Origin of the sequence: Endozoicomonas sp. 8E (assembly GCF_032883915.1) — a bacterium.
Lineage (GTDB): Bacteria > Pseudomonadota > Gammaproteobacteria > Pseudomonadales > Endozoicomonadaceae > Endozoicomonas_A.
Window position 1 is genome coordinate 812,501 of the sequence record NZ_CP120717.1, and the last position, 56,964, is coordinate 869,464.

The window sequence follows — 56,964 nt, forward strand, 5'->3', positions numbered from 1 at the left end:
CGGGTAAGTTCCGACCTGCACGAATGGCGTAACGATGGCCACGCTGTCTCCACCCAAGACTCAGTGAAATTGAAATCGCTGTTAAGATGCAGTGTATCCGCGGCTAGACGGAAAGACCCCGTGAACCTTTACTACAGCTTCACAGTGGATCTTGATGTTGCTTGTGTAGGATAGGTGGGAGGCTTGGAAGTGTGAACGCCAGTTTGCATGGAGCCAACCTTGAAATACCACCCTGGCAATATTGAGGTTCTAACCCAGGTCCTTTATCAGGATCGGGGACATTGTGTGGTGGGTAGTTTGACTGGGGCGGTCTCCTCCCAAAGAGTAACGGAGGAGCACGAAGGTTGGCTAAGCACGGTCGGACATCGTGCGGTTAGTGTAATGGTACAAGCCAGCTTGACTGCGAGAGGTACATCTCGAGCAGGTACGAAAGTAGGTCATAGTGATCCGGTGGTTCTGAATGGAAGGGCCATCGCTCAACGGATAAAAGGTACTCCGGGGATAACAGGCTGATACCGCCCAAGAGTTCACATCGACGGCGGTGTTTGGCACCTCGATGTCGGCTCATCACATCCTGGGGCTGAAGCCGGTCCCAAGGGTATGGCTGTTCGCCATTTAAAGTGGTACGCGAGCTGGGTTTAGAACGTCGTGAGACAGTTCGGTCCCTATCTGCCGTGGACGTTGGAAGTTTGAGGAGAGCTGCTCCTAGTACGAGAGGACCGGAGTGGACGAACCACTGGTGTTCGGGTTGTGTCGCCAGACGCATTGCCCGGTAGCTAAGTTCGGACGGGATAACCGCTGAAAGCATCTAAGCGGGAAGCCCCCTTCAAGATGAGACTTCCCTGGCCGCAAGGCCCATAAGAGACGTTGAAGACGACGACGTTGATAGGCGGGATGTGTAAGCGTTGTGAGGCGTTGAGCTAACCCGTACTAATGACTCGAGAGGCTTGACCATATAACGCCAAAGCGATTTGTGCAGCGCAGCGGCCAGCTGAAAGAAGCTGGAAGCCTGAAGCTGTAAGCTTGAAGCCGTACACAGTGAACGAGAGTGTTGAGCAAGAATAAACAACACAGCTTAAAAAGATATTTGGATTCCAGAGCCTTCTGCTTGCGACAAACAGCTTCAAGCTTCCAGCTTCAGGCTTCCAGCTCAAAAGCAAGGTTCGACCAGTTTTGCCTGGTGACCATAGAGTGTTGGAACCACCCGATCCCATCCCGAACTCGGAAGTGAAACGACACATCGCCGATGGTAGTGTGGGGCTTCCCCATGTGAGAGTAGGTCATCGCCAGGCATTGAATAAAGCAAAACCCCAGTTGAGAGATCAACTGGGGTTTTTGTTTTGTGGGCAAAGAAGTGCGGCTGAACAGAAGTGAAACGACACATACCTGGGCGGCCCCACCTGGGCGGTCCCACCTGGGCGGTCCCCACCGATGGTAGAGGGTGTCGCAAAACTCTCTCCAGCGTGGGAACGAGTTAACTCCCGTCATTCCCGACTTCATTCTCGTCATTCCCGCGAAGGCGGGAATCCACACTGACTCACCACCAGAACCATACTGCCCGGTGCCCCCCTGGCCTTGTCATCCTCAAGAAGGCAGAGAACCACCGTTGGCGCTGGATTCCCGCCTTCGCGGGAATGACGACCTCAGAGCATGGGAACGAGCTGTTGGAGTTTTGCGACACCCTCGGTAGTGTGGGGCTTCCCCGTGTGAGAGTAAGTCATCGCCAGGTATTGAATAAAGCAGAACCCCAGTTGAGAGATTGACTGGGTTTTTTGTTTATCCAATGCTTTGTTCCCAAGAGAAATTGAGTCCCGGACAAGAAGCCCGGGATCTCAGTGGGTGATTATCCCAGAAACGCCTGATAAGCCTTCTTATCAGCATGTGAACCTTGCCAGCCATGATTCATTCTATTCCGATTCAAAGCAAGTCAATGAGCCCGGAAGAGAAGTTTGGGTTGCCATTCAGTATCTGTTTTAGTACAGCTAAGCCTAACTATCCAAACAACAAACCGGATTGTCTGGCTATCCTTTTCGCTCAAACAGACCATCCATGTCTGAGTTGCTGAGATCCCGGTCTCTGAAAGGATAACCAGAGCGCCCAATCAAGATCGTGTCTGTATATCAGTGCTTAGATGCACGATTCACTTTCGAGGAGTTAGCCATGAACCTGAACGACTCTGGTCTTTTTAAACAGCAGGCCTACATTAATGGAAATTGGATCAGCGCCAGGGATACGCTTCCTGTTAATAACCCGGCTACAGGCAAGGTGATTGCCCGCATTCCCATGCTGAGCGCTTCAGATGTTCAAAGTGCAATCAAGGCTGCAGAAAATGCTTTTATTGAATGGCGAGCAAAAACTGCAGCAGAGCGTTCGGGTTTGCTCCGCAAGTGGTACCAATTGATTCTGGATAATCAGGAAGATCTGGCCATACTGATGACCGCAGAACAGGGTAAACCGCTGTCAGAATCCAGAGGTGAAGTGGCGTATGGGGCTTCTTACGTAGAATGGTACGCCGAAGAAGCTAAACGAGCTTATGGTGATCTGATTCCTGCGACCAAAAGCAGTCAGAGAATTATGGTCACCCGGGAACCAGTCGGTGTGGTCGCAGCCATAACGCCCTGGAACTTCCCTAATGCCATGATCACCCGAAAAGTGGCTCCGGCTCTGGCGGCAGGCTGTACCATTATTATCAAGCCTTCGGAACTGACGCCGCTCTCGGCTTTTGCCCTGGCAGAACTGGCAGAGCGTGCAGGTATTCCAGCAGGTGTCATTAATGTTGTCACGAGAGATGCCAAAGCAATCGGTAGCGAATTGACAAGCAGTTCTACAATAAGAAAATTGTCGTTTACTGGCTCGACCGCTGTTGGCAAGTTGTTGATGAAACAATGCGCTGACTCGGTTAAAAAAATCTCGCTGGAGCTAGGTGGTAATGCACCTTTCATCGTTTTTGATGATGCCAATATTGATCAGGCGGTTCAGGGCGCCATAGCTTCCAAGTATCGAAATTCAGGCCAGACCTGTGTTTGTATGAATCGTCTGTTTGTTCAGGACGGTATCTATGACGAGTTCGTTGAAAAGTTTTCCGGGGCAGTCTCCAGACTTACAGTAGGTTCCGCAACGGACGGAGACTTCGATCTGGGGCCATTAATCAACGAGGCTGCACTGCTGAAGATCAGGAGTATTGTCGATGATGCCTTGGCCAAAAAGGCTCGATTGCTCACAGGTGGCCGCCCTCATAACCTTGGTGGTCTGTTCTATGAGCCGACTGTTCTCACGGATGCTTCCATAGAGATGAAGTGCTATAAGGAAGAGGTATTTGGCCCCATAGCCCCAGTCTTCCGGTTTCAGTACGAAGAGGATGTGGTCAAAATGGCTAACGATACTCAATATGGTTTGGCTGCGTACTTTTATGCTAATGACATTAGTCGTGTATTAAGAGTAGCCGAGGCACTGGAGTACGGTATGGTGGCTGTCAATGAGGGAGTGTTATCCACAGAGGTAGCTCCGTTCGGAGGCATCAAGGAGTCAGGTATTGGTCGGGAAGGATCAAAGTACGGTCTGGACGAGTATCTGGAAATGAAATATTTACTGTTAGGAGGCATCAGCGCTTCCTGAGAGCAGCCTTATACATCAGAGGTGATGGGCATATAATTAAAGAAGGTCAAGATGCCAGATCAGGAAGCCTCAGGTTGGCGGTCAGACTTAAGCCTGACCTGGCGAAAAATGATTGGATGGATTAATCCTTAGTCAATCAGGCGGCCACAGCAGTATCGCCTTCAAAACTGTTTCTGATCAGGTAATCAAAAGCACCCAGTGAGGCGTTGGCGCCGCTGCCCATAGCAATAATAATTTGCTTGTAAGGTGCGGTTGTCACATCCCCGGCCGCAAAAATACCTGGAATCGAGGTTTCGCCGCGGCTATCAACAACAATTTCGCCGCGTGGGGTTAATTCCATTGCGCCTTTGAGGAATTCGGTATTCGGTACCAGACCAATCTGAACAAAAATACCTTCCAGTTCTAAACTGATTTCGTCGTCAGTATTACGGTCTTTATAAGTCAGGCCATTTACTTTATTACCGTCGCCCAGTACTTCTGTCGTCAGTGCGCTGGTAATGATAGTGACATTTTTTAGAGAGCGCAGTTTGCGCTGGAGTACTTCGTCAGCTCTTAACTGGCTGTCAAACTCAATCAAAGTGACCTGGGCAACAATGCCTGCCAGATCAATAGCCGCTTCAACACCTGAGTTACCACCGCCAATCACCGCAACACGTTTGCCCTTAAAGAGAGGCCCGTCACAGTGAGGGCAGTAGGCCACTCCTTTCCCTCGGTATTCCCGCTCGCCCGGCACATTCATCTCTCTCCAGCGGGCACCGGTTGCTATCAGTACCGTTTTACTTTTCAGGCTGGCGCCACTTTCCAGTTGGATTTCAACCAGTTCTCCGGCACTGCGGTTGTTTTCAATCAGGGCGCTGGCGCGCTGGTTACTCATAACATCTACATCGTAGTCAAGAACGTGCTGCTCCAGATTGGCCACCAGTTTTGGACCTTCTGTTTCCTTAACGGAGATGAAGTTTTCAATGGCCATGGTATCCATAACCTGCCCGCCAAAGCGATCGGCCACCAGACCGGTACGAATGCCTTTGCGAGCGGCATAGATAGCGGCGGCCGCACCAGCAGGACCGGCACCGACAATCAGCAGGTCATAAGGGTCTTTATTGTTGATGGCCTCTGCTGCACGTTTTTCAGCGTTCACGTCCAGTTTGGCGACGATTTCGGCGGTACTCATACGACCATGACCAAATGGCTCGCCGTTAACAAAGACGGCAGGTACGGCCATGATCTGTTTTTCATCCACCTCATCCTGAAACAAGGCTCCGTCGATCATGGTGTGTCGGATACCAGGATTCAGAACAGCCATCAGGTTCAGAGCCTGCACGACCTCAGGGCAGTTCTGGCAGGAGAGGGAGATATAGGTTTCAAAATTGAACTCGCCTTCCAATTGTTTGATCTGCTCGAGCAAGTCAGCTTCCAGCTTGGCTGGATGACCGCCACTCTGGAGAATGGCCAGTATCAATGAGTTAAATTCGTGGCCCATTGGCAGCCCGGCAAAGCGGATTGCAGGGCGATTGTCCTGGCCTTGAATGGCCATGGAAGGTTTTCTTACCAGATCGTTGTCGTTTTTACTTAACGTGATCTGACTGGAGAGTGATTCAAGGTCCTTAGCCAGTGAGGCCATTTCCTGTGATTTCGCAGAGTCATCAAGAGACACAGCGATCTCAACAGGCGTTTTCAGGTTCTGAAAGTAAGCTTCCAATTGCTTTTTGATATTTGCATCTAACATGATTGACTCGCTTGATCGTTTTGATTTGGTTCAGGCTCCCCGCTGTTGACTGATGGCAGGGAGCCCGGGCGCTTTAGATTTTGCCGACCAGGTCCAGAGAAGGTGCCAGTGTTTCTTCACCTGGTTGCCATGCAGCCGGGCATACCTGACCTGGGTTCTCTGCGATGAACTGAGCCGCCTGAATCTTGCGAACCAGATCTCCAGCGTTACGGCCAATACCTGAATCGTTGGTTTCAACGACTTTGATTTCACCTTCAGGGTTCATGACAAAGGTGCCCCGCAGAGCCAGACCTTCTTCTTCGATCATGACTTCAAAGTTACGGGTGATCTGACCTGTCGGGTCGCCGATCATTGGGTATTTGATCTTGTTGATGGTCTCAGAGCTGTCGTGCCACGCTTTGTGAGTGAAGTGGGTGTCTGTGGAGACGGAGTAGACTTCAACACCCATAGCTTGAAGCTGTTCGTAGTGGTCGGCCAGGTCGCCCAGTTCAGTGGGGCAAACGAAGGTAAAGTCTGCCGGGTAGAAGAAGACAACAGACCACTTGCCTTTCAGGCTCTCTTCGGTTACTTCAATGAAGTCGCCATTATGAAAAGCAGTGGCTTTGAACGGCTTGATTTGAGTATTAATGAGGGACATGGTTCATTCCTTCTTGCGGGTAGTCATTGTGTTTTTTAGTCAGCCGTTTTCGGTGGCGACATGGAAAGAATATGCTGATCTGGTTTATTGGTATAATTAATCATTCAAATGCTGCTAATAGTTTTAATCTATTAAATGGCTGGCGGGTTATATTTCTTCGCCCGTTCCAGTATCTTTGAAGGAGTCGATTTAAAACAGCTCAGGGAAGGCTACGGTGCGACAGGGATGCATGTTGACGCTGATATTGGGATCAGTAAGCGTACTCGGTGCTCAAGATCATCAACCTGGCGAGGAACTCAAAGACTGGCTTAAAACTTATCAGCTATCAGACAGACCCACTGCGGATATTGAAGGGCCCGGGATTCATTCAGACCTCAGTCAACTTGGTAAAAAACTTTTCTTCAGCCCCGATCTTAGCCTCGATGGCAAAGTGGCTTGCTCGACCTGTCATCACCCGAGGCTGGGTGGAGCAGACAGTCTGGCTCTGCCCGTTGGAGTGACCGTTGATGATCCTTTTCTGACCGGGCAGCCGAGATTGGATCAATTAATTAAGCTCAGCCCGGACGACTATGTTCGTCATTTGATTCCACGTAATTCTCCTACGGTTTTCAATGTCTCTCTTTATCGAAAGAATCTGTTCTGGGACGGTAGGGTCCAATATGTGGATTCTGACGTTTCCAGTCGAAAGATAAAAGTCGGTGGCGGTTATTCCGAACTTCCCACCAGTCGTTATCAGACCCGTAGCCTGCTCCAGGCTCAGGCCAGGCTGCCGATGGTGTCACCTTTTGAAATGAAGGGGCTGTCCGATGCCAGTCATAATAACCTGGAGATACATCAGCTCATTGTGAGTCGGCTGGCTTCAAGTGATGAGTGGTGCAGACAATTCAAAAGCGTTTTTTCTCCGCAAGACACCAATGTTTCCTGTGAAGCGGTGGTTCAAATTGACACATTGACAAAGGCTCTGGCGGCTTTTCAGGCAGACTTGGTATTGATTGAAAACCGCTTCTTTGGATTCCTCAATAATAAAAATAAGCTGTCAGAATCTGAAATGAAGGGTGCCCGACTGTTTTTCACAGCGGTCAGTGAGGGGGGGGCTGGTTGTTCAGGCTGTCATTCAGGGAGTCATTTCTCGGATGAACAATTCTACAATCTTGGCATAGAACCTTCAGGTCCCGGGGTGAATGGCAGGGGATTGGACTACGGTAGAAGCAATATCGAACCTGACACTGACACTTTTTCATTCAGGACGCCGAGCCTTTTGAATATTTCACGGACAGCTCCTTATTTTCACAACGGCAGTGCAGCGACCCTTTCTGAAGCCATTAAAGCTCATATCAGAAACAAGCCTGAAAAGAGCCTGTCTGACAGCAATAAGGGTGACAGTAATAGGAGTGATGTCGCTTATATGAAGCGTTCATTGACGACGATTCGGGAAAAAGCAGCGCAATCTCCCTTTCAGAAGCTTTTACCCGAAGCGCTCTCCGATCACCAAGTAGATCAACTATCAGCCTTCCTGGAGACGCTGACGGACCCCTGTTTGCTCGATGAGTCCTGCTTTCAGGTTTTTATTGATGATCAGCCGATCGTGACGCCTTTTACCAGGCCAGTTTCTTTAGAAGAGTCTTCAGCAGAAAAGTTATCAGCTGTACCCAGACAGACCGTTGATAAAATGGAAATTCGTACTCCGTCGTTTGAGAAGTGTGTTGCCATTCCGGCGGTTATCCCGGTAGCAAAAACTAATCAGAACAGACTCTGGTTCAGAGAAGCAGGTGCTAAAAAGGGCATTGACCACAGGCGCAAAGTCGGTCTGATAAAGCCTGGATGGATCATGGATGTGATTAACTGGGGAGGAGTGAGCGCCGCAGATTTGAATCGAGACTGTCTGGATGATCTGGTCTTCGCTGATAACGATAATAGAGTTTGGGTTTATTACCAGCAGTCCGATGGCCAGTTCAAGCAGCAAAACATTCTTTTGAAGGGGGCAGAGCTTAAGGGTGTGATTACTCCATTGGTAGGGGATCTTGATGGCGATTACCAGCCGGATCTTTTCCTGGGTAATGATGGACGATTTTATCCACAGGTGGTTTATGATTTTACTCGAGCCCCTGAGTCTCTGGTCTTTTCTGATGTCTCGGGACCGACACTGAATGCCAGTTTTGGTGATCTGGATCAGGATGGTGATCTGGATGCCGTGATGGCATTCTGGCGCACTTACAAGTCGGTCAGGCAGCCGCAAATATGGCGCAATTCTGGTTATCGTCAGATGCAGCCCGCTGATTCTAAAGTTCCTGAATTAAGAGAAAGTTATGGGCCGGTTACTTTAAATGATGGTCTGATTCATCAGAAACATGAAGCGCCAGTATTCGGTGGGGACGACTTTACCTTTACCCCTAATTTTGCTGACGTTAATCAGGATGGTATTTCTGATATTCTGATGACAGCCGACTTTTTTACCACGCAGCTTTGGAAGAATACCGGCACTGAGTTGCAGGATGTTACCGATATCAGGGAGATCCATGGTAGTTTTGGTATGGGAGCAGCGATTGCGGATTTTGATAATGATGGCGATCTGGACTGGTTTGAAAGCAGTATTTTCAGCCTTAGTCAAAGCAGCAGTTATACGGGCAACCGCTTGTATCAGAATGAAGGTGACTATCAATTCCGGAATGTCACGGAAAATTCCGGCCTTCGCGAAGGCGGTTGGGGCTGGGGAAGCTGTGCGGCGGATTTTAATAATGATGGTCTGTTGGATATCTTTCATGCCACTGGTTACGGTAATATTCCGGAAACAGCGACCTATCCCAGCCAAGATTATAAGACACTGGCCACGCAAATTTTGAATAACCACAGTGAGTTTCAGCAATCCAGAGCACGACTGTTTATTAATTTGGGTGAGATGACCTTTAAAGAGCAGGCTCTGGAAGCCGGGCTTGAAAAGGCTATGGATGGCAGGGGAATCAGTTGTTTTGATTACCAGCAGGATGGCGATATTGATATCGTAGTGAGTAACTGGGAAGGTTCTCCCGATTTTTTTGTCAATTCAAATCCGGACAATCATCACTGGCTTTCTGTGCGACTCATCGGCCCTCCCGGTAATACGGAAGCGCTTGGGGCTAAAATAAGGCTGTATAGCCAGGATGGGACACAGTTCCGTGAAGTCCGTTTTGAAAATAACTTCGTTTCTACTAATCCCAGGCAGCAGCACTTTGGATTAAAACAATTAGAAAAGGTAGATCGGTTAGTCATTGACTGGCCAAAACCTTATTCAGCCAGGACGGTTCTGGAAAACCCCCGAATTAATCAGCGACACCTTGTTTTTCATCCAGTATTAAATCAGCAGCCTCCATCGGGCACGAACAGGTGAGACCCGAGAGACTCAAAAACTTTTCCAGTTATCTTATCTCTCGGTATTCTTTTTAGAAGCAAGTTTAAGAGCAAGTTTTGCGAGCAAAGAGATAAGGAAACAACTTTAATTTCTCATCGGCTGTCAGGTTATTCATCTGTCTGATATTTCTATCGGGAATACCATCGGGATCCGGGTGGCTGGCCAGAGCCTTTTCAAGACTGTCTTCCCGGATAATATGCAGAAGAGGGTAGGGCGAACGGTTGGTCAGGTTCTCATCATCTTCCGGGTCGGTGCCGGCAAAGCAATAGTTTGGATGAAAACTGGCTACCTGGAACTGACCTTCCCAGTGGAAGCCGCGAAGCAGGGCGTCCACATGATGTAGAAACTGGTTGTAGTCATCAAAATCCTGAAGCATGTCCGGAATGACAATCAGGGTGGTTTCCAGTTCACTGGCTGGTGTTTCGGCAGCCAGCGTCAGTTCAGACTGCAACGTCTCCAGCAGGGCTTCTTCCGAGGTATCCCTTGAGAGAGTGATACGAATCTGGTTGTGCTGCTCTGGCCAGGCCGCAAAGGGGCAGAGATCCAGGCCGATCACTACCTCTTTAAGCCATTGGCTGACTGCTTCAATCTCTTTACTCATAAGGTGAAGTCCGGGTTAATGTGTAACGAAGTATGGCAGAAAGCATGTTTCTAAGCACAAAAGCGGCAGGGATAGGCAACAGTGCTGCGCTGTTGATTTCAGTAAAAATACCGTAATGTTCACCAGTAATTATCTAACCTGTGCTGATGAGAGAGCGTGCATGTCTGTAAGTGAAATGGCTGTGACCATTCTTTTGGTTCTGATCTGTTCCGGATTATCCTGGCTGTTTGCCAGACAGAGAGCGTCTGCCGGATTGGCAAAGCTGACTGCACAAATGCAGCAGCAGGGTCACAGAATTTCTGAACTTGTCGCAGAGCAGGATCAGCATTTCAGTGTGAGAGACAGGCTGCAACAGGACAATCGTGACCTGCACATTATAAAAGGAAAGCTGGAAACTCTCTTGAGTAATGAAAAGCGAAGAGTTGAAGAAAAGGAAGAGCTGCTCAGGAAAGGCCTCCTTAAACAGCAGGATGATCAGGAGGCTCGGTTCAGTGCGGAAAAGCAGGTTCGGGAGCTGAAGGTCAGGTTGGAGGAGCAGCAGTTGCAAAATGAAAAGTCATTGCGGCAGCTCGAAGACAATAAACAGGCACTCAAGGAAGAATTTGGCAATCTGGCTAACGAGATTCTGGAAGCCAAGAGTCAATCAGTTTCACAGCAGCATCAGGCAGGTCTGGAAAACCTGCTAAAACCTTTTAAAGAACAACTGGGTGAGTTTCGAAACAAGGTCGAAGAAGCCAGAAAAGCGGATAACGAAGGTCGCGCTGCACTCAAACAACAGCTGGAGACCCTGCATAATCTGAACCAGAAGATCACCGATGAAGCAGGCAACCTTGCCAGAGCCCTTAAAGGTGACAAAAAGTTGCAGGGTAACTGGGGGGAATTACAGGTAGAAAAGATTCTGGAAAGCAGTGGCCTGATTAAAGGGCAGGAGTACGAGCGGGAAGCCAATTTCAAGGATGAAGAAGGCCAGAACAAGCGGCCTGACTTTATCGTCTATCTACCGGAACAAAAGCATCTGATCATTGACTCCAAAGTTTCGCTGGTGGACTACCTGAGTTATGTCAATGCCGAAACCGATGCTGAGCGTGAAGCTGCACTGAAGCGACATATACAAAGTATCCGGAATCACATCCGAAGTCTTAACGAAAAAGATTATCCCTCGCTGCCAGAGGTTAAAGCTCCTGACTTCGTCTTTATGTTCATGCCTGTTGAACCCGCATTCATGGTGGCCTTCCAGCATGACCAACAACTATTCAATGAGGCTTTTGAGAAGCGTATTGTGGTTGTGACACCCACCACGCTGCTGGCCACGCTCAGGACAGTGTCTAACCTCTGGACGATAGAAAGACAGAATGCCAATGCCCGAAAACTGGCTGACAAGGCTCGTCAGGTGTACGACAAGCTTCGTGTTTTTGTTGAAAAGATGGAAAAGCTGGATCAACAATTGACCAGTGCCAGAAGCACTTATGATGACGCTATGGGAACCTTGAAGCATGGTCGGGGGAATCTGATATCTCAGGCGGATCAGTTCTTAACCCTGGGGGTGCGTGTTAAAAAAGAGTTGCCCAGACAGACGCTGGAAACAGCTGACCTGGGAAGCGATATAGTCATCGAGTCTGATCAGCAATCTATTCAGGGTGATGAAGTTTGATAAAACTGTTTATCGGTTTTCTGCATCGACACTGGATTCGAAAAAAGCGTTTCCTGGATAAACTGGAATCTGGAAGGGAGTAGCCGGTGCTTTTTAAAAACCCGGTAGATTGTTTCATAAGCAGGTTGAGGCAGCGTGACAACCTTGATTCTTTCAGGAAAAGCGTAAGATCTGACGGCTGATTCAGGCAGCACCGTAAACCCCAGTCCCGCTGCTACCGGTTCAAGTATCAGGTTAATCTGGTTGATGTAGCCTTGGGCAGGGAAGTCAGAGATGCCCCTGAAGGCGTCAGGAAAATTTTCCTGAAGCAGCAGGCTGGCATGATGTTCTGCGTCCGGGTGATGAATCATGCCCAGTGTCTGCAACTGTTCATATTCCTGAAGTTGGAAGTTTGCAGGCACGACCAGACAGACTTGTTCAGTCATGACAGATTCAGCTTCCAGGCTGCTGGATTCCGGCTTCTGGCTCATATACCCACAGTCCAGATGGTTGTTCAGCAATTCAGATTCAATCCGGTGGTTCGGGGCAATCTCAAAAAATATTTTCAGGCCAGGGTATTTTTTCTGGGCGTTGATGAGTTTCGGGTAAAGAGCCAGACCCAGAGCCCCGGGTGAAGATAGACGACATAAGCCGGAATGGGGGTCGTCCTTGTTCAGAGTCTCCCTCAGGTTTTCTTCACCTTCAAGTATTTTAAGGGCAAAGCGATACACCATTTCACCGGATGGAGTCAGCTCAAAGTGTTTGCCCTGGCGGTTGATCAGACTTGTCTGATAGTGACTTTCCAGCTTTTTAATGTGCTGGCTGACTCCGGGTTGGGTCATAGCCAGAAGGTCTGCGGTTCGGGTAAAGTGGCCCTGTTCGGTCAGAGTGATGAAGGTTCTCAGCCAGGCGGGATTTACCATAATAAAATATTATCAAAAATATCATAAATGATAATTTTATGTTTTTTGGTGAGCTTTTTAAACTGCAGCCATTGATGAAAAACGGATGGAGTTTATTCAATGTCTAATACAGTTTACCCTCGTACCTTTTCCCACATAGGTATCTCAGTGCCGGATCTGGAGAAAGCCGTTAAGTTCTACACCGAAGTGCTGGGCTGGTACCTGATTATGGAGCCCACTGAGATTGTAGAAGATGATAGTGCTATTGGAGTCATGTGTACTGATGTTTTTGGTCCTGAGTGGGGATCATTCCGTATCGCTCACCTGTCAACAGGCGACAGAATCGGTGTAGAGCTTTTCGAATTCAAGAACTACGAAGAGCGCGACAATAACTTTGAATACTGGAAACCCGGTGTCTTTCACTTCTGTGTTCAGGACCCGGATGTTGAAGGTCTGGCAGATAAAATCGTTGCCGCAGGTGGTAAGCAGCGCATGCCGGTAAGATACTACTACCCGGACGAAAAGCCCTATCGCATGGTTTATATGGAAGACCCGTTCGGCAATATTCTGGAAATCTACAGCCACAGCTACGAGCTTATATACTCTTCCGGTGCTTACACCAAGAGCTGACGTTGGGTTCACTGCTTCTGATTTTTTTAGCCGGTAAAGAATAATCTGCCCAAGGATCTGATTATTTTTTACCGGGTCAAGATTGGGCCGAAAAGTTAATATGATGACTGTCGAGTTGTTATAGATGACCTGCCTGAGATGATTGGTGTCCTGTGGTCTGCAGCCGTTTAATAGACCAGAAGTCCCGGTTTATGGAGTGAAGCAATGAAAAATGTACTGATTACCGGCTGTTCATCCGGTATTGGTCTGGCGTTGGCCCTGGAGTTGGATCAGAGGGGGTATAAAGTCTGGGCTACAGCAAGAAAGCTGGAATCAATCAAACATCTGTCAGATAGAAGTATCAGGACAGCAGAGCTGGATGTTACCGATGAAAATCAGGTTGGCAGGATACTGAAAGAGATTCAGGAAGAAGAGGGTAAGCTGGATGTTCTGATCAATAATGCAGGCTATGGCGGAATGGGAGCAGTGGCTGAATTACCCAGAGAAGAACTTCTGAAGCAATTTGAGACCAATGTATTTGCACCGGTGTTGTTAGCCAATAAAGTTATCAAGAAAATGTGTACTAATAAGGAAGGAACAATCATTAATATTGGCAGTGTTTCAGGAGAAGTTACCACGCCCTTCTCAGGGCTTTACTGCGCTTCAAAAGCTGCCTTCAACGCCTTTTCCGATGCTATGAGGATGGAGCTTCAGCCGTTTGGCATAAGAGTTCTGACCGTATTGCCCGGAGCGATTAAATCCCGTTTTGCAGAGAATGCCAATGAAGCTCTTGACCGGGTTTTTTCTGAAGACTCCCTGTATTTTCCTATCGAAGAGGGAGTCAGAGCTCGAGCGAATGCCTCTCAGGATAGGCCCACCCCTGCCAAAAAAGTAGCATCAGAGATTGCTTCATGGCTGGAGTCATCAAACCAGCAGGGCATTTTAAGAGTGGGCAATGGCAGTTGGGCGCTGCCCGGGCTCAAAAGATGTCTGCCTGTTTCATGGTTTGAGGCTATTCTCAGACGCAAGTTCGGACTTAGCCGTTTAACAGTTAGGTAATTGCCCTAAAAGTAGGAAAAAAGTGCATTTTGGCTTTGCCTTTCAGACGGTCCTGCTATAAAGTACGGCTCCGTTCGCAGCAACAGATGCGGACGACGACAATGGTGAGGTGTCCGAGTGGCCGAAGGAGCACGCCTGGAAAGTGTGTATACGGAAACGTATCGAGGGTTCGAATCCCTCCCTCACCGCCAGTGAACAATTTAGTATTACGCGCTCGTAGCTCAGCTGGATAGAGTACCTGGCTACGAACCAGGCGGTCGTAGGTTCGAATCCTACCGAGCGCGCCATCTTCAGAAAGCCCTATTTTTATAGGGCTTTTTGTCGTTTTGGGGGGTGGTTTTTTCTTGCCCTCTGTCTGTTTTATAGTCTTCCGATGTCTTATAACTGGGTACTTGGAAAATTCTTAAAAAAGCCGATTTTTGGCCATTTTTGGGCCGTTTTTTCTCTCTCCTCTCTGAATAACGTACTTCGGCCACTTTGAAGTACGTTACTTGATTTCCCCTTTATAATCAGTTGGTTGCCGGTGGTTTTTGGCTATTCAAACGGTTGTTTAGTTTGCACTTTTGTAGCGGTATGCGCAGGGAACCATCAGCGAACTTTGGCGAAGTGATTTCTTTATTTGTTATGCTCTGTTTCCCTTCATTTGTATTGAGAGACTTTAATCATGTGTGCCTGGCATTTTGATCCACATCACGGGGGAACAAAGATTCCAGACTCAATAAAGAGTCAGGTTCAGCAGCGGGTGACTGGCTATGCCAATAAGCACTATAGCGGTAAGTTTTCCCGGCTGGGTTTTCGGTTTAAAAGCCAGTTCTGCTATATCGATGCTTATACAGAACCTTCAGTCCCGGAGAGCTTTGATGAAGAACGGTTTGGCATCAGCCGGGAAGATTATATAGAACGGCTGAGAACTACACCGACCCACTTGTGCAGGATTCGTTATTTCGGTGGGGATAAATGGAGTATGGCTTTCTTTACCTACAGCAATGAAAAATATACTCCAAGCTACTTTGTTACAGGGCAAGAGACGGGTACTCCAGAGGAGGCTTTTGAAGCATCGGCCATTTACCTGAATTAATCTTCCGGTATCCCCAAAGCTTTCTTCTGCTCAGACCAGAGCAGGGGAAAGGGCTTCATAAAGTCGGCCAGAGTCAGTCCTCCCAAACTTCTGCCATCAATGATGGCCTCCTGAATCTCTGGCGACAGGGTGGTGAGTCGAAGGATTCGAGACGCGTAGCTGACACTGGTAATCCCTTCTTTCTGAGCCAGTGTTTTCAGGTGCTGCTCTTTGCCAGATTCCAATGCCTTCAACCAACGATGGGCCCTGACCAGAGCATTCCTCAAAGCCGGATCGACCTCTTCCAGTGCCGGACGACCATCCGGGGTGGTGATCTGGCTCTTGCCCTTGCGGTTGATGAACTTGATGGGGATGTGCACCAGAATGCAGTTCTCGTCTTCGAGATAGGTGCGGGTCGCCTTGCCGGTTACTTTTATGGCCATGTCACTTCTCCTTGTAACTCATTGGTAATGTTGGGTATCCCTTCCTGATGGAAGCGAATCTCAATGCCCTGCTGGTGGACGTCTATACGACTGACCAGTAGTTTCATTAAACGGCGCTGTTCTTCCGGGAACAGCAGGTTCCAGATGTCCGACAGATCATTCAGGGCTTCTCGAACCTGATCTTCATTGAACGTGTCCTGATCCGTCAGCATCTGCCAGGTGGTGAAAATGATCTCCGGTTGCTTGAGTAAATCCCGAAGATGCTCGACTACCAGAAACTCAATCTCTCTGGCTGGCAGGGTAGGCAGGGGTGAGTGTTTATGACCATGCTTCCGGGCCGTGCTGCTGACGTAGTAGCGGTGCAGTTTGCCCTTGCTGCGGCTGGCCGTGGGTATCAGGGCTTCCTGCTCCGGTCCGAACAGAAAACCCCGCAGAAAGGAACGTGTGTTGCGGTGTCGGCTGTCTGTCTGCCGGGTCGAGCTGTTGCCCTGGAGAATGGTTTCGACCTGCTCCCAGACGTCGGGTTTGATAAGGGCTTTATGCTCACCCGGATACCATTCTCCCTTGTGGCCGATCTCACCTTTATAGAGGCGGCTCTTCAACAGCTTGTAGATGGCGGTGCGAGTGAACTTTTTGCTACCGGCGACTTGGCCACCCTTGCGCGGCAGTCGTTTGGTTCGAAAGCCCATCTCATTAATCCGTTCAGCGGTTTCAATCTGAGAGCGGGTTTCAATAAAAGTCTTGAAGATCTCCCGGATAATTACTGCTTCCCCCTCATTAGGGATCAGCTTGCGATCCACCACGTCATAACCCAGCGGTGGCGTCCCACCCATCCACTTGCCTTTCTTCTTGGAGAGCAGGAACTTGTCCCTGATTCGCTCGCCAGTCACCTCACGCTCAAACTGGGCAAAGGATAGGAGAATATTAAGCGTCAGTCGTCCCATGCTGCTGGTGGTATTGAACTGCTGGGTGACGGCGACAAATGACACCTGATGCTTGTCGAACACCTCCACCAGCCGGGCAAAGTCAGCCAGCGACCTGGAGAGACGATCCACTTTATAAACCACCACTACATCAATCTTTCCGGCTTCCACATCTTTCATGAGACGTTGAAGCGCAGGCCGTTCCATGTTCCCTCCAGAAAAGCCGCCATCGTCGTATTCGTCCGGCACCAGAATCCAGCCTTCCTGTTTCTGGGAGGTGATATAAGCTTCACCCGCTTCCCTTTGGGCGTGGAGTGAATTGAACTCCTGCTCCAGACCTTCTTCCGAAGACTTGCGGGTATAGACTGCACAGCGCTTGAGATCCTTAATCTTGCTTTTACTTCTGCCCATGGGTTTTTCCCCGCTCATGGCTGCTCCCCTTCAGTCCAAAGAACACCGGCCCCGACCAGTGACTTCCAGTAATCAGCTTGGCGATACCAGAAAGGCTCCGGTATATCTGTCCGCGATACTCGAAACCTTCCCTGGTGACAATCACCTCGTGGGTTTCACCTTCATACTCCTTAACAATCCGGGTACCTGCGGGTGGCTTATTGACTCTGGCTTTGGGCACCGACTTGTCTTTAGCTGATGGCTTTTGCAGCCGTTGCAATCGATTCCTATGCTTCTCGGAAAGACTGCCCAGTTCCAGCTCTTGAACCCGAAAGGCCAATCTCTGTCGTAGCAGTCGTTTATTGAGCCTGGGGGCTTTGGTGCCATAGAGCTTTGGCCAGAGTTCCAGCAGTGCCTTGGTGGACATCTTCTGAATGGCAGCTACCTTGGCCGCCAGACTTGACTGTTCAGATAATTCATTCTTCATTGTTGGACTCCTGTCGTTGAACCGTATGAGACATACAGGCTCTGGTTCCGGCATTAGTCCAGTTATCTTTCTCTCTTTCGGTGTTTTCCGGCTCCTGCTGCTTCATATGGCGACGTTCAATAGCGACAGCCAGAATCTGGCAGATAGCCAGGGTATTGGGGTGCGGCTGATGGCTTGATAGGGTTTTGTTCATGGTGGGCTCCCATCCCTGGGTGGTGCGGATTTATTGATTATTGTCGGAAGCTCTGAAGCCTTTGTAAAAGGGCAATTTGACCCCGTTTGTACCCTCCGATCTGCTATCTGTTATCCCTGTCTTTGAATGTACTCTATTGACCGAATAGCTGATTATTTATACAGTGTTTAATCCGTACGAAGTTAAGGGTTAACTCACGCCATGGCAAGGAGCCAGTATGAAAGCAGTCCAACAAGTACTGCAAGGCGCTGATCTGGAGTCAGATACCTTTTTTGAACTCTGCAAGATTGACCTCAACGCCGTCTCTCCGGGTACGACCCGCATCATTACTCCCAAAGAAGTCTACAAAAATATTCTGACGCTGGATGAGCAAGACCAGGCTCGTTTGGAGTATGTGGCTATCCGGATTGTTGGTCTGGCCTGTGAGGTCGGACAACAGGTTATGAGTGACTTATCTCATAATTTCACCAGCAATCCATACGACAATGCCCTTCGGCTTCTGGCAGCGAATGAAAGCGACTTCAGGAAAGCCGAAGAGATCCGCTATGTGGAGTATCACCGACATCATGGTCGCATGTGGGATGGCTATTACCTTCCCACTCCGGTGCCTCTGGATAAAGACGTTGATCTGACTGACTTTGTGCAGAAGCTCAGAGATCAGTTCAACAATGACAAGCTGGTGATCAGGCGGCAGAAGCGACAACGTCATAGTGATCATCAGGGGTTGGTCACTGTGTTGCAGTTCATGATTTACCGGGAAGGCTTACCGGTCAGCTTTGAAGTGCTCGATGAAGAAGGCAAGGATGTAGTACTGGAAACCATCCACCCCGCTCGTGAGTACGCAGTGACGTATGAGCCGGAGACCGGTGTTATTGAGCTCTACGCAGAACAGGTAGCCATTCGTAATCTGCTGAAGAAAGCCTTCTGTGAGTCGGTTCTGGAACAGGAAGACAGCCCTGAAAAGCTGAAGCTTAGGCAGATCAATCTGGAGATCTTTCGCCAGCGACCTGATTTTGAAGATAGCTTTGATCTGAAGCACGGAGTCATGGAAGTGACAGTCAAGAATATTGACATTCAGACATTGCCCGGGCGGGGTGGTGCGATCTTAAAAGCCACTTCAAGAAAATTCTTTGACAAGGATGCCTATCAAACCATCGAAGACCTTGGGATCAACCTTCTGAATCCGAACAAGCTCCGTATTCGGGGCGTGACTCTGGCATTCCTTTGTGAAGCTGTGGGCAGCCTGCCGAAAGAAACGATCACGGTTAAGTTGAGAGCCCCCAACGGTTGTTCATTACGGGATCTGTCTCAACGAGAACGCTACTTGAATCATGATCTGCTGGTGCAGATGGGGGTTCTTCTGGAGGACAAGGATGATGAAGCGACAAGCGTTTGATTTTTTACAAAGTTGTTTTGAGGCAGCTACGGATAAAGAGCGAATCAGTGAGCTGAAGTTCTATTACCCTGAGTGCTGGCAAGACATCATTGGCAATAATGCCTTTATCCCGAAAGGCCCTGCCGATGACCGGCTGATCATGGTGGATTATCCTGATGACTTGCAGGACGGCTATCGTCAGGTGCACAGGGTCAAGGATGAGTTTGTCTACTATTACAACGGCTGCCACAAGGTCACGGACGATGAATTAAGAATGTACAAATTCCGAATGGAGTGGTTCCCGGAATGGTTGGCTGAAAAGCTCAATCTGGATCAGGCAGAACCCATACTGGATGACCGGGTCTGGAAGTTGGGAGAGATCAAAGGCGTCACTGTATTACTGGTTCGAGAGCTGAACCCGAATTTTGATGACATTGCTGACTGTTTGTTTGCTCAATCCTTATCCTCCTGTGTAGTGATTTCCAGCCAAAAGCCCAAGTCCCGCTATATGATTTTACCTCCTGGGTTTCAGTTACTGCCTCTGGATGAGTTATTGCCGAAAGGTCCGGTCGCTGTCGACTATAATCGCTTTCTTTCGTATGTTGATCCGGATCAGGCACGACTGGAGCGGGAAGGCATTATCTGGGATGAGCATAACGGGATACTGAGAGTGTTGGGCCTTGATCCCTGGCTACTGAAAGGTGGGCCAGCCCGTTGCCAGCTGGTGGATCAGTTGGTGCAGGCCGGTAAAAGAGGGGCTCCACAAATTCTGACCCAGTTACTCCTGGAAGAGTCCAGTTCCAGTAATCTCAGCCAGTTCTTCCACAAGGAACCTCGCTGGAGAGATTTTATCGGCTACGAGCCAGGAGCTTCAGGACGATGTTGGTTAAAGGCTTTTGAAGAACTGGAGATGTTTCAAACATCTGAAGCTTGATCAATAAATCACAATGACATTAATACCGGCCTCTGAGCCGGTTTTTTTGCATTAATTTCAGGAAAAAACCTCCTCCTACAGTTTCTCCTACAGCTCCTACACTTCTCCTACAGTAACTCCCCCACTATCAGTCTTGCATGAACACGAAAAGCACGGAGGTCATCATGCAAGACACACTACCGGGAGCCGTTGCTCCTACACTTTGTCCTACACCTGAAAATCAGGTGGTTCATCTGGACTCACTCCAGCTGTCCAAACGCCTCAATATCAGCATCAAGTCTCTGGCCAGAATGCGTCAGGACGGCACCGGTCCCCGCTTTATGCGGATCGGAGCCAGAATCCTGTATCGCCTGTCGGATGTTCTGGAGTACGAGCAATCCCGGCTCTATAACGCAGTGGGCTCACCGGTGATGGAACAGGAGGGTGAGTCATGAGCAGTGAGCTGGAAAACATCCAGAATATGGGAATCGCAGAACTGGCAGCTCGTTCCGGAGCGGATTTGGCGACGTTGGTCGGGGATACGGAAAAAGCCCTGGCCCAACTCCAGCTGCAAAAAGACTGGCTGGAGTCAGTGATCGCCTACAAGTATGTCTACAAGGCTTCCCAGGTTCGAGCTCAGTTGCAGCAGGACTTCGGAACCATCAGTTTTGATGACGAAGGAACGCGTGTGCTGGTGGATTTGCCCAGAGAAGTCAGCTGGGACCAGCAAAAACTGAAGGCAATAGCCCAGCGCATTCAGGAACAGGGCGAAGACCCATCTGAGTTCCTGGATGTTCACTACTCAGTGCCTCAGGAGAAGTTTGATCTCTGGCCCCAAGAGATTCGTCGATCCTTCGAGCCAGCCTTGCAAGTGAAGCCAGGTCGTTGCACTTACCGGCTGGTGGGAGGTGTGAAATGAGCCTACCCATTCTCAATGCAGACCAGCGCAGCGAGGAGCATAAGGGCATCAAGTGCGTGCTGCTGGGCAACAGTGGGGTGGGTAAAACCACCCAGCTGTTGAGCCTTAACCCGGACACCACTTTGTTTGTGGATCTGGAAGCGGGTGATCTGGCGGTGCAGGAATGGCCCGGTGATGCCCTTCGACCAGCCACTTGGCCGGAGTTCCGAAACTTTGCCGTCTATCTGGCGGGTCCTAACCCAGCGCTTCGGGACGACCAGGTGTACTCGAAAGCACATTATGAGGCTGTGTGTCGCAAGTATGGTGACCCTGAGTCGTTGGAGAAATACGACACCTACTTTATCGACTCCATCACAGTGCTGGGCAGACTCTGCTTCCAGTGGTGCAAAGGCCAGCCCCAGGCGTTCTCCGAGAAAACCGGTAAGCCGGATACTCGCGGTGCTTATGGCCTGCACGGTCAGGAAATGTTAGCGGCACTGACTCACCTGCAACACGCAAGGGGCAAGAACGTAGTCTTTGTCGCCATCCTCGAGGAGCGGGTGGACGACTTTAACCGCAAGCTCCACCAGCCGCAGATTGAAGGCAGTAAAACCGGTCTGGAGCTTCCCGGCATCGTTGACCAAGTGATCACCCTGGGCAGTCTGCCCGATGAAGAAGGCAACCTGCGTCGTACTTTCGTTTGCCAAACTCTTAACCCTTACGGCTATCCGGCCAAAGATCGCAGCGGTCGTCTGGATGTATACGAACCGCCTCACCTCGGACAGCTGTTTACCAAGATCCGGAGTGGATCAAGGCAACCTGTCCAGTTTGAAACTCAACCTCAAGGAACGGAGAAATAACCATGAGCCAACAAAGAGCCATGACACGCTGGAACGACTTTAACGATGCTACCGATCAGGGCAGCTACGATGTCATTCCTTCAGGCACCCTGGTCAAGGTACGTATGACCCTTAAGCCGGGAGGCTACGACAATCCCGAAATGGGCTGGACCGGTGGTTACGCTACTTGCGGCGATACCGGAGCTATCTACCTCAATGCTGAGTTCACTGTGCTGGAAGGCCAGTACGCCAGGCGCAAGATCTGGTCCCTGATCGGGATGCACAGCCCCAAAGGCCCGGAGTGGGAAAACATGGGCCGGTCCTTTGTACGGGGTGTCCTGCAATCAGCTCGCAATATCAAGGCCGAGGATAACAGCCCACCGGCTTATAAAGCCCGACAATTGCAATCTTTGTCAGAGCTGGACGGCATTGAGTTCGTTGCAAAAGTCAGTACTGAAAAGGATCAGTACGACGAACCGAAAAATGTCATCAAACAGGCCATCACACCGGAGCACAAGCAGTATGCCCAGTTGATGTTTGGTCAGGTTACTCCTCAGGGGAATCCATCCGCTAATCAGCAGGGTAGCCACCCTCAGGCTCAGCTGCAATCCCAGCTCTACAGTCCTCCGGAATCAGCGCCTCACCCAGCTGAAAGCTACAACAACCAGTGGGATTAAGGCTCTAACGCCCACCTGCGGGTGGGCTTTTCCCTACAGAGACTGTGACAATGAAAAACAAATGGCTTGATTTTAACGATGCCCAAGAGCAGGGCACGACACAGAAACGGGATGCAGAAGACGTTAAGCGTCGTATTCAGGAACGAATGCCAGAGTACCTGGCCTGGCTCTTTCCCAATGGCAAAAAACGAGGTCAGAAGTTTGTATTGGGCAACGTCCAGGGCAAGAAGGGCAAGAGCCTGGAAGTGGAGCTGGGCAGTGGACTTTGGCACGACTTTGAAAGCGGTGAAGGCGGTGACATTATCAGTCTGACCGCAGCGCATCAGTCTCTTGATCCTCAAAGAGACTTTCCAGAAATCATAGAGCTCATGGCGGAGTGGCTGGGTATGCCGTCATTCACGCCACCAGCTACGGTTAGTCACCAGGAAGAATATGAAGACTTGGGTCATCACACAGGCAAGTGGGACTACCAAGATGCCGAAGGCAATTTGATTGCTTGTGTTTACCGTTATGACACACCAGATGGAAAGGAGTTCAGACCCTGGGACGTGAAGACCCGTAAAACCAAAGCTCCTAATCCGAGACCGCTTTATAACCAGCCGGGCATCAAGGTAGCGGACGAAGTACTGCTGGTGGAGGGTGAGAAAGCAGCTCAGGCACTGATTGATACTGGTTATTGTGCTACGACTGCCATGAACGGTGCCAAGGCTCCAACGGATAAAACGGACTGGTCTCCGCTTAAAAACAAACGAGTGCTGGTGTGGCCCGACCATGATGAGGCTGGATTGCTTTACGCCCAGCAGGCGGCACAGGCTATTTCTGATGCTGGTGCGGCCTCCGTCATTATCTTAAAACCACCTGAGCAGCAACCTGAGAAGTGGGACGCAGCAGATGCTGTGGCAGAGGCATTCGATATTCGTCAATGGATGATTACCACACGACGAAAGACGATCAAGGAGTCTGTGCCCGTCTATCGTTTTGGTGAGTTGCTGGATGATGAATCCCCCATGCCAGAGGATTTGTTGTCTCCGAGGATATTGACGCCTGGTGGCATGTTGGTGTTGGGTGGTGCTCCGAAGGTAGGCAAGAGTGACTTCCTGCTTAACCTTCTCGCGCATATGTCGGCAGGCTTGACCTTCCTGGATATGCGCCCCAGTCGTCCCCTGAAGGTGTTCTATCTACAGGCCGAGGTGCAATACCACTATCTGCGTGAGCGGGTGAAGCAATTACCTCTCGAGGACTTCCAGCTTAACCGGGTTCGAGAGAACCTGGTGATGACAGCCCGGTTAAAACTGATCCTTAATGCGGTGGGCTTGCCCATCATCGCCAGAGCGATTCAGCAGGCTTTTTCTGAAGGACCTGATGTCATTGTTATTGACCCCATCAGGAATGTGTTCGATCCGGGGCCGGACGGCAGCAGCGAAAATGATAACAACGCTATGCTATTTTTTCTCAAGGAGCGAGTGGAGCAACTGCGGGATATCGTCAACCCGGACGCAGGCATAGTGCTCGTTCACCACACCCGAAAGATGAGTAAACGACAGCTTGAGGAAGATCCTTTTCAGGCGCTTTCCGGGGCTGGCAGCCTAAGAGGTTACTACACCTCCGGGATGTTGCTGTTCAGGCCGGAAGAGCTGGAGCCTGAACGAATGCTCTATTACGAGCTGAGAAACGGCCCTTCACCCAAAGCTCAGAGGATCATCAAAAGAGATGGACAATGGCGGGAAGCACCTCCCAACAGTATGCGTCTGGCGGGTGAAGAGTTAGGCAAGAAGCACGATGCAGAGCGCATCAGGAAGCGGGAAGTGATCGTTAACTTGCTCTACCAAGAAGCACTGAAAGGCAGGGTGTTCACCGTTAACCAGTTCTCTGAGCAGTTTGAAAACCAGCTGGGCCTGGGTGGCAAAACGACCATTTATGATCGAATTCAGGTGCTGGCTACCAAAGGCTATATCAAGTTTTTCCGGGATTATGACGAGTATAATTTGCCTGCTCCAAAGCGCAGCAAACTGGGGTATTTATGTGTTGATGGCATGGCCTATGGCGTGGATGGCGAGGCATTGTGCAGCATCAGGCCAACGGATTTCAAATGCCCCAATACCGGCACATTGCTGCCTGTCGAAAATCCAGATGTGTGGGTTTACCAGGACGCCCTGTAGAAGTCAGAAACCGACTGAAAATGGCCTTTCAGAATTCGGCCAGATTTCAGAATTCGCAGAATTCAAAAAAATTGAAATCTGGTTGAGAACTTATTTTTAAAAGGATTTCAAACGGTTATGTGGGCTTTTTAGAATTCAATTCAGGTTTTCCGAATTTTGGAATCCGAAGTCTGTAAGTTGTTGTTTATTAAGCAATATTTTCTAGTTTTCAGAATTCAACAACACCGTATATATAAATATATACAGGCGAGCCTCCTTCAGGTCGGCCTCGCCTGTATAACAAAACCACAGGAGCTGAAGTCATGGAGTGCAAGGATGAACTGGCCCATCGCTATCGGGAAGCCTGGCTGGTGGCACGACGAGTGTCGTCAGGTATTAATCTCCGGTACTCCGCTTTCTGGCCGGAGATCAATCCCAACCGCTGGGAGGTCTACCAGGGAGAAAACAAAATCCTGAGACTGCCTGAGCCCTCGGAAGACGAAGTGGATCGCATGGTGAAGTGTATGCGCTGGTTGCGATGGGTCAGCGAGGAGGAACGCAAGCTGATCTGGCTTCGTGCTTCGGGATTGCCCTGGCGAGTGATTGCTGACGACCTCGGGGTGAATCGAAAAACAGCCTATGGGCACTGGTGCAAGGCCATAAACCGGATTTCTATCCACATTTTACAAAAAAATTCAGGGTAATTTGACCCGTGTAGAGTGTTTAAAGAGGCGTTTGTCTGTCGTTGTCGCTTAAAGTCCGTATATGGAGGATTGGACACTTTCGCCAAATTTGACAAGAATTAACGCTAAGCTCGAAGCGAAGTGCACCTGAACCTCACACCTCCCCGGTCTGAGGTTTTTTTACGTCTGGAAATCACGGAAGAACCATGTCCAGAATCCTTGTCGAAGCCATAGAACATCGCCCCGTCGCCACCCTGGTGCCCTACGCCAACAACGCTCGTACTCACTCCGATGAGCAGGTGGACCAGATTGCCCGATCCATCGAGGAGTTCGGGTTTGTCAATCCGGTGCTGGTGGGCAGTGACGATGTCATCGTAGCCGGTCATGGTCGTCTGATGGCGGCGAAGCAGCTGGGTATGGAAACCGTGCCGGTGATCGTGCTGGGGCACTTGAGTGAAACCCAGCGCAGGGCGCTGATCATTGCCGACAACCAGATCACGGCCAACTCAGGCTGGGACGAAGAACTGCTCAAGCAGGAACTGGCAGAACTGGATGCCCTGGATTTTGACCTGGACCTGATGGGCTTTTCCGATGAAGAACTGGAAGGTCTGCTGCTGGTGGACGAACCAGAAGGGCAGACTGATGATGACGAAATTCCTGAACCGGAGGAGCATCCCGTCAGCCAGCTGGGTGACCTCTGGATTTTAGGAAATCATCGGGTGCTATGCGGCAGTGCTACCGAACAGGCTGATGTGGAAACCCTGATGGCAGGCCAGCTGGCGGATATGGTGTTCACCGATCCACCCTACAACGTTGACTATGCCAATCCCGGGAAAAACACCCAAGCCAAAAAAGATCGCCGGATCAAAAACGACAATCTCGGCTCTGAGTTCCACGCTTTCCTGCTGGCCGCCATGACCAACCTGCTCGGAGTCTGCAAGGGGGCCATTTATATCTGCATGTCGTCGTCTGAACTGGATACGCTCCAGAAAGCTTTCCGGGAAGCCGGTGGCAAGTGGTCCACGTTTATCATCTGGGCCAAGAACACCTTCACCCTGGGTCGTTCCGATTATCAACGGCAGTACGAGCCAATCCTCTACGGCTGGAAGGAAGGCAACGAACATTTCTGGTGTGGAGCCAGAGATCAGGGCGACGTTTGGTTCCATAGCAAGCCTGCCAGGAATGACCTTCATCCCACTATGAAACCCGTGGAGCTGGTAGAGCGAGCTGTTCGCAACTCTTCCAAGACCTACGACATCGTGCTGGACCTGTTTGGCGGTTCCGGCTCCACACTGATTGCATGCGAAAAGTCACACCGCAGTGCCCGGCTTACCGAACTGGACCCCAAATACGTTGATGTCATTGTGCGCCGATGGGAGGAGTACACAGGCAAGGAAGCCTATCTTGAATCCAATAATCTGACCTTTGCCCAGGTCAAGGAAGACCACGATGGACGAACTCTCAAGGCGACTGGATCAGATTGATTCCAAGCTCGACAAGCTGAGCGACGCAGTGTCTCGCCTGGCCATGATCGAAGAGCGGATTACTCACCAGACCAGCAATCTTTCCCGTCAGGATGAACGCCTGGACGAGCAGGAAAAACGCATCCGAAAACTGGAGTTCCAGGCCAGTCGCCGGGGTGTGATGCTGGGCTATATCGAACGCTTCGGTTGGATCGTGCTGACTGCTGCTATTGGCCTGTTGGCTTACTTTCTTAAAACATAAACTCAGGGGATGAGTGATGGGCAAGCGTAAGGAAACCAATTACATCGTCGTTCATTGCTCGGACACCCGAGCCAACCAACACGTTACCTTTGACGACATCAAACGCTGGCACACCATGGAACGGGCCTTTCTGGATATTGGTTACCATTGGGTGATTGAGCGGGACGGTTCCGCAAAGCAGGGTCGTCTTATTGAAGACTGGGGTGCTCATGTCAAATACCACAACCATGAGAGTGTTGGCATCTGTTTGGTGGGTGGCCTGAATGAACACAATGAGCCAGAAGATAACTTCACTCCGGAACAGAAGCGAATGCTGAAGCTTCTGGTGGCTGGCCATCAAGCTATTTATCCAAACGCTGTCGTTCATGGTCATCATCACTTTAGCAAGGTGAAGACCTGTCCTAACTTTGATGTACACCGCTGGCTCAGACAGGAAGGACTGCTGGGAGGCAAACGGTGAGTTTGGTGGCTGCCATTCCGGTGATCGGGAAGGTCATCGACAAGCTTTTTCCTGATGCTAACAAAGCCAGGGAAGCCAGAGCGGAATTGAGCAAGATGCTGCTCAACGGTGAGCTGAATGAACTGGAGCAAAAGGCTGGCGTTGTTAAAGCCGAAGCTCAGGGTGAAAGCTGGCTGCAAAGGAACTGGCGACCCATGGTGATGCTGGTCTTTACGGCATTAGTCGTGTGTTGCTGGATGGGTTGGTCAGCACCGAATCTAACTGAGGCAGTGGAACTGAAACTGTTCAGCATTATCCAGATGGGTATTGGCGGATACATAGCCAGCCGGGGACTGGAAAAGGTGGTCAGCACAATTAAACACTAACTGAGTTCTTTTAATGGAACGTGTCTGGTCGTTCGGTTAGTTGGGATGTGTAAGTCCAAATAGGATGAAGCAGAGGTTTCTATTTTCGATACAGGCTTGATATTAGCGTGTACCTCTGACAAGGATGAAGAACCGCCAGCCACTACTTTCATGCCTTTTTTTTGGTAGAAGCCAACAACATCTCTTGCTGCCAGTAGCTTCAGTGTTGAGATATTTGCATTTTTTGCGTAATCCATAGCGCAGTCACAAAGGTATGAACCCAGCTTTTTACCCTGGAAACTGGGAGTGACAGCAAGCTTGCTCAGCCAAAGCTCAGAAGGCTTACAGTCTGCTGTCTTTTTTAAAGAAACGAAACCGGCCAGCTTTCTATTTCTAATGCTGTGTAATTCAAATATCACGTCATCTTTATATCTATCCGAAATCCTTTGTGATTGGGTATCACGAAGAAAAGTTTTCATGAAAGTCCTATGAGATCGTGGAATCTTGTAGTTTTCAGACCTTCCAAAGTTAACAGAATAGGATTCATCAGAAAGACCTTTGATAGCTTCAACACGAAAGCCTTTGTATTTGGCTCGCTCTAAAAGCTCCGTTGATAGCTGTTTGTTTTGGAGTGGTTTAACCATTGTATCAATGCTTGAGATCATCCCTGTTTCCTCATTGCCTGTATCGGTAACTTTTGACAATAAATCTACAAATAAGTTCAGTGGTAGTTGTGTTTGCTAAAGGAAGAAAGGTGACAAGAACATGGAAAGGCTGAGGCTTAATTTAAGCCGCTCTGAGAGCTTCTTTTTAAATACAGGGAGCGTCTCGGGATCGAAGAGAACGCTTGATAAACATCTTCTGACGGCTGTTCCGGGGTCCCTGGGAGGCGTCTTCTAGTGCGGGTATGCATCAGCGCGGAATAGCGCCAGCGACAGAGTGAAAATCGGGGTTGACACTCAGGTTGACAGATTGAGCTTCAGCCAAGTAATGACCGGGTTTTCCGGTGTCAACCAGTCAGGGGTTTTGTGAAGCAAACTGTCAACCTTTGCGACCAGGATTGTCAACCTGGTTGACAGATTTAAGACTCAATTCAAACCATTGTTGATTCCGGTTGCAAAGCATTGTGTTGATCTTCGTACTGCGAGCCAATGCCTCCAGGTGATTGAGGCTTGGACTGATACGAGGCTGATGATCCGTCCAGTTTTCTCCCCAGTCTCGATGCAAGGCTGAAGCCTGTTTTCCTTTCAGGTATTGCAGATCTCCCAACTGGATCAGGAAGATGGCTTCAGGCAAGGTTTGGTACCAGCGTTTGAGGCTTGGCAGTGTGTGACGATCAGGATGGAGCAGGCGGCAGGAGAGGAAGGATCCGCTACTAAGTTCAACGGCCAGCAGGATAGGGACTCTCATGATTGAGGGCCCCACATGGATATTGTCTGCCAGCAGCCATCTTGCCAGTAGTGAATGTATTCGGCTCCGGTTTCCCAGGCAAGGGCAATCAGGCCCTGAAGGTCATCACTGTTGCGAGGCCGGATCTTGGACCAGGGTTCGCCCCGATCCCTGTAGGCATCGAAGCTATCCTTGGTGATGCAGGACATGTCTCCACGTTTCATAATAAACTCGGCATCGTCCTCAGTGGGATAATGCTCCTGAAGCACATTACCCACCAGATCTCCGTCAAAGTGGCAGTAAATGGAGCAATAGCGACCGTCAGCCAGCCGCCTTGCAATTCGGGAGCGGGTGCTCATGCGGTCTCTCCCTGAAAGAGCGCTTCTAGCCCGGCGGTAATTCGGTAAATGCGATCCTTGCCTTCAGGCTTTTCTGATTCAATGGTCAGCCCCAGTCGTTTTTTCAAGGCTCCGGCCAGGGTGCCGCGAACAGTGTGCTGCTGCCAGCCGGTCTCGCGCATGATTTCGTGGATCTCAGCGCCCTCGGGTCGGCTCAGCAGCTCAATCACCCTGTGGAGTTTGGTACCGGTTCGGATCTTGCCTTTCTGAGCGGGTTGGTCGTCTACCGGGAGGCCAATGGCTGCCTTGCCCTGCGGACTGATGTCGTAGGTGTCAGCCTTTTTCATGGGGATCAGAAAGCCTTTGCTGGTCAGACTGTCCAGCACTTTCTTCCGGGCACCACCCTTCAAGGTGAGTGCGGAGGTATGGAGAGTTCCTGTCTCAGCGGCTTGCTTCAGAACAGTCTCTTGGGTAGCAGTGAGTTTTGTTGTTTTCATGGTGCTTCTCCTTTTGGGGTTATTGTTTTTGGCCTTGTTTCAGGCCCAATTGATAAGCCTGTTCCAAAGCCTTTCTGACTTGCCAGACGGCGACTTCCTCGAAGTCTTCCGAGGTGTTTCGGGTTTTGAGGGTGTCCATTAGCAGGGTCTTTTGGGCGATGGTTTCCAGGGCTTGTTCGGTCTTCTTATTCATGGCCTGTTTCCTTTTTGATGCTTGTTTGCGTTATGTACAGTAAGGCTCCATAACCGGTGGTTATCAAGGAAAAAACTATTAATAATCAATAGGTTGTAGAAACAGGAGGACGCATCCGGCCACGGCGGGACAGAGGAGGTTATACAAATCGCTATGACACTCATCTCGCAATCGGAATTCGCCAAACGTCAAGGCTGGAGCCGCCAATATGTGGCCAAATTGGTCAAGTCCGGCAAGATTCGTCTGCACAAGGGCAAGGTCAATCCGGATGAGGCCCTGAAGGCGATCCAGGCCCAGGCTGAGCCCTCGACTGTGCTTAGGAAACCTGTTTCCCGAGATACCCTGCCAGTGGCCCCCACTGATTCAAGACAGGCGGTGGATTTCGTTACGGCTCGGACCATGCGGGAAGCTTTCAGGGCCAAGATGGCGAAGATGGAGTACGAGGAAAAGGCCGGAAAGCTGACCGAAGCCAGCAAAGTTCGAGAAGATGCTTACCGAGCGGGAAGAATGCTGAGGGATGCTTTGTTAGGTATGCCCGATCGACAAGCCGACATTCTTGCTGCAGAAACTGATCCATCAGTAGTACGAAGACTCTTGGAAGAGGATCTTCTTGCAGTGTTGGAGCAACTGATTCAGCCGAAGTAGTTTAGTAGTCAGAGAGAATGGAATGACAAAAAAGATAGATCTATGAGTAAACACGAAAGTTGGCGAACAAGGCAGTATTGGAAGGAAGTGGGTGGGCTTCTAATCGAAGAATTTTATGCGGTTAGAAGATCTGATAAGAACAACACGGCTGGTAGGCACATTGATGGTGTCATTGTGCTTGGTGAGAAAGAACAGATTGCTAAAAGCTCAGTTTATGACCTTCAGGGTAAGGACATCATAGTCATTCAAACAAAGGCAAGCCGATTAGGAATGTATCTTATGGGACAAGCATTTTTCAGCCGAGAACTTATGAAAAGATTCAAACCTAATTCAATTCGAGTTGTGGCCATTTGCAAACAAAGTGATGTGGAAATGGAGAAGCTCTGTGCCGAGCACAACATACAGGTCGTCGTAATTCCAGACAAGTAGCAACAAAGTGACATCTCCCTATTTTGAAGGCTTTTTTGCCGGATTAAAACCTGATACCCGCTTAACAGTGTCGGAATGGGCCGATGAATATCGCATTCTGCCAATGAAAGCGGCCAAAGAGGCCGGACGCTGGCGAACCGCTCGGACGCCTTACCTCAAAGAAATTATGGATTGCCTGTCACCCTCTTCGGATGTGGAACGTGTCGTTTTTATGAAAGGTGCACAGGTTGGTGGCACCGAATGTGGCAATAATTGGCTGGGCTATGTGATCCATCATACGCCCGGTCCCATGATGTATGTGCTGCCGACGTTGGATATGGCCAAGAGAACCTCCAAGCAGCGCATAGCGCCGATGATTGAAGAGATGCCGATCCTGCGGGAGCGGGTGAAAGACCCTCGTTCCCGGGATTCTGGTAATACTCAGATGGTGAAGGAATTCCCTAACGGTGTATTGATCATCACCGGAGCCAACTCCGCCACAGGGTTGCGCTCCATGCCTGCCCGTTTTCTTTTTCTGGATGAAATAGATGCTTATGAAGATGATGTGGATGGGGAAGGCAGCCCTATCAACCTGGCCATTAAACGTACAGCGACGTTTTCCCGTAATCGAAAAATCCTGATGGTGTCCACACCCAATATTGCCGGGGCCAGCAAGGTTGAATCGGCTTATCAGGCCAGTGACCAGCGGCAATACCATGTGCCTTGTGTTAACTGTGGGCACTTGCAACCCATAGAGTGGCAGCAGATAAAGTTTGAAAACCAGAACCCGGAAACGGCTTGTTTTGAATGCATCCAGTGTCAATATCGGATGCAGGAACATGATAAACCGAGATTACTGGAGAGTGGGCGGTGGGTGCCTATTAACACAGAAAGTGACGGAAAAATCAGGGGCTATCATCTGAATTCACTTTACAGCCCGAATGGCTGGTACAGCTGGAAAGATGCAGTGGCGGATTTTCTGGCGGCTAAAGATGATCCGGTTCTCTTGAAAGACTGGACCAATACTGTGTTGGGCCAAACCTGGCAGGAAGCCGGAGAAACCGTCGATTACGAATTACTTTACCAGCGTCGTGAGCACTATGTTGCTGAAGTACCTTGGCCAGTAGAAGTGCTGACCTGCGGTATCGATGTTCAGGATGATCGGGTGGAGTATGAAGTAGTGGGCTGGGGTGCCGGTGAAGAGAGCTGGTCTATTGATTACGTCCGGCTCTATGGTGATCTGAGTCGTCCGGAGATATGGAAGATTCTGGCGGATAAACTGAGGACGACTTATCGGCGGCAGGATGGAGTTTTAATGAACCTCGCCCAGATTTGTATGGATTCCGGTGGTCACTTTACCGATGAGGTGTATGCCTTTTCCCGTAAGCAGGGGGCCGACTGGCTGATTCCAATCAAGGGGGCTTCCCAGTCTGGCAAACCCATCGCTACCTTTCCGAAAACTCGCAACAAGAAAGGTGTCTACCTGACTCTGGTGGGCACTGACACGGCCAAAGAACTGATCTATCAGCGTTACCGAATTCTGGAGCCAGGCGCAGGTTACTGCCACTGGCCGGTGAAGGACTGCTTTGACGAAGACTACTTCAAGCAGGCTACGGCAGAAGAAAAGGTGCGCAAATACAAACACGGGGTCGCTTACTTTGAATGGGATGCTCGCAAGAAGCGGAATGAAGCTCTGGACTGTCGGGTTTATGCCCTGACGGCGGTGCGTATTCTGCAGCAGCACCGGGGATTGGATCTGGAACAGTTGACCGCTCAACGTCCGGAGCCAGAAATCAGGTTAGAAGCGTCTGAACCAGAGGCTTTGACTCAAGCCCGATCCCGACGATTTTCTCGCAGCAGCTACCTGAATGGATAACGCATGATTACAGAAGCTGAATATAGGGCTTTGAAACGAGCCGTGTTACTGAGAGAAACCCGCACAGTGGAATTTGAAGGTCGCAAGGTGGAGTATGCCAGCTTCTCAGAAATGGAAAGACGACTGCAGGCTATCGAACGGGAATTGATCAAGCAACAGAAGCGACCCCGGCAGTACGGTATCTATTCCAGCAAAGGCATCTAAATGAAGCTTCGACATCGTATTGCAGGCTGGCTACTGCCCGAACTGAAAAACCTGGCCTACACCTCAGCAGGGCAGGGCCGCAGAAGCCAGAGTTGGATGGCACCTTCTACCGGCCCCAATAATTCACTGACCGGAAATCTTGGAACCCTGATCAAACGCTCCCGGGCAGCAATTCGTAACGATCCCTGGGCCGCTTCCGGGCTGGAAAAGCTGGTCGCTAATATTGTCGGCACTGGCATCAAGCCCAAGTCAGAAGCCCGGGATAATGGGTTTCGTAAAGAGTTACAGGCCTTGTTTCTGGACTGGACCGATGAGTCCGATGCCGATGGCCAGCTCGATTTTTATGGCCAGCAGGCACTGGCCATGCGTTCGGTATTGGAAGCTGGAGAGTGCTTTGTTCGCTTCCGTCCACGCAAACCCGGCGATGGTTTGAGCGTGCCGCTGCAGCTGCAATTGCTGGAAGCGGAGTTTGTCCCCTGGGACTACAACGATGATCTGAAAAAGGGCCACAAGATCCGGGCCGGTATCGAGTTTAATGCCATCGGGCAGCGTGTCGCTTACTGGCTGCACAAGCAGCATCCTTCGGATTACACCACACTGGATACTGCCGACCTGCGACGGGTGCCTGCCGATCAGGTGTTGCATCTTTATGAACCGCTGCGGCCAGGTCAGCTGCGTGGGCAACCTTTGTTGAGCCAGGTACTGCTTCGAATGTATCACCTGGACAAATTCGATGATGCCACGCTGCTTCGGCAGGAAATCGCCAACCTGTTCACCGGCTTTATCACCAAACCGGCTCCGGAAACGGAAAAGGTCGATCCTTTAACCGGTCGGCCCATTGTCTATGACCTGCAAGGTGTACCTATGGTAGCAATGGAGCCGGGCACTATGCAGGAGCTATCACCGGGTGAAGAAATAACGTTTAACACACCACCGGGAGCGGCCAGTAACTACCCGGACTTTATCCGCCAACAGCTGATGGCGGTGTCGGCGGGTATTGGTCTGCCTTATGAGATTCTGTCCGGCGATATGAAAGGCGTCAGTGACCGGGCTTTACGGGTGGTGCTTAATGAGTTCCGCCGTCGTATTCAACAGATCCAGCATAATTTGATGGCATTCCAACTTTGTCGCCCGGTCTGGAAACGATGGCTGGAACTGGCCGTGCTCAGTGGGGCTATCTCAGCCCCGGACTTTCATCGAAACCCCGCTCACTATCGCAAGGTGAAATGGATTCCCCAGGGCTGGGCTTATATTCATCCGGTTCAGGATGTGCAGTCCCAGAATCTGGCAGTCCGTAGTGGTTTCAAATCTCGTTCAGAAGTGGTCTCTGAACAAGGCTACGACAGCGAACAAATTGACGATGAGATCGCAGCAGATAACCAGCGAGCCGACGAGCTGGAGCTGCAATACGACAGTGATGCCAGAACTCAGGAAATAAACAACACCATCATGGAAGAGGAACCCGATAACGATGAACAAAAAGCCGCTCAATAAGAACCGGGCCTGGTTCACGTTGAAAAATCAGTCAGGCCAACCAGCGGAGCTGCTGATTTACGATGTAATTGGCGATTGGGCAGGCTTATCTGCCCGGCAACTGGTCAGCAGCCTGAAAGATCTGGACACGGATGACATTACCGTTCGGATCAACAGCCCCGGTGGCTCAGTGTTTGACGGAGTCGCCATTTACAATGCCCTGCGCTACCACAAGGCTAACATCCATGTTCGGATTGAAGGGCTGGCAGCCAGTATCGCCAGTGTCATTGCTATGGCAGGCGACACCATACATATGGCTGAAAATGCCTTGCTAATGATTCACAATCCTTTCGGCTGGGTCGGAGGCGACGCCGGTGAGTTGCGCAAAATGGCGGATATGTTGGACAAAACCACGGAGGTCATTGCCCAGACCTACTGCAATCGCTGTGAACTGGATCTGAAAGCCATGCTGAAACTAATGGATGAGGAGACCTGGTTCACCGCCACTGAAGCCCAAGGCCATGGCCTGATTGATGAGGTGGAAGCGCCGGTAAAAATGGCGGCCCATTTTGATCTTTCCAGCTTTATGCATCCACCTCAGCCCGCAAACTCTGAATCTGAAAATGGGGATAAAGGGGCTCATGCCCTGGCAGTAATGACCCTGTGTAATCAGGCCGGTTACCCGGAAATGGCAGAAGCTTTTGTCCGCCAGCAACAGGGGATCGAAGACGTCAAAGCGCGTCTGGCGGAATGTGAAACGATCAAATCCCTGTGTGCAGCAGCGCACTGTGAAGATCGAGCCGGACAGTTTATCCAGTCTGGCAAGACGGAAGCTCAGGTACGCACTGAACTGTTTGATCTGCTCTTGCAGGATGACGACAGCATCAATAACCAGCTGACACCCGATCAGCAGGATAAAAAAATCCAGCCTCTGGTGGATACCCAGGCCGTTTACCGCAAGCGTAACGGTCAATCGGTGGCCTGAGATCACTCACCCTTTCATAACTTTCCCTTTCTCACTCAAAGGAACTGAACCATGCCTGTGATGACAGAGCCGGTGCATGCTGGCGAATTTATCGTGTCCGAAGTAAACAACAGTATCAGCCGGGAGCTGATCGAACTGGCTCCGGATCTGGCGCTACTGCCCGGCACCATTCTTGGCAAGAATACCTCCACAGGTGTTTATGGTCCTATTGATCCGGCTGCTGACACAGGCTTGCAAATGGCCGCTGGAGTGCTTTGGGACCATGTCATTACCGATGCCACAGGCGGTGAGGGCGTCATTATTGCCCGACTGGCAGAAGTGGATCAGGAGTTACTGGTCTGGCCGGAAGGCATCACTAACGAAGAAAAAACGACGGCTGTCGAGGAGCTGTCGTCACTGGATATCATTCTCAGGACAGGAGAGCAGGGATGAACTTGCTGGATATTTTTAACAACGATGCCTTCAGTCTCACCAGCCTGACTGCAACTCTGAACGATATGCCCTATAAGCCAGGGCGTATCGGTGAACTGGGACTGTTTACTGAAAGTGGCATTAACACCACCACGGCCATTGTGGAGTCACGGAATGGTGAGCTGATCCTGCTGCCCACTTCTGAGCGGGGTGCTCCGGCTGCCCAGGCTCGCGGAGGCAAGCGGAAGGTACGCAGTTTTGTGATCCCTCATATTCCCTATGACTCCACCATCATTGCTGATGAGGTGCGCAATGTCCGGGCCTTTGGTTCTGAGAGTGCTTTGGAAGGTGTGAAAACGGTGGTTAATGATCGACTGTCGTCCATGAATGCTAACCATGAAGTGACCCTGGAGCACTTGCGACTGGGAGCCATCAAGGGACAGATTCTCGATGCCGATGGCTCCAGTGTGATCTACGACCTGTTTCAGGAATTCGGTGTCACTCAGCAAACTCACACCTTTAAATTCAGTGTGGCTGAAACGGATATCCGGTTAGAGTGTGTGGCTCTTCGCAGGAAGGTAGACACGGCTCTGGGCGCTCAGCCTTACACTGGATTAAGGGCCTTCTGTGGTGCTGATTTTTATGATGCTCTGGTCGGACACGACTACGTCAAAGATGCTTACCATCGCTATCAGGACAGCGCTTTACTGCGCAATGATCCCAAGACCGGATTCCGGTTCGGTGATATCGATTGGGAAGAGTATCGCGGGCAGGTAGGCGATATTCCTTTCATTAAACCGGATGAAGCCTATGTGATCCCGGAAGGCACCGGCATCTTCCGCACCTGGTTCGCCCCAGCGGACTTTATCGAAACTGTGAATACCATTGGTCTGCCACGGTACGCGAAACAGAAAATTCTCGACTTCGATAAGGGCGTGCAGGTCCACACTCAGTCCAACCCACTGCCCATCTGTCTTAAGCCAAGAGCCGTGATCAAATGCAAGGTGAGCTAAGTGATCTGAAACGGCAGTTACTGGCTACCTTTGGAGAGGCAGTCACACTGAAAAAGTCAGATGACAGTAGGCTGGAAGTGACGGGCATTCTGACTCGCGAGCTGGTGCCTACGGGTCCTTATGAACAAGTTCTACAAGAGGTAACTACATTGGCATTGCCTAATGATGTAAAGGTGAGCCGAGGTGACGAGGTGATCTCTGCAGCACAACAATGGACCATTGACCGGAAACTGAAAGGCGATGGTCAAATGAACTGGTGGTCACTCCATGAAGCTGGAGCTTGAGCTGAATGACAGCATTGATGAGTTGATCCGTTACTTCAAGAATACTCCGGAAACTCTCCAGCTCGCCATTCGAAGATCATTGAGGAAGTTATCCCGGTTTGCTGAACGACGAACCCTGAGAGCATTAGCCCGAGAGCAAGGCATTACTCAAAAGAAGCTGAAAGAGCTGGGCCGGGTCAAGGTCAATCTCCTGCAACCGGGCGAGCGGGGGAGTGAAGGTTACAGTCTGGTGATCTGGATTGGTGCCTGGGATATACCGGCTCATTATCTGGGCAAACCCAGACAGACCAGACAAGGTGTCAGAACTGGCAAGCATTTCTGGGGAGGGGCTTTTTTAATGCAGCCGGTCAATGCTACACACTCGATGGTCTTCAGACGAAAAGCCAACTGGCGGCATAAATACCAGCGCTCCAAAAAATCCGGTCGCATGATGTGGATGGGCTTGCCCCTGGAAAAGAAGACTTTGCCGATCCTGAACAGTGCCATTCAAGTACTGGAAAAGCTTCAGCCCATTTTACTGGAGCGGTTTGCCACCCTGATGCAGCAAGAACTGAATTTCATCGTCAACGGAGCCGGTCATGCTTAACCCAGAACAACAACTGGTTAGCCTTTTGGTAGGTGTTCTGGAGACAGTGTGTAATCAGGTATTGTTGGGCCATGCTGCCAGCGGCATTGAACAGGGTCTGAAGCCGCCAGCCGTACTGGTGCAACTGGAATCAATCAGTGAATTACAACAACAGGGCAGCCGTCGTAAAGATCAATGGCTTTTTAATCTCAGTGCTGTAGTGCCCACCAATGATCAGGCAACTTATGCCTTGCTGGAGCTCTCCAGAACGATTCGCCAAGCCCTGAGCAATGATAAAGCCCTGTCAGAACATTGCCGCAAGCTGACCTTCTCTGAAACCCAGTTTGATATTGCTCCCAGCCAGGGACAATTGTCCTTCGCAGATATCACCCTAACCCTCGAAACCGTCTTTTAAATCCTCTTCAAGGAAGGAGAATTCTATGTCTACTATCGACCGCAGCTTTATCGGCGCAGGCAGTATCCATATTCAACCCTACGACAAATCCGCACCACTCTTGCCCATCGGCAATGTCAGTGAGTTTAACTTCAGCTTTGAAGAAGATCGTAAAGAGTTGAAAAACTATCTGGGCGGTGGTGGCAATCGCAATGTTATCAGCCGAGTGTCGGGTATTACTGCCAATCTGGTAGCTCATGATTTTACCGCCAGCAATATCTCCCTGGCACTGCGAGGCAGTGTTACTGAGGCTTCGATCACGCCGGTGACTGATGAAGCGCAAGAAACCTATGGTGTGGCAGGTGAACTGATTCCTTTCCAGCGGTTACCTGATTTGAGTCAGACCATCACGGTAAAAGACAGCCTGGATACCGTATTGGTAGAAGGTGACGACTACCAACTGATGAAATCTGGCATTCAGGTCATTGAAGGTGGAGGTATTGATGATCAGGGCATCAAGGTCAGCTACACCCCACTTAAGGCTAATATGGTTCAAGCACTCGTAGAGTCCGGGCGGGAGTTTACCTTGTTTATGGAAGGATTGAATGATGCTCAGGAGGGCTTGCCCTTCAATATCCGGGTGCATCGGGTGAAGTTCTCGCCGGTACAGAATCTGGGTTTTATCTCGGATGACTTCGCCAGCATTCCCCTACAAGTCGATGTGCTGGCGGATACGGCGATTTCAGGGAGTGGGCTGAGTGCATTTATGCAACTGGATCTGGCGGGGTAGTCGCTGACATTTATAGGTGTTCTGATTTGAGGCAGTATAGATGGTCAATGGACCGAGTTACTTTTGCCAACTCATATTTTCAAGGGTTTCCATATACTCATTAGACCTCGCTTGAAGCTCGCTAAGCTCCTTTCTGAAAGTGATGCAGTCGTAATTATCTGATTCTATTTGGGGATGCCATTTTGTGGTGAATGGTCTTATGTGTTTGGTCAGAAACTGGTTTGATGACTTTTGAAATTGAATACAGGATTCTCCATAAGAATGACAAATGTCTCTTTGATTTTGAAATAATGAATAAATACTTTTTAGTGCAGAGCGGTTGCAACCTGAAATTTTTTCTAATGCTATTGTCGTTACTCTGCTGGAAAGCTCTATATAAAAATCAAAAGCAGCATTTTTATTATCTTCTTGATGGTTTTTAGATTTTTTGCCGAAGTGGTTTTCAAAGAAGTATAGAAATAAAATGATTTTGTCCGGATCTTTTTGTTTTCTTAATTTTGAAATTTTATTTCTGTTTAAATATGATTCAAGTGATCCTTTATTTTCTTTATTGTGGAAGTAATAAAAACAATTAGTGAAAAAATCTTTTTTTGGTACTCCTGATGTTTTTAATTTTTCTTCCAGTTTATTGCATAGATCTACAACTATAGGGTTTTCTCTATTGCTCATAGGGTTGCTCATAGTTTTGGTGAAAACGAGAATTTTAGATCATATAATGGGTGTACGCCATTTTCCCCTGAAAATGGAATTTTTCCCCTGAAAATGCAGTTTTTTCCCCTGACAAAGATGCCAGAGATATTCATACTTACCTGTGCATTATCAAGCAATATGGTGTAATTATCATGGCTAAGAAAATTGATCCTGAAGATAATCAGGCTAATCAGAAAAATCCAAATACAGGGACTGATGGTACAAATCGTCAGTATGATCAAGCTCAGGGAAATAGAGGGAAAGAGTTAAATCCAAACCAAAAACCAACCAGTGGTGAATGAAAATGTCAAAGATCCAACCTAAACGTGCTCCAGCTGCTCGCCCCGTGGTACCTAACTGGCCTAGTAAAAAGCCCGGCAGGCCTTCAGGGAAAAAACGTGATAATAATCCTCCGAAAGTAGGATAGGTTTTCATAATCAGGGCAGCTTAGCTGCCCTCCTTTAGGTTAGCTCGAAAGCCATTGAGACAATGTAGATTGATCCCAATCATAGATTTTTTCTTCCATGATGTACTTGGGCATACCTGCAGTACAGCAATTTCTATGTCTCAGTAGTAGTAAATATTTATTATTACCATGTATATTTAAAAAAGTTTCTATTTCCCATTCTACCCATTCACTGCTATGAGTATTTTCTCCAATGATAACAAGTAGTCTGTTACTTCTTTCTAATAGTTGATGAATTTTGTTTCTTACTTCACTAGCGGCTTCATGATGCGGTGATTTTGTGATTATATGGCCATATTCGTTCTTTATTGGTCCAGGTAAGGACTCGTCAATAAATTTTATCTTGTTATTTGAATTTTTAGCGATAGATTGAATACCTCGTACATATTGCACGTCCTCAGATTTGTAGCTGATGAAAAGATGTAACAAGGTTCTTACTCCCAGAAGGTTAAATTTAACTAATCAGGAGTAAGCATATCAGGCATTTAATACTTCATATGATTTTTTTATTTGACTCATGGAGGGAGCCATGTCATCGATAAAGGAATCCGCCCTTCGGCTGGTACTAAAAGCCAAAGACTCCCTATCCAAAACCGTCTACCAGTCAGCAACCTCCCTCGAGTCCCTCCGCAAAGAAGCCCAAACCCTCAAACAAAAACTGTCTGATTTGCAGAAGCAAGATCGTCTTTTGTCGTCTTTTCAAAAACAGACAGCAGCCGTAAGAGATGCAGGCAAATCATACCGGGAAGCGGAAGTCAGGGTTGAGAAACTTGCCAGGGAGTTTCAACAGACTGAGAAGCCTTCCCGATCCCTTCAGCGTTCCCTGGAGTCGGCTCGTAAGTCCGTGGTCTCAACCAGTCGAGCTTATCAGGCTCAGCGCCAGAAACTGGCCGGGTTACGCAGCAGTTTGGAGCAGGCGGGGCTTTCCAATAAGAATCTGTCTGCCCAGCAGCAGCGTCTGCAAAAGGAGCTGAAAGAAACCGCTTCAGCTTTGCAAAAGGTGGATGCCAAAGCTAAGACATCTTCCCGCACCTTCAAACGTTCCGGCTTCAGGCAGTTAGCCCGAGATGCAGATCGGGCATCTGGCAGCATGGGTCGTCTGTCTCAGCGGTTCGGCGCTCTGGTGGCTGCCAGTGTGGGTTTGTATACCGTCAAGCGGGCGATTCAGGGATTGCTGGGAACAGGTGATCAGTTTGAACGCTTGAGGGTGCAGCTCAATGCCGTGATGGGTTCGGTGGCTGAGGGTGAACGAGCCATTCAGTGGATCAAGCAGTTTACCCGTGAAACCCCTTATCAGCTGGAGCAGGTGGCGGAGGCTTTTGTACGACTAAAGGCGTTCGGTCTCGATCCCATGGACGGCAGTATGCAGGCCATGGTGGATCAGGCTTCCAAGCTGGGCGGTGGCATGGAGCGTCTGAATGGGATTTCTTTGGCGGTTGGGCAGGCTTGGGCCAAGCAGAAGTTGCAGGGCGAAGAGATCCTGCAACTGGTCGAGCGGGGCGTACCGGTTTGGGAGTTACTGGAAAAAGCCACTGGTAAAAATGTTCAGGAACTGCAGAAGCTTTCTACAGCGGGCAAACTGGGTCGGGATACTATTGCCCTGCTGATCGAGGAAATTGGCAAGAGTTCAGCCGGTGCCGCTGCTGAGAATATGTCCCTGTTGTCCGGTTACGTCAGCAACCTGAAAGACAGCTGGCAGAACTTTCTGGATGAAGTGGCCCAGAGTGGCGCATTGTCTTATGCCAAGGATCAACTCAAAAGCCTTTCCGACCAGATCGGTATTATGTCTGAAGATGGTCGTCTGTCTCGACTGGCTCAGTCCATCAGTGATGCGTTTGTGCAGATGGGGGAGGCGATCAAGGCCAACTTCACTGGCCTGACGTTTGAAGATGTGGTGGCCAGCATTCAGTCTGCCAGCCAGCGTATTGCATCCACCCTGACCAGTCTCAACAACACCTTCACTCTGACGGGTAATGCTGTCCAGCTCTTGTTTAATGGCTTTACCCTGGCCGTTAAGTCTTTTGGTCTGGTGTTCAGCGAAGTTATCTCATCCGTTTCCCGAGGGATGGGCAGTCTGTTGAATGCATTAGGCGCGACAGAGTCAGCCCAAAAACTCCAGTCCTTTGGTGAATCGCTGAAAGCAGTGTCGGCGGGCTTCAGGGAAGCCGTAAAAGAAGATGTGCAGGACATTAACCAAAGCTGGCAGTCGCTGGGTGAAGCGATTGTTCAATCCAGCCAAAGTACGCAGCAAGCTATCCGTAATGAGAGCCAAAAAACGACAGCGTCCGTTGAGCAAGACGTCGTCAAACTAAACTCGGTCTACGTCCAGTCAGCCCAGACTGCTAAGAAAGCCTTCACCGATGCCGCCGATGCCCTCAAGCAGATCAATGCTGCCGAAACCCGCACAGAGCTGGCTAATCTGGCCGTGAAACTGTCTCAAGCCTTCGCTGACGGTACCCTGACCCAAGAACAGTACAACCAAGCATTAGCGGCCAGCAGAGAGAAACTGGCCGAGCTGGAAGACGGTGCCCACACAGCTGCAAATGCAGCCCGGTCATTGGGCGATGCCGTGGATGAGGCCGGAAATAAACAAACACAGGGAGCAGAACGTGCATCCGGCACACTCAACGGTTTGGTGGGTTTTTACAACAATATCACCTCCGAACTCTATGGTCTCAGCGCCCAGGCAGAAGACACTTTCCTCTCCATGCAAGGCGCTACCCAGATCGATACCACAGACACTCTGGGTGAGCTGGGACAGCTAAAAGCGACACTGGCTGAAACCAAAGAGGAACTCCAGGCTCTGGCCACTGCCAATGTCGGACTGGATACCACCGGCATCGGACACTGGATGAAGGATACAGCGACCAATGCTGCTTCAGTAAGAGCTGAATTCTATGAGCAGAAAATCGCTCTGGAAGCGTTGGTACAGAGCTATGAAAACGGCTCTGTCTCTGCCCAACAGATGGCCAGCGATGGTCAGAATCTGGCTGACAGTCTGAACCTGCTCGACCAGCAAGACCTGGATCGTTTGAATCAATCCATCGAGCAAGCCAACGACAGTATGCAACGGCTGTCAGACAGCACCCAAGGCACACTGGACAGCCTCCAGGATGAACTGGACCGACTCCAGGGTAGGCACGGCGATATCGAACAACGCCGCCATGAAGCCCGAAAGAAAGACCTCGAGCTGGAGCTGGCCATTGCCAAACAGGACGGTGACGCTCAGGCGGTGAGTAACTTGCAGAAGGCGCTCTCGCTCAATCAATCGATCCGGGCCGAGAAGCAGCGCCAGTTTCAGCTTCAGCAGCAAGAGAAAGTGCAAAAGCAAAGGGAGCAGCAAGCTCAACAGGAAAAATCACGTATTCAAACCCAACGGCAGCCCACCCAAAGTAGATCACCAGAGAAAGTCATTCGTCTGGAATACCCGGGAGGCCAAGTGGATGTGGGCGTTAAGCCCGGTGATGAAAAACGACTGCTGGAAGCTCTGAAAAATGCCGGAATGAGGTCTGCCTGATGACACTGGATACCATCACACTGCCCGACGATTTGTTATGGATCAATGAGTTCGACTGGAACCCGGTGGCCCAGAGCCAGGATCGCAGCCTGACCGGAGGCTTGCTGATCCAGGAGCAGTCAAAACAATCGGGTAGATCCATAGAGTTATCGGGAGGTTTGGACGCCGGTTGGGTAGATCGTTCAACAGTCGTTGAACTGCAGTCTCTCAGTGAATTAGCCAATAAAAGCATGCTTCTGAAACTTCCTGATGGGCGTCAATTTACTGTCATTTTTGACCGAACTAACGGTAGCCCGATTGAAGCAAGGCAGGTTCTACCTTCTGCATATCCTGATGACCATCATTTTTATCAGCTCTCTCTTCGATTATTGGTAGTACAGGACACATGAAGTGGTCATCGTGACAACTATACTGGTATGACAGTAGAACAAGGAAGTCAGCTGATGGATATAAGGAAAACAGAGGGAAAGTCGGTTACATTTTCTGAACCTGAGACGTCTGAATCGCCTGAAGATGATGCTTCCTGGGAATCTCGAAAAGTTGAAAAAGCCTGCAAAAGAAAACCAGAAGAAACCACACAAGAAGCTCCAGAGTCCAAAAAAAGTAAATTGGAGCCCAATGTAGCATCAGTTTCAGATAAATCTTTGCAGGAAAGAGATCTGGAAGAAATGAACGCTGCTTTAGTAGAAGCAAGGTTGTATCCTGGTTGGGAGTCAAGGGAAAGCAGGGCTCTCGAGGATATGAATTGGTACGACACAATTGTTCGTCGAATGAAAGATGAAGAGCTTTCTCTGGAATCTTTATCCAACAAAAACTCAGAAGAAGTGATGGCATTTTTGCTTGAAAATGAAGTCATCACGCAGAGTATGTCGACGTATATAAAAGAGGACGGAGTTGACTTGGAAGGCTCTCCGTACTGGTAATTGAATTCTTACCTAACCCTTCTCCAACATAAAAACCACTCTTGCGGGTGGTTTTTTTTCGTCTTAAGAAAAGGAATTTCTATGCCCATCAACAACGAAGACGTGAAACTCTTTGAAAGCCAGCGTCTCAGTGACGAGGAGGACGGCGGTGGCCGGGCCACTGGCACTGTGGTGATCGACGGGAATGTGAATAACCTCTTTCAGGACATCTCCCGGATTGACCGCACCATTGGTGATGTCGCCCTGCGTAAAGCCTACATAGGCATCAGCACCGACAACAACGATGCTTATCTGGGCAGTCATATCATCCTCACCGATGCACCGGATGACGACAATGTCAGTGTGCTGCTGTTCAACACCGACAGCCAGACTGATGAGCGCAATGCCGCCCGGGATCGGATCGAAGCCTATGTGGTGCCTGGCACCTCTGCCAGCTTTGAACTGCTGGGTGATCAGCTGGTAGGCCAGCGCAGCATTGTCGGCATTCAGCGAGAAGAAAAAGCCCTGCCGGAAATTGGTGAAGTTTATCGACTGTACAACGGTGACAGTAAAAAAGAGCAGTACGTCCGCATCACCAAAGTAGAGCACCGTATCGAAACCTTCACCTATGCCTACAGTGAAGGCAGCTATGTCGACTTTGAACGTCGGCGGCTGGATATGGAGATCAGTTCGGCCCTGATAGATCGCTTTGCTGGCGGCACTGCCACACCTGCGGGGACCGTCATGTCAGTGGATGGGCAAGGAGCCAGTGAAGCGAAGACCTCAGTGCAGTCGACACAGATTGCAGACACTTCTCGCTACTACGGTATCCAGCCGACAAAAGCAGCCATTAAACAGGGCGATCTGACTGTGAAGGTCAACAGCGTTTATTCACCTCTGGTGCCCAGCGCCCGGGTTGAAAGTCCGGTGGTCGATCAGTACGGGGGCTACACCGCCAAGAGGATGGTGGCCACCTCCTCCAGCCAGCGCAATGTCAGCCTTTCTTTTGTGCATCTTTCTGGCAACCAGAGCAGGGGCTTTCTGCAGACGGGAGCACTGCCAGGAACCGTGACTCTGTCGTTAGAAGGCGGCACCTTTGAAGACGACAAGACCGGCCAGCTGGTACACAAAAGTGGGTCCAATAACTACAGTAACCTGACCATTGACTATGACAGTGGTGAGCTGAACGTCTGGCGCAACAGCAGTTACTATACCAGTACGGCTACTGCCCTATACCAACCTGCCACAGGCATCACCGGAGCCGCCATCAGTGGCACCCTGGACATCACCGCCCAGAACCGGGGCTTCAACTACACCTTCAACTTTGCTGAGGCCAAGCCCAAGCCTGGCACCCTGGTGGTCAGCTATATCTCTCTGGGCAAATGGCAAGACCTGAGCGATCCGGGCAATGGCCTGCTGGCTGGTTCAGGCTCAGGCACTATGGACTTCAGTACTGGCAGCGTGGCGGTGACTCTCGATGGATTGCCCGATCCTGACAGCAAGCTGGTGTTCAGCTATATCGCCCAGGCGGATGATGAAATCACCCTGAGAACGAGCACAGTGGCGGTAGATAAGTTTTCTTTCCGGCACACCACTGCCAAGCCTGGCATCAAGCCGGGCAGCGTCGTCATCACCTATCTGGCCAGTGAGCAAACCAAGACTCTGACCGATCAGGGCAACGGCCTGTTGACGGGTGATGGCTCAGGCAGTGTCTACTACGCCCCGGGTGAGCTGGGCTTTGTGTTGAATGCCTTGCCAGACCAGGGCACAGAGATTGAGATTCAGTACAAAGAAGGCGCAGTAGCCGGTGGCATTGTGGATGTGGCAGTGGATGGTTCAGGTTTAATAACCGGCACCATTGCAGGTGCGCCTCTCTTGCCAGGCTCCGTTCAGGTTCAGCTTTCGGTGGATCGGCAAAATAATGTGCCACAGCATGCAGGCAGTCGCAGCAGTGACTACACCACCTACCAGACCACCTCCCAGCGATTTAAAAGCTACGGTGATGATGGCAATGGCAACTGGCGTGATATTGCCGGCACGATTGATTATCAGACGGGGAATTTCACCCTGCAGGCGACAGAGAACTACAGCTATCCGGAGTATATACTCAGTAGAGAATCCTACAAATACCGACTGAGTTTTACCAACACCACCAAGACCGAAGTTTTCTCAGGCAGCACCGTGACCAGCAAGGCCCAGAGCAACAGCCTCAGCCACCAGGCGAATACCGATACCTTAAGTATGCCTGAGCTGACCATCGACCTGCTGCCTCTGATTGAAGATCCACTGCTGCCCGGCAGTGTCATTCTGGAATGGAACGGGGAGCTCTACTTTGACCGTGACGGTGTGCTGTACAAAAACGTCAGCAGTCAGACGAATGCCGGATCATCTGTGGGAACAATAGATTACACCGGAGGCGTGGCGACACTGGCCGTTTATCCCTCGGGTACCGTTAACACAGCAACAGTGCAGGCGGCTGCCACCATCTCCGGTGGCTTTAAAGTCGATGCGGTGGCTTTCAGGACACCAGGTGCACCCATCCGGACCGGAAGCCTGCAGCTCACTGCAGTGCGTGTGGATAATGCCGAGATCATTACCGCCAGCGCCGACTTTAATGGTGACATTAACACGCCAGAGGTCCAGGGCACCATGGATGCCACCTCCGGCTGGTGTGAGCTGACCTTCACCGATGGCACCGATCCTATCTATGTCATCCCTCAAAGTGTGCGCTACAACTGCATCGTCGAAACCAGCCTGCCACTGGATGCTGAGCTGATCGGTCTGGACCCGGTACGTCTGCCACCCGATGGCCAGGTGCCGATTTATCGTCCGGGGGATATCGTGGTCATCAGTCATAGCCAGAATACCGATGCGGGCACACCCACAGCTGGCCAACTGGTCACCCTGAACCGGGATCATCAGGCTGAGATCACTGTGGAGGACAGTCAGGGCCAGGCCCTCGATCGAGCCCAATACACGACGGATCGTGAAGCAGGTACCGTTACCTTTGCCGATCCACTGCTGCTTCAAGATGCAGAGAGCAACAGTCTGACAGCGCCGTTTACGATCAAGGACCGGGTCGAGCATATGAGCGTGGCCAGCGACGTGCAGATTAATGGCGAGATCACCATCATCGCTCCGGTGCCCTGGGACTTACCGGCCAATGAAACACAGGTTAGCAGTGCCGTGGTTTATGGTGACCTGCAGGCCAGGTTTCACAACTTCTTCAGTCAGAAAGTCTGGGACGGTGGCGACCCCAACTGGACCGATGAGCGCATCGGCGATAACACGACTGCCCAGTACAACACCATTAACTATCCATTGGTGGTGACCAACAAGGGAGCCATCTTCGGAAAGTGGGCGATTATTTTCACGTCCGGCTCCGCCTTCCAGATTGTGGAAGAGAAGCTCGGGATTATTGATACGACCACCACTGCCGCTGATGCCGCACCCATTAATCCGGAAACTGGTACACCTTACTTCACCATCAAGGCTGAGGGTTGGGGTACCGGATGGGCTGTGGGCAATGTTATTCGTTTTGATACAGACGGTTGTCTGGCTCCGGTGTGGATCTGCCGAACCGTGCTAGCCGGGCAGGGTACCGAAACCAGTGACCAGTTCACACTGCAGATTCGGGGGGATGCTGACTGATGGCCGCAATATGGTTTACTCCAGAAAACCTCTTAGGACGGCTGGAAAGTCCGCCGGCCAATGCCAGTAACAATGAAGGCTTCTATGGCAGAAGAGATTTTTCTTTTCATGCGCTTTTGCAGGTGGATTCCAGTCAAGCAGACCAGAACATCCCTCTACTGCGAATATTTGCAGATAACAGCAGTGCTGGCGGTACTAATTATCAGACCTTGATCTGGATAGAAAGCGGCATTGTCAAAGTGCTGGGTTATTACGGCACTCGGCAGGGATGCCGTGGGTATAGCGAGTTGAGTATTCCCTTTGATGAATTATTCGAGCTGGTGGTGACCTTCAATCCTTCTAAAAATAATGTTCAGGATAGAGTCGTCATTAAAATCAATGGCGTAACCCAGACGGTTCAATCAATCTATGGACACTCTAGCATGAATACATTTGCTAACTTCACTCGGGTTATTTTAGGAGGGGATGGTTCAGCTTCTGGTAATGCTAAAGGTCTGCTTGTAGTGCAGGCAACACTGACCAATGCCTATAACAATTCATCGATACCTGTCACTTCGTCTTCCAGCTCCACTATGACCGTTTGGCATTGGGACTTTGAAGACAGTGGCAACCCACTGAAAATCATCACCAGCCGTAACAATATTGCCTCAGAACTGCAGTGGACTAACACTGACGACACCACTGTCGTTTGGAGCGACAACAATGGTCCACCTTCTTCAGACAATGGCGGCGGTATCATCATCCCGGGAAACGGCAACACCACCTGCATTCAGGGCACCGTTACGGAAGACGATCTGCCGGTGGCTCGCCGGGTCTTTGCCATCACTCAGGCGCAACTGGAAGTTGATGGCAGCCAGGAAACAAAACATGCCGTTCTGAACAGTGTGCTCAGCGACAGCATCAGTGGCAGTTACTCCCTGGACACCAGCCCCTATGAAGGAGCCGTGATCGTGGTGGCCATGGACGACTATGGAGAAGTCTGGCAAGCCAACACCACCTATGAAGTGGGCAATGTTATACGTCCGGCCGACTTTCAGGGTTATGTTTACCTCTGCACCGTGGCTGGCACAGGTGACAACACAGAACCCACCTGGTGGTTTGACGACAGTGTTCAGGCCATTGGCAACGCTCAGTTCAAAGCGAAGCCCTACACTCGCCCCCTGGCCCATGGCCCGGTGATACCCGAGATCGTACCGGAGAGTTAAGTGGCCTACTTTCCTGAGAAGACTCAAGACTTCAGCTTTACCCGGGAGGCTTATCAACCCGCCTCCCTTTTTGAGTTTTATCCGCAGCCAACCTATGCCTTTATTCCACCGCCCACTGTCGTCAGTGTCTGTCAGAGCCAGTGGCAGACAGGTAACGCCTACCAGGTATCTGCCCGGGGACCGTTCCAGCACTCAATGACGATTCAAGCCAGTGTTCAACAAAGTAGTCATCAGGCCAACACTCTGGAAACCTCACAGTTAGGACTGTTCTGGGGCAAGGTGCCTGAATTGGAAGAAGCCGTCAGAATCAGTCACCAGCAAGCCAGTGATCGCCAGACTCAACAACAGGCTCTCTGGCAACAACCACCAGCGAAAGAACTTAGCATCAATGAGTCCAGGGATCAGAGTATTCAGGCAAGAGAGCAGCAAAGCTCTGAACAGTGGCAGGAAGGTAAGCAGAGAGATCGGCAGAACACTGAGCACTTTGATCACAGTGACGAGTACGGACCAGCGCATCAGATCACGATCAGTGGCTACCAGATACCAGCACCCGCACTGCTGAACTTCAACTTTCAGTCTCGACGCTACTCACCAGTGACCACCCCAGCGGTGTATTTCAATTTGGGTGAGAGTGCTCCGAATCGAGCCATCCAACCAAGAGACTCTCTGCAGCAGTCAGCCTTCAGCAGTAACCGCACTCAGGATGAACCCGTCATCATCCCATGGGGACCCGGCAGAAAAGCCAAAGATGACACAGTCGACAGTGACTATGGCGGTGAGATCGATGTCATCGAAAAGTCACAACCCGAAGAACCAGAGATCAGGGAGACTTATCTGCTTATGAACACCATCAGTGTGGTGACACTGCCCGACAGGACACCGATCGAGATGAGCAACATGGACATCAGCCTCGACATTGACAGCTTCAGCTGGGCACTCAGTGGTGAGCTTTGGGGAGCCAGCAGCCTGGCATTAGTAGAACCCGATCAGGATGGCCCCAAACAGATCGAAGTCAACATCAATGGCTGGAAGTGGATCTTTATTGTGGAGCGCTATACCGGCTCAAGAGCGTTCGGGCAAGAACAATACACCATCTACGGAACCAGTCGTACACAACTGCTGGCAGCACCTTATGCACCGAAACGCAGCAAGTCCAACAGCAGCAACCTCAACGCAAAACAGGCAATCACTGAAGAGCTGGCCAACACCGGCTTCTCTGCAGTCTATCCGCTACTCGATGCCTACAGCACACCCGACTGGATCATCCCTGGAGGCAGCTTCAGCTACCAGAGCGAAACTGCCATGACCGTCGTTGCTCGACTGGCCAGCACTGCAGGTGCTGTGATCATTCCTTCCCGGGATGCCGACCAGCTGAACATCAAACCCCGTTATCCGGCCAGTCCCTGGAGCTGGAATACTGCCACCATGGACAAAATCATACCGGCCAGCATGGTCATCAATCTCAGTGCCAGCTGGAGGCCAGAGCCGGAATACAATGCCGTCTATGTATCGGGCACCCACACAGGCGTCGCAGTCAATGTTAAACGCCAGGGCACTGCAGGTGATAAACCGGCACCGGATATTCTGGAAGACTGGTTGACTGAAACGCAGGTCAATACAGAGAGAGGCAGGAATGAGCTGGCCAAGGCTGGGCATCAGAGTATCACTACATTGGAGATGCCTCTGACAGATAGTAATACCGCTCCCGGGTTGATTGAGCCGGGGCAGTTGGTTGAGGTGCAGGATGTTTCTGGTAATTGGCGGGGTCTGTGTTTGTCTTCCGCTGTCAGAACTGCAATAGGCAAAGTAACACAGGTCATAGATTTAGAGAGGCACTTCTGATGGCCACCACCAACATCTGGCTGCAATTCAAGTCACTGATCCCTGAAGACGGCAGGACAGTCGCAACCGTCATAGCTAAAAACGGTAACGGCACCAGTCAGGTTCGCCTGCGGGATGGTTCTGTGATCACTGTACGGGGTGAGTCTGTGGGGGTAGGGCAGAAGGCTTTTGTTCTGGGGGGAGAAATGAAAGGTACTGCGCCAAGTTTGGCGCATTATGAAGTCGTGGTTTGACACAGTCTACTAAGATCCAGACGCAGCAAAGCTGCGCTGGTTTTTGAGACAATATTTCTTACCTACTTATCTATTTTTAAAAATATCAATTTTGGTTTCAAGACACTTTCTTAACACCAAATCATTGGTTCCAACACTGAACCAGCTATCAGGCTTCTGGAAGAAATCCAGCCCCCGTCCAATCTTGATAATCCAGCCATTGTCGATACGAATTTCCCGGTCATGCATATGCTCATTCACTTTCAAATCAAGCTCAATATCCATTTCCAGAAGGCTCTGTTTCAGCTCTCCCAGCTTGTCTGACATATCCTTAACATCGGTATCATCATCGTAACTGGTGATCAGCCGGATTTTTTTGATGGTCGATGTCTTGATAACGGCTTCACAGAAACGGACAAAATTCTGTATCTGGTGAGTCAGGCGGATATATGGGTCTTCAATCTCAATGGATTTAGCCCCCTCAAGATAGGGGCTGATAATCGACTCATAGCTGTAACCAGTTGCGCCATAGTGAATGGTAAAATGCTGCTCCTGAAGCTGAGCTTCAGGCTCGGCATTTACGTTCTCAGTTGTGACAGAAGTCTTGTTGAGTACATCATCGAATACCGAACCCTTGTCGGGAATCTCCGCTACTGGAGTTTCAATAACAACCGTTTCATCATCACCATGAATATCCCGGCGAACAGGGTCTTGGGTGGCCGGTGCCAGCCTTGACTCTGGACAGTAAACAATGATTTCCTGACCATTAGCGTTAATATAAGAGAGATTGATCTTGGCAAATTCATCGTCGGATTTGCGTTTGTTCATCTGCTCCTTTACACGACGCCGAGCTTCAACCGCATAAGCGACATATTCTTCAAATTCTTCATCAGAAGGTGAACCACTGGGATGAAGGATTTTCAAGAAGGCCGCAACGGTTTTCTTGATGCCTTTTTCATCTCGCCCTTCCACCGCTTTGCCAAGGCGAATACGCTTGCTGACATCTTCATAGCGGTTGGTATGCTTCAGCTGATAGTGAAAGGCTTCCGCCAGATAATCGGTAATAAACCCATAATTATCGGTTAAGAACTCACTGCTATTCTTAGGCATTTCCCAGCCGGGTAGGTAACAGGCAAAACGATCCATGACCGCCAGGTCAAACTCTTTGGGGAGGGGCTGGAACAGGTCAAAAACCTCGGAGTTAACAATCTGGTCCACCGATAAATCCAGGTTACCCACAAACGCCATGGAGGCATCGGCAATCACCTCAACGCCCCGAGAGAATCGGCCATTGGCCATAAAGTCCTTCATTATCTGGATAGTGTCATGGTCTTTAACCTTGATGCCACCCACCTCATCAAAGGCCACGGTATCCCAGAAGCCCACCAGACCGATTTTCTTGCGCTGGTTGTTATAGAACAGCGTCGCTTTGGTTGCCTGGCCACCGCTGATGAGCGTTGAATAGGGTGAGAACTCACTGAAGAAGTAGGACTTACCGGTGCCCCGTGGCCCCAGTTCAATAAAATTAAAATTGGGTTCCACCAAGGGCAGCAAACGGGCAATAAAGTGCATTTTTACCCGATGGGAAAGTTTGCCCGGCTCCAGGCCCACAGAGCGGAGAATAAAGCTCATCCATTCATCCCGGGAGCAGGCCTGGCGTCCTTCGCAGTACTGATCAAAATTAAATCGGCTTAACTGAATGGGCCGAAAATCTTCAATGTAAAAAGCGTAATCATCGTCTTCAATGTCGTTATAGGCGATGGTCACCTCTGCCCACAGCCCACCCTGTAAAAGCCGGTCATTGTCACGGTAAAACTTTTCACTGATGGCGACTTTGCGAGAGTCAAAGTTTTCCAGTGCTGCCCAGTGGCGGCGGTTCTTCTCGACATAGTTAACGTGCACCTTGTCGATAAACCGGTACTTGCCTTTGGTGGCCACTTTGGACTGTGCCTTGTTGGCTTCGTTAGGACGCACGTAGTTGTCGTTAAGAGTATCCAGCACCGCTTCCATACCAGCCTGAATTTCCGCTTCATCATCGCTGGCGCAGTAGCGCGCCAGCAAAAACTCCAGCACAAAGGTCGGGACATTAGTGCCTTTTTTAATGCGATGGACCAAGTCTTTCCGAACCACCTTGCCATCAAACAGCGTATTAATCTTTTTATCTGTGTTATCCATGGCTTATACCGTGTAGTCAGTCTCTAAATCCAACTGGCAATAAGTCGCCATGGTGGAAGGATTTAGTGCCTTTATTTTAAACTTGCCCTCGAATTCCACCTGCATTTTTACAGTGATTGGCACTTTATTCCCGGGCTTTAATGTGATGGTACCGGTGGCAGGATTGACCTCACCGCCGGGTTTGGCTTCACCGACAACATTGCCATTTTTATCCTGGGCTTCCAGCAAGATCTCAAAATCACTGCCGGTGGAGAACATATCATCCGTTTCTACCGCTATTTCCAGCACTGGCATCCGCGTGGTAATCCGTTTGGCACCATTCTTATAGTTCAGCACCACTTTAGCCTGCTCAATAGCGGTCTGCTTCGATGCCTCCAGTTTGACGGTAATCACCGGAACCACACACTCCTGCAAAGAGGCACCACCATGATAATAGAGCATTCCCGAGCGATAAGACGCCATGGTTCTTGGCCCGGCCAGTTTGGCCATATTGCTACGGATGCCGACTTTCTCGGTGGATAGCTCGTAGTGGTTGCTATCAACCGACCCATCACCCAGCAGGCAACGTTCATGGATGGTTAGCCAGTCACCACTGGGTTTACCAATAGTGTCTCCGGCCTGGGCATGGGTATTCATAAAGAAGCCGTGGTCAGTGGCAATGACCACCTCGTTAAAACCGGCATCTTTCAGCTTGTGGATAGCCACCCGAATACGTTTCAGTGCATTGATGATTTCATTGGGTGCGGTGTCCGGATGGTGTTCAAAATGCCCATCAATTTCGACACTGCGCAGTACCAGCAGTTCAGTGCCCGCTTCCAGCTTAAGGCGGTTGCGGACAAATTCTTCGAGCCGACCTTCCTGGAAGCGATGTCCATAACGTTTGCGAATAAGGTCCATGCGCTGATTAACGTTTTTTACTTTCTGGCCATTAATAGCGGGTAACAGCTTGTTATCGATATTATTGATGGTCAGTCCGGTACTGGCATCGGGGAGCAGGCTGGCCATACCCACTAAGGTGATGCTGGGCAGCTGGGCCAGTGCCGGGGTCAATTCAACCTTGCCGTCTTCCGTCAGCTGCTGTTCAAGGGCAACGCCCAGCTCATAGCGGAGGGCATCCACCATCAGATAGGCGACTTTATGGCCGCTCTGGCTCAGTTTGGGGGCAACCAGCTTATCAAATACCTCGGTATTGGCCAGTCTACCAGGGAATGGCCAGCCGGATTGGCTGAGATGCCTGGTGAACAGCGTTTGCAAACTGACGATCAAACGGCCGTATTGCTGACGCACCTGCAGCTGCAACGGGTGCATAAGCCCGTGGGCATCTTGCCAGTCATAATCACTGACTGCCTGCTCAAACTCCCGGTGCAGGCGGTCAACTTCCCGGAACTGGGTGATGTAATAATTGACCAGCGAGTCCATGGACTGGGCATGGTCGGGCAATATCCGCTCATTGTCCTGGCACGCTTCCACCAGGGCCAGTGCTGAACGCAGCAGATCCCATTGCGCCTGGCTCTCCCCTTTACCAATCCACACGGACTGCACATGGTGGGATAAAATACGACGAACAGTATCCGTATCATCTCGTTGCAGGGCGTCCATGGCCTGGTGTAAAAATGTCCGCTCCTCAAAGGGAAACGTATCCCGCTCGCCCAAGTCAGAAATACCCTGACAATGGTTTGACAGCTCCAGCTCTGCTTCCACTGCCTCCGCCCGTTCAATGTAGGTGGGCTGTGTGCGCCGGTCACTGCGCAGCCGTTCGCAAATATCCGCAATCAGCGGTTTGGCGGCTTCTTCAGCTGAAGGTACATTGGTCAGGGGCGGGGGAAGGTCTTGTGGCAGATCAAACACAAATTCACTGAATAGCACAAAGCGCCATAACTCATCGGCAATGGCCGACCAGCTTTTAGCACGGGTTTTCAGAGTCAAACCGATACTCGTTTTCAGCAGCTCCCTACTCTCACTGACCCAGCCTTCAGTGCTATTCAGTGCCACCATCTGCGTATCGCTGGGTACTAGCAGGCTGAACAGAATGTCACGGGTGGATTCCACTTTCAGCGTAGCTTTCAGCGTCGGCCAGTTTACCCCGCCACCAATGGCATTGATCACATTAAAATCCGGGTTTTTATTTTGCTCAAACACCGCCCTGACCTGGGTAGCAAACTCCGATTTAGCCACCAGGCAGATATTGAAAAAGCTGTCGCCATCACCACCGGGGAAAACTGCACCGCAGGCACCGTACAGAGCAAAGGGATCTTTCTGCTTCTGTTCCTCTTCGGTAGGCACGGTGGCAGGCACGTAGATCAGAAGTTGTTCAATGGTGTTGTGGCCTAATGCCGCCAGTGAGCTGATCCCTTGTGCCCGGGAGACAATACTGGACTCGGTGGCATCCACCACTTGTAGCGATTCACTGGCCATATCCAGACAAATCTGGCGGTAACGCTGGTCCGGGTCATAAACCACCAGAATGTGGTTGTTCTCGTCTTTGCCAAGGCGGGGGGCAAACACCTGAGTTTGTATATATTCTTGAATGGTCATTATTAATTCCAGGCTAATGCGGTGTTAATGGCAGCGACAAAGGCGTTAAAACTGGGGGAGTTATTGTGTGCAGGGTTCATATACTGGCCAATCTCCCGGGCGCATTGGAGCTTGTTAATGCCGGTTGAGAAGTAACCCGCTTTTTTCATCTCACGTTCCAGGGCTTCCCAGGTGCCACCGGTAATTTCATCCGGGTTTCGGTACTTGGCTCTGCGGGGAATATTTTCCGGAACCCTGGGATAAGCTTGGCGAACGGCAGACCAGTCGCCAAAGAACCAGGACTCCAGCTCTTCAATCACCACACGGTTAACCACCTGAAATCGTTCAGCACCTTGAGTTTTGGTCACCAAACCAGCTTCAATGGCCATCTGCTCAAGCTGTTGTTTCAGCTGCAGGCAGTCATCCCGGTCACGATCCACCAATACCATAATCGCATGTTCGGCGGGTAGCCAGGCGCTATAGCCCCTTAAACGACTGGGTAATTGTTTCAGCAGGTCATCCTTGCACTGAAATTGAATGATCTGAAACTCAACATCCCCCAGTATTTTTGGCAACAACTTCTCCAGAGCCGCTTCCATGGAGATCTCTTCAACAA

Annotated in this window: 57 protein-coding genes, 2 tRNA genes and 2 rRNA genes (2 of these 61 only partly in view); 43 read left to right on the plus strand and 18 right to left on the minus strand. The window is 50.3% G+C overall.

From position 1 onward, the window contains the following. From P6910_RS03365 to P6910_RS03380, 4 genes are all read left to right on the plus strand, one after another. A 23S ribosomal RNA gene (locus P6910_RS03365) occupies positions 1-955 on the plus strand (it extends 2,000 nt beyond the left edge of the window). A gap of 221 nt (positions 956-1,176) precedes the next feature. After that, positions 1,177-1,292 (plus strand): 5S ribosomal RNA (rrf, locus tag P6910_RS03370). A 149-nt stretch (positions 1,293-1,441) separates the two neighbouring features. Next, positions 1,442-1,690 carry a hypothetical protein gene (locus P6910_RS03375; RefSeq protein WP_317144876.1) on the plus strand — a complete coding sequence of 83 codons (249 nt, stop codon included), beginning with the start codon at positions 1,442-1,444 and terminating at the stop codon, positions 1,688-1,690. A gap of 470 nt (positions 1,691-2,160) precedes the next feature. Continuing rightward, a complete protein-coding gene (locus tag P6910_RS03380) occupies positions 2,161-3,615 on the plus strand; it encodes an NAD-dependent succinate-semialdehyde dehydrogenase (RefSeq protein ID WP_317144877.1) in 1,455 nt (484 codons plus the stop codon). Between the two features lie 136 nt (positions 3,616-3,751). Here the strand turns inward: P6910_RS03380 and ahpF are convergent, their stop codons facing one another. Both ahpF and ahpC read right to left on the minus strand, forming a co-directional pair. After that, entirely contained in the window at positions 3,752-5,341 is a 1,590-nt protein-coding gene (gene ahpF / locus P6910_RS03385) for an alkyl hydroperoxide reductase subunit F (protein ID WP_317144878.1), read from the minus strand. A gap of 73 nt (positions 5,342-5,414) precedes the next feature. Continuing rightward, on the minus strand, positions 5,415-5,978 hold the full coding sequence (gene ahpC / locus P6910_RS03390; protein ID WP_317144879.1) for an alkyl hydroperoxide reductase subunit C: 564 nt from the start codon (positions 5,976-5,978) through the stop codon (positions 5,415-5,417). A 229-nt stretch (positions 5,979-6,207) separates the two neighbouring features. Between ahpC and P6910_RS03395 the strand changes: the two genes are divergently transcribed. Beyond that, positions 6,208-9,342, plus strand: a complete 3,135-nt coding sequence (locus P6910_RS03395) for a cytochrome c peroxidase (RefSeq protein WP_317144880.1) — start codon at positions 6,208-6,210, stop codon at positions 9,340-9,342. Positions 9,343-9,406: 64 nt separating this feature from the next. On the opposite strand, the gene P6910_RS03400 is transcribed toward P6910_RS03395, so the two are convergent. Next, positions 9,407-9,964, minus strand: coding sequence for a DUF1415 domain-containing protein (locus P6910_RS03400; protein ID WP_317144881.1), 558 nt, complete (start codon positions 9,962-9,964; stop codon positions 9,407-9,409). A gap of 160 nt (positions 9,965-10,124) precedes the next feature. On the opposite strand from P6910_RS03400, the gene rmuC reads away from it, so the two are divergent. Beyond that, positions 10,125-11,615: a DNA recombination protein RmuC gene (rmuC, locus tag P6910_RS03405; protein WP_317144882.1), complete on the plus strand. Its 1,491-nt coding sequence runs from the start codon at positions 10,125-10,127 to the stop codon at positions 11,613-11,615. Here rmuC and P6910_RS03410 read toward each other — a convergent pair. Then, the gene (locus P6910_RS03410; RefSeq protein WP_317144883.1) at positions 11,597-12,517 is read right to left on the minus strand and encodes a LysR family transcriptional regulator; all 921 of its coding nucleotides are present in this window, start codon (positions 12,515-12,517) and stop codon (positions 11,597-11,599) included. The two genes, rmuC and P6910_RS03410, sit on opposite strands and share 19 nt — an antisense overlap. A gap of 99 nt (positions 12,518-12,616) precedes the next feature. Between P6910_RS03410 and P6910_RS03415 the strand changes: the two genes are divergently transcribed. From P6910_RS03415 to P6910_RS03435, 5 genes are all read left to right on the plus strand, one after another. Then, on the plus strand, positions 12,617-13,126 hold the full coding sequence (locus P6910_RS03415) for a lactoylglutathione lyase family protein (protein ID WP_317144884.1): 510 nt from the start codon (positions 12,617-12,619) through the stop codon (positions 13,124-13,126). A 204-nt stretch (positions 13,127-13,330) separates the two neighbouring features. Then, positions 13,331-14,164: an SDR family oxidoreductase gene (locus tag P6910_RS03420; protein ID WP_317144885.1), complete on the plus strand. Its 834-nt coding sequence runs from the start codon at positions 13,331-13,333 to the stop codon at positions 14,162-14,164. A gap of 103 nt (positions 14,165-14,267) precedes the next feature. Beyond that, positions 14,268-14,355 (plus strand) — tRNA-Ser (locus P6910_RS03425). 19 nt (positions 14,356-14,374) lie between these two features. After that, positions 14,375-14,451: transfer RNA gene (locus P6910_RS03430), tRNA-Arg, on the plus strand. Positions 14,452-14,828: 377 nt separating this feature from the next. Further along, a complete protein-coding gene (locus P6910_RS03435; protein ID WP_317144886.1) occupies positions 14,829-15,242 on the plus strand; it encodes a hypothetical protein in 414 nt (137 codons plus the stop codon). Here P6910_RS03435 and P6910_RS03440 read toward each other — a convergent pair. From P6910_RS03440 to P6910_RS03455, 4 genes are read right to left on the minus strand one after another with little or no spacing between them, the layout of a single operon-like run. After that, positions 15,239-15,664 (minus strand): LacI family transcriptional regulator, encoded by a 426-nt coding sequence (locus P6910_RS03440; protein WP_317144887.1) that lies wholly within the window; start codon positions 15,662-15,664, stop codon positions 15,239-15,241. The two genes, P6910_RS03435 and P6910_RS03440, sit on opposite strands and share 4 nt — an antisense overlap. Beyond that, positions 15,655-16,998: a recombinase family protein gene (locus P6910_RS03445; protein WP_317144888.1), complete on the minus strand. Its 1,344-nt coding sequence runs from the start codon at positions 16,996-16,998 to the stop codon at positions 15,655-15,657. The genes P6910_RS03440 and P6910_RS03445 overlap by 10 nt, the downstream gene beginning before the upstream one ends. Further along, positions 16,985-17,464, minus strand: a complete 480-nt coding sequence (locus P6910_RS03450; RefSeq protein WP_317144889.1) for a DUF2924 domain-containing protein — start codon at positions 17,462-17,464, stop codon at positions 16,985-16,987. Before P6910_RS03450 ends, P6910_RS03445 begins: the two co-directional genes overlap by 14 nt. After that, the gene (locus P6910_RS03455; RefSeq protein WP_317144890.1) at positions 17,454-17,657 is read right to left on the minus strand and encodes a hypothetical protein; all 204 of its coding nucleotides are present in this window, start codon (positions 17,655-17,657) and stop codon (positions 17,454-17,456) included. Before P6910_RS03455 ends, P6910_RS03450 begins: the two co-directional genes overlap by 11 nt. A 217-nt stretch (positions 17,658-17,874) precedes the next feature. Between P6910_RS03455 and P6910_RS03460 the strand changes: the two genes are divergently transcribed. The 12 genes from P6910_RS03460 to P6910_RS03515 all read left to right on the plus strand — a co-directional run bounded on the left by P6910_RS03460 (position 17,875) and on the right by P6910_RS03515 (position 27,730). Continuing rightward, entirely contained in the window at positions 17,875-19,053 is a 1,179-nt protein-coding gene (locus P6910_RS03460) for a hypothetical protein (protein ID WP_317144891.1), read from the plus strand. After that, a complete protein-coding gene (locus P6910_RS03465) occupies positions 19,031-19,966 on the plus strand; it encodes a hypothetical protein (RefSeq protein ID WP_317144892.1) in 936 nt (311 codons plus the stop codon). The genes P6910_RS03460 and P6910_RS03465 overlap by 23 nt, the downstream gene beginning before the upstream one ends. A gap of 164 nt (positions 19,967-20,130) precedes the next feature. Next, the gene (locus P6910_RS03470) at positions 20,131-20,400 is read left to right on the plus strand and encodes a helix-turn-helix domain-containing protein (RefSeq protein ID WP_317144893.1); all 270 of its coding nucleotides are present in this window, start codon (positions 20,131-20,133) and stop codon (positions 20,398-20,400) included. Then, positions 20,397-20,864 (plus strand): hypothetical protein, encoded by a 468-nt coding sequence (locus tag P6910_RS03475; protein ID WP_317144894.1) that lies wholly within the window; start codon positions 20,397-20,399, stop codon positions 20,862-20,864. The genes P6910_RS03470 and P6910_RS03475 overlap by 4 nt, the downstream gene beginning before the upstream one ends. Further along, positions 20,861-21,703, plus strand: coding sequence for an ATP-binding protein (locus P6910_RS03480; protein ID WP_317144895.1), 843 nt, complete (start codon positions 20,861-20,863; stop codon positions 21,701-21,703). Before P6910_RS03475 ends, P6910_RS03480 begins: the two co-directional genes overlap by 4 nt. 2 nt (positions 21,704-21,705) lie before the next feature. Beyond that, positions 21,706-22,359 (plus strand): hypothetical protein, encoded by a 654-nt coding sequence (locus tag P6910_RS03485; RefSeq protein WP_317144896.1) that lies wholly within the window; start codon positions 21,706-21,708, stop codon positions 22,357-22,359. 50 nt (positions 22,360-22,409) lie between these two features. Next, positions 22,410-24,518 (plus strand): AAA family ATPase, encoded by a 2,109-nt coding sequence (locus tag P6910_RS03490; RefSeq protein ID WP_317144897.1) that lies wholly within the window; start codon positions 22,410-22,412, stop codon positions 24,516-24,518. 302 nt (positions 24,519-24,820) lie between these two features. After that, positions 24,821-25,201, plus strand: coding sequence for a DUF6362 family protein (locus P6910_RS03495; RefSeq protein WP_317144898.1), 381 nt, complete (start codon positions 24,821-24,823; stop codon positions 25,199-25,201). A gap of 185 nt (positions 25,202-25,386) precedes the next feature. Next, positions 25,387-26,664 carry a site-specific DNA-methyltransferase gene (locus P6910_RS03500; RefSeq protein WP_317144899.1) on the plus strand — a complete coding sequence of 426 codons (1,278 nt, stop codon included), beginning with the start codon at positions 25,387-25,389 and terminating at the stop codon, positions 26,662-26,664. After that, positions 26,630-26,905, plus strand: coding sequence for a flagellin (locus P6910_RS03505; protein WP_317144900.1), 276 nt, complete (start codon positions 26,630-26,632; stop codon positions 26,903-26,905). The genes P6910_RS03500 and P6910_RS03505 overlap by 35 nt, the downstream gene beginning before the upstream one ends. A 16-nt stretch (positions 26,906-26,921) precedes the next feature. Then, positions 26,922-27,365, plus strand: a complete 444-nt coding sequence (locus tag P6910_RS03510; protein ID WP_317144901.1) for an N-acetylmuramoyl-L-alanine amidase — start codon at positions 26,922-26,924, stop codon at positions 27,363-27,365. Next, complete coding sequence (locus P6910_RS03515; protein WP_317144902.1) at positions 27,362-27,730, plus strand: 3TM-type holin; 369 nt, start codon at positions 27,362-27,364, stop codon at positions 27,728-27,730. Before P6910_RS03510 ends, P6910_RS03515 begins: the two co-directional genes overlap by 4 nt. Here the strand turns inward: P6910_RS03515 and P6910_RS03520 are convergent. From P6910_RS03520 to P6910_RS03540, 5 genes are all read right to left on the minus strand, one after another. Next, the gene (locus P6910_RS03520) at positions 27,727-28,413 is read right to left on the minus strand and encodes a GNAT family N-acetyltransferase (protein WP_317144903.1); all 687 of its coding nucleotides are present in this window, start codon (positions 28,411-28,413) and stop codon (positions 27,727-27,729) included. The two genes, P6910_RS03515 and P6910_RS03520, sit on opposite strands and share 4 nt — an antisense overlap. A gap of 337 nt (positions 28,414-28,750) precedes the next feature. Further along, on the minus strand, positions 28,751-29,119 hold the full coding sequence (locus tag P6910_RS03525) for a hypothetical protein (RefSeq protein WP_317144904.1): 369 nt from the start codon (positions 29,117-29,119) through the stop codon (positions 28,751-28,753). Next, the gene (locus tag P6910_RS03530; RefSeq protein ID WP_317144905.1) at positions 29,116-29,457 is read right to left on the minus strand and encodes a hypothetical protein; all 342 of its coding nucleotides are present in this window, start codon (positions 29,455-29,457) and stop codon (positions 29,116-29,118) included. Before P6910_RS03530 ends, P6910_RS03525 begins: the two co-directional genes overlap by 4 nt. Then, positions 29,454-29,933, minus strand: coding sequence for a DUF3489 domain-containing protein (locus P6910_RS03535; RefSeq protein WP_317144906.1), 480 nt, complete (start codon positions 29,931-29,933; stop codon positions 29,454-29,456). The genes P6910_RS03530 and P6910_RS03535 overlap by 4 nt, the downstream gene beginning before the upstream one ends. A gap of 19 nt (positions 29,934-29,952) precedes the next feature. Continuing rightward, positions 29,953-30,126: a DUF6900 domain-containing protein gene (locus P6910_RS03540; RefSeq protein ID WP_257287957.1), complete on the minus strand. Its 174-nt coding sequence runs from the start codon at positions 30,124-30,126 to the stop codon at positions 29,953-29,955. Positions 30,127-30,279: 153 nt separating this feature from the next. Here P6910_RS03540 and P6910_RS03545 point away from each other — a divergent pair, with 153 nt between their 5' ends. The 12 genes from P6910_RS03545 to P6910_RS03600 are packed head-to-tail and all read left to right on the plus strand — an operon-like array spanning position 30,280 to position 39,174. Next, complete coding sequence (locus P6910_RS03545; protein WP_317144907.1) at positions 30,280-30,771, plus strand: hypothetical protein; 492 nt, start codon at positions 30,280-30,282, stop codon at positions 30,769-30,771. A gap of 42 nt (positions 30,772-30,813) precedes the next feature. Beyond that, entirely contained in the window at positions 30,814-31,200 is a 387-nt protein-coding gene (locus P6910_RS03550; protein WP_317144908.1) for a hypothetical protein, read from the plus strand. 7 nt (positions 31,201-31,207) lie between these two features. Further along, positions 31,208-33,055, plus strand: a complete 1,848-nt coding sequence (locus P6910_RS03555; RefSeq protein ID WP_317144909.1) for a phage terminase large subunit family protein — start codon at positions 31,208-31,210, stop codon at positions 33,053-33,055. Between the two features lie 3 nt (positions 33,056-33,058). Beyond that, positions 33,059-33,259 (plus strand): phage head-tail joining protein, encoded by a 201-nt coding sequence (locus P6910_RS03560; protein WP_317144910.1) that lies wholly within the window; start codon positions 33,059-33,061, stop codon positions 33,257-33,259. Then, positions 33,260-34,753, plus strand: a complete 1,494-nt coding sequence (locus P6910_RS03565; RefSeq protein WP_317144911.1) for a phage portal protein — start codon at positions 33,260-33,262, stop codon at positions 34,751-34,753. Then, positions 34,731-35,717 carry a head maturation protease, ClpP-related gene (locus tag P6910_RS03570; RefSeq protein WP_317144912.1) on the plus strand — a complete coding sequence of 329 codons (987 nt, stop codon included), beginning with the start codon at positions 34,731-34,733 and terminating at the stop codon, positions 35,715-35,717. Before P6910_RS03565 ends, P6910_RS03570 begins: the two co-directional genes overlap by 23 nt. 51 nt (positions 35,718-35,768) lie before the next feature. Continuing rightward, positions 35,769-36,149 carry a head decoration protein gene (locus P6910_RS03575; RefSeq protein ID WP_317144913.1) on the plus strand — a complete coding sequence of 127 codons (381 nt, stop codon included), beginning with the start codon at positions 35,769-35,771 and terminating at the stop codon, positions 36,147-36,149. Continuing rightward, positions 36,146-37,141: a major capsid protein gene (locus P6910_RS03580; RefSeq protein ID WP_317144914.1), complete on the plus strand. Its 996-nt coding sequence runs from the start codon at positions 36,146-36,148 to the stop codon at positions 37,139-37,141. Before P6910_RS03575 ends, P6910_RS03580 begins: the two co-directional genes overlap by 4 nt. Then, positions 37,126-37,425: a hypothetical protein gene (locus tag P6910_RS03585; RefSeq protein WP_317144915.1), complete on the plus strand. Its 300-nt coding sequence runs from the start codon at positions 37,126-37,128 to the stop codon at positions 37,423-37,425. Before P6910_RS03580 ends, P6910_RS03585 begins: the two co-directional genes overlap by 16 nt. Continuing rightward, positions 37,409-38,011, plus strand: coding sequence for a hypothetical protein (locus P6910_RS03590; RefSeq protein WP_317144916.1), 603 nt, complete (start codon positions 37,409-37,411; stop codon positions 38,009-38,011). The genes P6910_RS03585 and P6910_RS03590 overlap by 17 nt, the downstream gene beginning before the upstream one ends. Continuing rightward, positions 38,004-38,405, plus strand: a complete 402-nt coding sequence (locus P6910_RS03595) for a hypothetical protein (protein ID WP_317144917.1) — start codon at positions 38,004-38,006, stop codon at positions 38,403-38,405. The genes P6910_RS03590 and P6910_RS03595 overlap by 8 nt, the downstream gene beginning before the upstream one ends. A 25-nt stretch (positions 38,406-38,430) precedes the next feature. Next, complete coding sequence (locus P6910_RS03600; protein WP_317144918.1) at positions 38,431-39,174, plus strand: hypothetical protein; 744 nt, start codon at positions 38,431-38,433, stop codon at positions 39,172-39,174. Between the two features lie 57 nt (positions 39,175-39,231). On the opposite strand, the gene P6910_RS03605 is transcribed toward P6910_RS03600, so the two are convergent. After that, complete coding sequence (locus P6910_RS03605; RefSeq protein WP_317144919.1) at positions 39,232-39,843, minus strand: hypothetical protein; 612 nt, start codon at positions 39,841-39,843, stop codon at positions 39,232-39,234. Between the two features lie 173 nt (positions 39,844-40,016). Between P6910_RS03605 and P6910_RS03610 the strand changes: the two genes are divergently transcribed. Next, on the plus strand, positions 40,017-40,166 hold the full coding sequence (locus P6910_RS03610; protein WP_317144920.1) for an alpha-amylase: 150 nt from the start codon (positions 40,017-40,019) through the stop codon (positions 40,164-40,166). A 164-nt stretch (positions 40,167-40,330) separates the two neighbouring features. Here the strand turns inward: P6910_RS03610 and P6910_RS03615 are convergent, their stop codons facing one another. Continuing rightward, entirely contained in the window at positions 40,331-40,759 is a 429-nt protein-coding gene (locus P6910_RS03615; RefSeq protein ID WP_317144921.1) for a TIR domain-containing protein, read from the minus strand. A 100-nt stretch (positions 40,760-40,859) separates the two neighbouring features. On the opposite strand from P6910_RS03615, the gene P6910_RS03620 reads away from it, so the two are divergent. The 7 genes from P6910_RS03620 (at position 40,860) to P6910_RS03650 (ending at position 51,680) form a co-directional block, all read left to right on the plus strand. Further along, positions 40,860-43,847 (plus strand): tape measure protein, encoded by a 2,988-nt coding sequence (locus P6910_RS03620; protein WP_317144922.1) that lies wholly within the window; start codon positions 40,860-40,862, stop codon positions 43,845-43,847. After that, positions 43,847-44,236 carry a hypothetical protein gene (locus P6910_RS03625; RefSeq protein ID WP_317144923.1) on the plus strand — a complete coding sequence of 130 codons (390 nt, stop codon included), beginning with the start codon at positions 43,847-43,849 and terminating at the stop codon, positions 44,234-44,236. The genes P6910_RS03620 and P6910_RS03625 overlap by 1 nt, the downstream gene beginning before the upstream one ends. Positions 44,237-44,290: 54 nt before the next feature. Beyond that, positions 44,291-44,770 carry a hypothetical protein gene (locus P6910_RS03630; RefSeq protein WP_317144924.1) on the plus strand — a complete coding sequence of 160 codons (480 nt, stop codon included), beginning with the start codon at positions 44,291-44,293 and terminating at the stop codon, positions 44,768-44,770. 81 nt (positions 44,771-44,851) lie between these two features. Then, the gene (locus P6910_RS03635) at positions 44,852-48,400 is read left to right on the plus strand and encodes a hypothetical protein (RefSeq protein ID WP_317144925.1); all 3,549 of its coding nucleotides are present in this window, start codon (positions 44,852-44,854) and stop codon (positions 48,398-48,400) included. Continuing rightward, positions 48,400-49,605 carry a hypothetical protein gene (locus P6910_RS03640; protein ID WP_317144926.1) on the plus strand — a complete coding sequence of 402 codons (1,206 nt, stop codon included), beginning with the start codon at positions 48,400-48,402 and terminating at the stop codon, positions 49,603-49,605. The genes P6910_RS03635 and P6910_RS03640 overlap by 1 nt, the downstream gene beginning before the upstream one ends. After that, positions 49,606-51,447 (plus strand): hypothetical protein, encoded by a 1,842-nt coding sequence (locus P6910_RS03645; protein WP_317144927.1) that lies wholly within the window; start codon positions 49,606-49,608, stop codon positions 51,445-51,447. Beyond that, positions 51,447-51,680, plus strand: a complete 234-nt coding sequence (locus tag P6910_RS03650) for a hypothetical protein (RefSeq protein WP_317144928.1) — start codon at positions 51,447-51,449, stop codon at positions 51,678-51,680. Before P6910_RS03645 ends, P6910_RS03650 begins: the two co-directional genes overlap by 1 nt. Before the next feature lie 66 nt (positions 51,681-51,746). Here P6910_RS03650 and brxL read toward each other — a convergent pair whose 3' ends face one another. The 3 genes in view from brxL to P6910_RS03665 are tightly spaced (at most 3 nt apart) and all read right to left on the minus strand, a layout consistent with a single transcriptional unit that may run on beyond the window. Next, a complete protein-coding gene (gene brxL, locus P6910_RS03655; protein WP_317144929.1) occupies positions 51,747-53,834 on the minus strand; it encodes a BREX system Lon protease-like protein BrxL in 2,088 nt (695 codons plus the stop codon). A gap of 3 nt (positions 53,835-53,837) precedes the next feature. Then, entirely contained in the window at positions 53,838-56,369 is a 2,532-nt protein-coding gene (locus P6910_RS03660) for a PglZ domain-containing protein (protein ID WP_317144930.1), read from the minus strand. Between the two features lie 2 nt (positions 56,370-56,371). Then, positions 56,372-56,964, minus strand: the 3' portion of a protein-coding gene (locus tag P6910_RS03665; protein WP_317144931.1) for a DUF4276 family protein. The gene runs 22 nt beyond the window's last position; 593 of the gene's 615 nt are visible here — the last part of the coding sequence; its start codon lies beyond the right edge, outside the window; the stop codon is at positions 56,372-56,374.

Coding starts and splice junctions, on each gene's coding strand:
- P6910_RS03560 (WP_317144910.1), top strand. CDS start 33,059: ATGATTACAGAAGCTGAATATAGGGCTTTGAAACGAGCCGTGTTACTG.
- P6910_RS03495 (WP_317144898.1), top strand. CDS start 24,821: ATGGAGTGCAAGGATGAACTGGCCCATCGCTATCGGGAAGCCTGGCTG.
- P6910_RS03445 (WP_317144888.1), bottom strand. CDS start 16,998: ATGGGCAGAAGTAAAAGCAAGATTAAGGATCTCAAGCGCTGTGCAGTC.
- P6910_RS03535 (WP_317144906.1), bottom strand. CDS start 29,933: ATGAAAACAACAAAACTCACTGCTACCCAAGAGACTGTTCTGAAGCAA.
- P6910_RS03450 (WP_317144889.1), bottom strand. CDS start 17,464: ATGAAGAATGAATTATCTGAACAGTCAAGTCTGGCGGCCAAGGTAGCT.
- P6910_RS03490 (WP_317144897.1), top strand. CDS start 22,410: ATGAAAAACAAATGGCTTGATTTTAACGATGCCCAAGAGCAGGGCACG.
- P6910_RS03485 (WP_317144896.1), top strand. CDS start 21,706: ATGAGCCAACAAAGAGCCATGACACGCTGGAACGACTTTAACGATGCT.
- P6910_RS03440 (WP_317144887.1), bottom strand. CDS start 15,664: ATGGCCATAAAAGTAACCGGCAAGGCGACCCGCACCTATCTCGAAGAC.
- P6910_RS03380 (WP_317144877.1), top strand. CDS start 2,161: ATGAACCTGAACGACTCTGGTCTTTTTAAACAGCAGGCCTACATTAAT.
- P6910_RS03590 (WP_317144916.1), top strand. CDS start 37,409: ATGAAGCTGGAGCTTGAGCTGAATGACAGCATTGATGAGTTGATCCGT.
- P6910_RS03395 (WP_317144880.1), top strand. CDS start 6,208: ATGTTGACGCTGATATTGGGATCAGTAAGCGTACTCGGTGCTCAAGAT.
- rmuC (WP_317144882.1), top strand. CDS start 10,125: ATGTCTGTAAGTGAAATGGCTGTGACCATTCTTTTGGTTCTGATCTGT.
- P6910_RS03550 (WP_317144908.1), top strand. CDS start 30,814: ATGAGTAAACACGAAAGTTGGCGAACAAGGCAGTATTGGAAGGAAGTG.
- brxL (WP_317144929.1), bottom strand. CDS start 53,834: ATGGATAACACAGATAAAAAGATTAATACGCTGTTTGATGGCAAGGTG.
- P6910_RS03630 (WP_317144924.1), top strand. CDS start 44,291: ATGGATATAAGGAAAACAGAGGGAAAGTCGGTTACATTTTCTGAACCT.
- ahpF (WP_317144878.1), bottom strand. CDS start 5,341: ATGTTAGATGCAAATATCAAAAAGCAATTGGAAGCTTACTTTCAGAAC.
- P6910_RS03640 (WP_317144926.1), top strand. CDS start 48,400: ATGGCCGCAATATGGTTTACTCCAGAAAACCTCTTAGGACGGCTGGAA.
- P6910_RS03415 (WP_317144884.1), top strand. CDS start 12,617: ATGTCTAATACAGTTTACCCTCGTACCTTTTCCCACATAGGTATCTCA.
- ahpC (WP_317144879.1), bottom strand. CDS start 5,978: ATGTCCCTCATTAATACTCAAATCAAGCCGTTCAAAGCCACTGCTTTT.
- P6910_RS03570 (WP_317144912.1), top strand. CDS start 34,731: ATGAACAAAAAGCCGCTCAATAAGAACCGGGCCTGGTTCACGTTGAAA.
- P6910_RS03525 (WP_317144904.1), bottom strand. CDS start 29,119: ATGAGAGTCCCTATCCTGCTGGCCGTTGAACTTAGTAGCGGATCCTTC.
- P6910_RS03580 (WP_317144914.1), top strand. CDS start 36,146: ATGAACTTGCTGGATATTTTTAACAACGATGCCTTCAGTCTCACCAGC.
- P6910_RS03410 (WP_317144883.1), bottom strand. CDS start 12,517: ATGGTAAATCCCGCCTGGCTGAGAACCTTCATCACTCTGACCGAACAG.
- P6910_RS03420 (WP_317144885.1), top strand. CDS start 13,331: ATGAAAAATGTACTGATTACCGGCTGTTCATCCGGTATTGGTCTGGCG.
- P6910_RS03600 (WP_317144918.1), top strand. CDS start 38,431: ATGTCTACTATCGACCGCAGCTTTATCGGCGCAGGCAGTATCCATATT.
- P6910_RS03505 (WP_317144900.1), top strand. CDS start 26,630: ATGGACGAACTCTCAAGGCGACTGGATCAGATTGATTCCAAGCTCGAC.
- P6910_RS03435 (WP_317144886.1), top strand. CDS start 14,829: ATGTGTGCCTGGCATTTTGATCCACATCACGGGGGAACAAAGATTCCA.
- P6910_RS03610 (WP_317144920.1), top strand. CDS start 40,017: ATGGCTAAGAAAATTGATCCTGAAGATAATCAGGCTAATCAGAAAAAT.
- P6910_RS03500 (WP_317144899.1), top strand. CDS start 25,387: ATGTCCAGAATCCTTGTCGAAGCCATAGAACATCGCCCCGTCGCCACC.
- P6910_RS03625 (WP_317144923.1), top strand. CDS start 43,847: ATGACACTGGATACCATCACACTGCCCGACGATTTGTTATGGATCAAT.
- P6910_RS03460 (WP_317144891.1), top strand. CDS start 17,875: ATGAAAGCAGTCCAACAAGTACTGCAAGGCGCTGATCTGGAGTCAGAT.
- P6910_RS03635 (WP_317144925.1), top strand. CDS start 44,852: ATGCCCATCAACAACGAAGACGTGAAACTCTTTGAAAGCCAGCGTCTC.
- P6910_RS03585 (WP_317144915.1), top strand. CDS start 37,126: ATGCAAGGTGAGCTAAGTGATCTGAAACGGCAGTTACTGGCTACCTTT.
- P6910_RS03530 (WP_317144905.1), bottom strand. CDS start 29,457: ATGAGCACCCGCTCCCGAATTGCAAGGCGGCTGGCTGACGGTCGCTAT.
- P6910_RS03605 (WP_317144919.1), bottom strand. CDS start 39,843: ATGAGCAATAGAGAAAACCCTATAGTTGTAGATCTATGCAATAAACTG.
- P6910_RS03540 (WP_257287957.1), bottom strand. CDS start 30,126: ATGAATAAGAAGACCGAACAAGCCCTGGAAACCATCGCCCAAAAGACC.
- P6910_RS03480 (WP_317144895.1), top strand. CDS start 20,861: ATGAGCCTACCCATTCTCAATGCAGACCAGCGCAGCGAGGAGCATAAG.
- P6910_RS03575 (WP_317144913.1), top strand. CDS start 35,769: ATGCCTGTGATGACAGAGCCGGTGCATGCTGGCGAATTTATCGTGTCC.
- P6910_RS03400 (WP_317144881.1), bottom strand. CDS start 9,964: ATGAGTAAAGAGATTGAAGCAGTCAGCCAATGGCTTAAAGAGGTAGTG.
- P6910_RS03660 (WP_317144930.1), bottom strand. CDS start 56,369: ATGACCATTCAAGAATATATACAAACTCAGGTGTTTGCCCCCCGCCTT.
- P6910_RS03650 (WP_317144928.1), top strand. CDS start 51,447: ATGGCCACCACCAACATCTGGCTGCAATTCAAGTCACTGATCCCTGAA.
- P6910_RS03470 (WP_317144893.1), top strand. CDS start 20,131: ATGCAAGACACACTACCGGGAGCCGTTGCTCCTACACTTTGTCCTACA.
- P6910_RS03595 (WP_317144917.1), top strand. CDS start 38,004: ATGCTTAACCCAGAACAACAACTGGTTAGCCTTTTGGTAGGTGTTCTG.
- P6910_RS03545 (WP_317144907.1), top strand. CDS start 30,280: ATGACACTCATCTCGCAATCGGAATTCGCCAAACGTCAAGGCTGGAGC.
- P6910_RS03510 (WP_317144901.1), top strand. CDS start 26,922: ATGGGCAAGCGTAAGGAAACCAATTACATCGTCGTTCATTGCTCGGAC.
- P6910_RS03455 (WP_317144890.1), bottom strand. CDS start 17,657: ATGAACAAAACCCTATCAAGCCATCAGCCGCACCCCAATACCCTGGCT.
- P6910_RS03565 (WP_317144911.1), top strand. CDS start 33,260: ATGAAGCTTCGACATCGTATTGCAGGCTGGCTACTGCCCGAACTGAAA.
- P6910_RS03620 (WP_317144922.1), top strand. CDS start 40,860: ATGTCATCGATAAAGGAATCCGCCCTTCGGCTGGTACTAAAAGCCAAA.
- P6910_RS03465 (WP_317144892.1), top strand. CDS start 19,031: ATGATGAAGCGACAAGCGTTTGATTTTTTACAAAGTTGTTTTGAGGCA.
- P6910_RS03475 (WP_317144894.1), top strand. CDS start 20,397: ATGAGCAGTGAGCTGGAAAACATCCAGAATATGGGAATCGCAGAACTG.